Annotated in this window: 40 protein-coding genes; 29 read left to right on the forward strand and 11 right to left on the reverse strand. The window is 45.4% G+C overall.

Annotated elements, in window-relative coordinates; genetic code table 11:
• Window positions 1-119: 119 nt before the first annotated feature.
• Complete coding sequence (locus WG943_RS20550; RefSeq protein ID WP_340411857.1) at window positions 120-986, reverse strand: O-antigen ligase family protein; 867 nt, start codon at window positions 984-986, stop codon at window positions 120-122.
• Between the two features lie 657 nt (window positions 987-1,643).
• Here WG943_RS20550 and WG943_RS20555 point away from each other — a divergent pair.
• Both WG943_RS20555 and WG943_RS20560 read left to right on the forward strand, forming a co-directional pair.
• Window positions 1,644-3,314 (forward strand): T9SS type A sorting domain-containing protein, encoded by a 1,671-nt coding sequence (locus WG943_RS20555; protein ID WP_340411859.1) that lies wholly within the window; start codon window positions 1,644-1,646, stop codon window positions 3,312-3,314.
• 192 nt (window positions 3,315-3,506) lie between these two features.
• A complete protein-coding gene (locus WG943_RS20560; RefSeq protein ID WP_340411860.1) occupies window positions 3,507-4,385 on the forward strand; it encodes an MBL fold metallo-hydrolase in 879 nt (292 codons plus the stop codon).
• 64 nt (window positions 4,386-4,449) lie between these two features.
• On the opposite strand, the gene WG943_RS20565 is transcribed toward WG943_RS20560, so the two are convergent.
• The gene (locus tag WG943_RS20565; RefSeq protein WP_340411861.1) at window positions 4,450-5,502 is read right to left on the reverse strand and encodes an SDR family oxidoreductase; all 1,053 of its coding nucleotides are present in this window, start codon (window positions 5,500-5,502) and stop codon (window positions 4,450-4,452) included.
• Window positions 5,503-5,801: 299 nt separating this feature from the next.
• On the opposite strand from WG943_RS20565, the gene hemN reads away from it, so the two are divergent.
• The 10 genes from hemN (at window position 5,802) to WG943_RS20615 (ending at window position 19,089) form a co-directional block, all read left to right on the forward strand.
• Entirely contained in the window at window positions 5,802-7,178 is a 1,377-nt protein-coding gene (hemN, locus tag WG943_RS20570; protein WP_340411862.1) for an oxygen-independent coproporphyrinogen III oxidase, read from the forward strand.
• Window positions 7,179-7,861: 683 nt separating this feature from the next.
• Complete coding sequence (locus WG943_RS20575) at window positions 7,862-10,267, forward strand: heavy metal translocating P-type ATPase (RefSeq protein ID WP_340411863.1); 2,406 nt, start codon at window positions 7,862-7,864, stop codon at window positions 10,265-10,267.
• Between the two features lie 28 nt (window positions 10,268-10,295).
• A complete protein-coding gene (gene ccoS, locus WG943_RS20580; RefSeq protein WP_340411865.1) occupies window positions 10,296-10,484 on the forward strand; it encodes a cbb3-type cytochrome oxidase assembly protein CcoS in 189 nt (62 codons plus the stop codon).
• A 986-nt stretch (window positions 10,485-11,470) separates the two neighbouring features.
• Window positions 11,471-13,663, forward strand: a complete 2,193-nt coding sequence (gene ccoN / locus WG943_RS20585; protein WP_340411867.1) for a cytochrome-c oxidase, cbb3-type subunit I — start codon at window positions 11,471-11,473, stop codon at window positions 13,661-13,663.
• 90 nt (window positions 13,664-13,753) lie between these two features.
• A complete protein-coding gene (locus WG943_RS20590; RefSeq protein ID WP_340411868.1) occupies window positions 13,754-13,948 on the forward strand; it encodes a hypothetical protein in 195 nt (64 codons plus the stop codon).
• Window positions 13,945-15,150: a c-type cytochrome gene (locus WG943_RS20595; protein WP_340411869.1), complete on the forward strand. Its 1,206-nt coding sequence runs from the start codon at window positions 13,945-13,947 to the stop codon at window positions 15,148-15,150. Before WG943_RS20590 ends, WG943_RS20595 begins: the two co-directional genes overlap by 4 nt.
• Before the next feature lie 254 nt (window positions 15,151-15,404).
• Complete coding sequence (gene ccoG / locus WG943_RS20600) at window positions 15,405-16,811, forward strand: cytochrome c oxidase accessory protein CcoG (RefSeq protein WP_340411870.1); 1,407 nt, start codon at window positions 15,405-15,407, stop codon at window positions 16,809-16,811.
• 100 nt (window positions 16,812-16,911) lie between these two features.
• Window positions 16,912-17,382 (forward strand): FixH family protein, encoded by a 471-nt coding sequence (locus WG943_RS20605; RefSeq protein ID WP_340411871.1) that lies wholly within the window; start codon window positions 16,912-16,914, stop codon window positions 17,380-17,382.
• 2 nt (window positions 17,383-17,384) lie between these two features.
• On the forward strand, window positions 17,385-18,116 hold the full coding sequence (locus WG943_RS20610) for a sulfite exporter TauE/SafE family protein (protein WP_340411872.1): 732 nt from the start codon (window positions 17,385-17,387) through the stop codon (window positions 18,114-18,116).
• 52 nt (window positions 18,117-18,168) lie between these two features.
• Complete coding sequence (locus WG943_RS20615) at window positions 18,169-19,089, forward strand: universal stress protein (protein WP_340411873.1); 921 nt, start codon at window positions 18,169-18,171, stop codon at window positions 19,087-19,089.
• A 121-nt stretch (window positions 19,090-19,210) separates the two neighbouring features.
• On the opposite strand, the gene WG943_RS20620 is transcribed toward WG943_RS20615, so the two are convergent.
• Entirely contained in the window at window positions 19,211-19,690 is a 480-nt protein-coding gene (locus tag WG943_RS20620) for a universal stress protein (RefSeq protein WP_340411874.1), read from the reverse strand.
• 224 nt (window positions 19,691-19,914) lie between these two features.
• Here WG943_RS20620 and WG943_RS20625 point away from each other — a divergent pair, with 224 nt between their 5' ends.
• The 5 genes from WG943_RS20625 to hemA all read left to right on the forward strand — a co-directional run bounded on the left by WG943_RS20625 (window position 19,915) and on the right by hemA (window position 26,075).
• Window positions 19,915-21,459, forward strand: a complete 1,545-nt coding sequence (locus tag WG943_RS20625; protein WP_340411876.1) for a PAS domain S-box protein — start codon at window positions 19,915-19,917, stop codon at window positions 21,457-21,459.
• 4 nt (window positions 21,460-21,463) lie between these two features.
• Window positions 21,464-21,913 carry a response regulator gene (locus WG943_RS20630; protein WP_340411877.1) on the forward strand — a complete coding sequence of 150 codons (450 nt, stop codon included), beginning with the start codon at window positions 21,464-21,466 and terminating at the stop codon, window positions 21,911-21,913.
• Window positions 21,914-21,926: 13 nt separating this feature from the next.
• Window positions 21,927-23,162, forward strand: coding sequence for a hybrid sensor histidine kinase/response regulator (locus tag WG943_RS20635; protein WP_340411879.1), 1,236 nt, complete (start codon window positions 21,927-21,929; stop codon window positions 23,160-23,162).
• Between the two features lie 71 nt (window positions 23,163-23,233).
• A complete protein-coding gene (locus tag WG943_RS20640) occupies window positions 23,234-24,298 on the forward strand; it encodes a response regulator (RefSeq protein ID WP_340411881.1) in 1,065 nt (354 codons plus the stop codon).
• A 484-nt stretch (window positions 24,299-24,782) separates the two neighbouring features.
• A complete protein-coding gene (hemA, locus tag WG943_RS20645; protein WP_340411883.1) occupies window positions 24,783-26,075 on the forward strand; it encodes a glutamyl-tRNA reductase in 1,293 nt (430 codons plus the stop codon).
• A gap of 53 nt (window positions 26,076-26,128) precedes the next feature.
• On the opposite strand, the gene WG943_RS20650 is transcribed toward hemA, so the two are convergent.
• The 5 genes from WG943_RS20650 to WG943_RS20670 form a co-directional block, all read right to left on the reverse strand.
• Complete coding sequence (locus WG943_RS20650; RefSeq protein ID WP_340411885.1) at window positions 26,129-26,308, reverse strand: hypothetical protein; 180 nt, start codon at window positions 26,306-26,308, stop codon at window positions 26,129-26,131.
• 204 nt (window positions 26,309-26,512) lie between these two features.
• The gene (locus WG943_RS20655; protein WP_340411887.1) at window positions 26,513-27,043 is read right to left on the reverse strand and encodes a GreA/GreB family elongation factor; all 531 of its coding nucleotides are present in this window, start codon (window positions 27,041-27,043) and stop codon (window positions 26,513-26,515) included.
• Between the two features lie 72 nt (window positions 27,044-27,115).
• Window positions 27,116-28,264, reverse strand: coding sequence for a putative sensor domain DACNV-containing protein (locus WG943_RS20660; RefSeq protein ID WP_340411889.1), 1,149 nt, complete (start codon window positions 28,262-28,264; stop codon window positions 27,116-27,118).
• A gap of 172 nt (window positions 28,265-28,436) precedes the next feature.
• Window positions 28,437-31,163, reverse strand: coding sequence for a T9SS type A sorting domain-containing protein (locus tag WG943_RS20665; protein WP_340411890.1), 2,727 nt, complete (start codon window positions 31,161-31,163; stop codon window positions 28,437-28,439).
• Window positions 31,164-31,390: 227 nt separating this feature from the next.
• Window positions 31,391-31,900 (reverse strand): DUF2721 domain-containing protein, encoded by a 510-nt coding sequence (locus tag WG943_RS20670; RefSeq protein WP_340411891.1) that lies wholly within the window; start codon window positions 31,898-31,900, stop codon window positions 31,391-31,393.
• Between the two features lie 215 nt (window positions 31,901-32,115).
• Here WG943_RS20670 and WG943_RS20675 point away from each other — a divergent pair, with 215 nt between their 5' ends.
• The 5 genes from WG943_RS20675 to WG943_RS20695 all read left to right on the forward strand — a co-directional run bounded on the left by WG943_RS20675 (window position 32,116) and on the right by WG943_RS20695 (window position 37,513).
• Window positions 32,116-32,481 carry a hypothetical protein gene (locus WG943_RS20675; protein ID WP_340411893.1) on the forward strand — a complete coding sequence of 122 codons (366 nt, stop codon included), beginning with the start codon at window positions 32,116-32,118 and terminating at the stop codon, window positions 32,479-32,481.
• Between the two features lie 118 nt (window positions 32,482-32,599).
• Window positions 32,600-32,980, forward strand: coding sequence for a hypothetical protein (locus WG943_RS20680; protein WP_340411895.1), 381 nt, complete (start codon window positions 32,600-32,602; stop codon window positions 32,978-32,980).
• A gap of 385 nt (window positions 32,981-33,365) precedes the next feature.
• Window positions 33,366-35,600: a cation:proton antiporter gene (locus tag WG943_RS20685; protein WP_340411896.1), complete on the forward strand. Its 2,235-nt coding sequence runs from the start codon at window positions 33,366-33,368 to the stop codon at window positions 35,598-35,600.
• A gap of 165 nt (window positions 35,601-35,765) precedes the next feature.
• Entirely contained in the window at window positions 35,766-36,101 is a 336-nt protein-coding gene (locus WG943_RS20690; RefSeq protein WP_340411897.1) for a hypothetical protein, read from the forward strand.
• Window positions 36,102-36,379: 278 nt separating this feature from the next.
• Entirely contained in the window at window positions 36,380-37,513 is a 1,134-nt protein-coding gene (locus WG943_RS20695) for a DmpA family aminopeptidase (protein ID WP_340411899.1), read from the forward strand.
• Window positions 37,514-37,686: 173 nt separating this feature from the next.
• Here WG943_RS20695 and WG943_RS20700 read toward each other — a convergent pair whose 3' ends face one another.
• On the reverse strand, window positions 37,687-38,043 hold the full coding sequence (locus WG943_RS20700) for a hypothetical protein (protein ID WP_340411900.1): 357 nt from the start codon (window positions 38,041-38,043) through the stop codon (window positions 37,687-37,689).
• A gap of 398 nt (window positions 38,044-38,441) precedes the next feature.
• Here WG943_RS20700 and WG943_RS20705 point away from each other — a divergent pair, with 398 nt between their 5' ends.
• On the forward strand, window positions 38,442-38,708 hold the full coding sequence (locus WG943_RS20705) for a hypothetical protein (RefSeq protein WP_340411902.1): 267 nt from the start codon (window positions 38,442-38,444) through the stop codon (window positions 38,706-38,708).
• 171 nt (window positions 38,709-38,879) lie between these two features.
• Here WG943_RS20705 and WG943_RS20710 read toward each other — a convergent pair whose 3' ends face one another.
• The gene (locus WG943_RS20710; protein ID WP_340411904.1) at window positions 38,880-40,238 is read right to left on the reverse strand and encodes a M24 family metallopeptidase; all 1,359 of its coding nucleotides are present in this window, start codon (window positions 40,236-40,238) and stop codon (window positions 38,880-38,882) included.
• 156 nt (window positions 40,239-40,394) lie between these two features.
• On the reverse strand, window positions 40,395-41,396 hold the full coding sequence (locus WG943_RS20715) for an endonuclease/exonuclease/phosphatase family protein (RefSeq protein WP_340411905.1): 1,002 nt from the start codon (window positions 41,394-41,396) through the stop codon (window positions 40,395-40,397).
• A 567-nt stretch (window positions 41,397-41,963) separates the two neighbouring features.
• Between WG943_RS20715 and WG943_RS20720 the strand changes: the two genes are divergently transcribed.
• From WG943_RS20720 to WG943_RS20745, 6 genes are all read left to right on the forward strand, one after another.
• Window positions 41,964-42,641 (forward strand): response regulator transcription factor, encoded by a 678-nt coding sequence (locus WG943_RS20720; RefSeq protein ID WP_340411907.1) that lies wholly within the window; start codon window positions 41,964-41,966, stop codon window positions 42,639-42,641.
• The gene (locus tag WG943_RS20725) at window positions 42,638-43,915 is read left to right on the forward strand and encodes a sensor histidine kinase (protein ID WP_340411908.1); all 1,278 of its coding nucleotides are present in this window, start codon (window positions 42,638-42,640) and stop codon (window positions 43,913-43,915) included. Before WG943_RS20720 ends, WG943_RS20725 begins: the two co-directional genes overlap by 4 nt.
• Window positions 43,916-44,019: 104 nt before the next feature.
• On the forward strand, window positions 44,020-44,475 hold the full coding sequence (locus WG943_RS20730; protein ID WP_340411909.1) for a PepSY-like domain-containing protein: 456 nt from the start codon (window positions 44,020-44,022) through the stop codon (window positions 44,473-44,475).
• A 104-nt stretch (window positions 44,476-44,579) separates the two neighbouring features.
• The gene (locus WG943_RS20735) at window positions 44,580-45,458 is read left to right on the forward strand and encodes an SdiA-regulated domain-containing protein (protein WP_340411911.1); all 879 of its coding nucleotides are present in this window, start codon (window positions 44,580-44,582) and stop codon (window positions 45,456-45,458) included.
• Window positions 45,459-45,488: 30 nt separating this feature from the next.
• Entirely contained in the window at window positions 45,489-47,099 is a 1,611-nt protein-coding gene (locus WG943_RS20740) for an ArnT family glycosyltransferase (protein ID WP_340411912.1), read from the forward strand.
• A 330-nt stretch (window positions 47,100-47,429) separates the two neighbouring features.
• The gene (locus WG943_RS20745; RefSeq protein ID WP_340411913.1) at window positions 47,430-48,551 is read left to right on the forward strand and encodes a PAS domain-containing sensor histidine kinase; all 1,122 of its coding nucleotides are present in this window, start codon (window positions 47,430-47,432) and stop codon (window positions 48,549-48,551) included.
• The last annotated feature ends 48 nt before the right edge of the window (window positions 48,552-48,599 follow it).

A 48,599-nucleotide genomic window follows, 5' to 3' on the forward strand; every position in this document is an offset into this window, starting at 1 on the left:
GTGAGCCTTTAAAGTATTCTATAAGCCTTATATAAGACTTTAGTTGTTAATAATTTAGTAAACTTATTATATTGGCTTAAAAAATAGAAAGAGGCTGTTCAAAAAAGGACCGCCTTTTTTTATTCTTCCTTACTACCAATAAGTATAAATGGGATAAAAAAGCCTGTAATCATACCTCCAAGGCTTCTGTCAAAATAGATTTCTGTTACCCATGCACAGGCAAGGCTGAAAATGAACACTACACCCAGCCAATTCCTGTGCTTTAAAGCATGCACAAAAGGAAGTATCAACCATGTAAACACAAACAAAAAGAAGCCAACAACACCTAAGCTGTACAGCACATCAATATAGTTACTATGCACATTCTTATTTGTTTGTATAGCAAATTGAAAATCCTTTTGCTCATACTTTGAGAAGAGCCTGTCTTTTTTATCGCCAAGGCCCACTCCCACTACAGGGTTTTCAGTAAAAATTTCCCAACCACAGCTCCAGGCAGCCAGTCTAAAGTTTGCACCGTTCCACTGGTCTTCCTCCAGTTCCATCCCATAGTGGCTCTCTGCCCCCATATTGCTATACTCATACTTGTTGTAAGTAAGCTCTTTAAACCTGTTCAGCATCTGGGGCTGTACCTTATAAACAATGACACCAGCCATTATTAAGCCTAAACATAGAGTGGCAGTCTCCAGGATCTTCTTGTTTGTTATAAGATAATAGAAACCGAAACTTACCGCTATCATGGCCAGCACTCCGATGTTAATTCTGCTGCCTAAAAAGTATGATATAAGGACCAGGAAAAAACCTCCTGCTATAAGCAGGAGCGGGGAGGAGGTTTTTTTATTAACCACCTTATATCCAATTACAAATAAGGCGAAGTTTACAAGCAGCGAAATGTAAACAGATTGCTGCTCCAGCAAAGAAGTAAAATTATCGTTATAGAAGGCGTCTGTCTGGTTATGGTAAGTGTAATTGTAAAATCCATAGACCAAGCATGCAGCACATATCCCGATTGTTGTTAAAGCAAAACTTGACAATAACTTCTCTTTTAAGGCTGGTCTAATCCTCAACAGCCCTATACTTAACGGGAATGCAAGAAGCGGTATTCTCAATTTTAAGTAGTGAATCCCTTTAGTTAGGTTGTCTGAAAATAGTGCGCTCATTAACAGTAATATAAAAAATACGATAGCCCACTGTATAAACTTTCGTTCTTTCAATAAGGAGAGTTTTTCTTTTATCGTACCAACCGAGAAGCTGTAGATCACTAACACACCAGCAACTGCTAAGTTGATTGCATTGATTTGTGAAAAGAAAAGGGTAATGAAAAAAAGCGTAAATAAAGTAAATAGAATAGTTTCCTGTCTGCTCATAGCTCGTAGATATAAACCTCAAAATTAAAGGTATTTTTTATGATTCGCTATTCATTTTGACTCCTGGATATAGTTATTTCTTATAGGTTTTTCAGATAGCCAAATGCCTTATTAGCAATAAATTAATGAAAAAAAGATTTTCGTAAATATTAAATATTCGATATTGTATATTTGTGTTTTTATATACTTATAATATTTTTATATGAAAATATTTTGCTAATAATATGAATCTAGATTTGAATATCTACTGTATATGGTACTATTTAAATAGTACTGCTTATGGGGTTCTTATTTTCAAAATATTACTTTTTCGTTTTGTTGTTTATAGGCTTTGCTGCCAGATCTCAGCATAGTGATACCATTCAATATGACAGATTTAAGTATGATATTGAGTTTGTTAATAAAGACAAAGACTTAAAGTTATGGAATGAGGCACCACCCGTAATCTTACCTCAGCACAAAGGGTCTCTGTATATTTCGACCACGTTCTTCTCAACTGTTTGGAATCACCAACAGAACTTAGCCATACCTGCTAATGATAAGATAAAAATAAGCAAGAGAGAAAAATCACCCAGGTTTTACGCCACATCCTCATCGCACTGGTGGCAGCGATTTTATGATCCTGCATTTCTTTCAAGTTCAAAGCATGTATACCAGGATGCCTGGCAAAAACATTACTGGAGGCGTAACTACAATGGTATTTTCTCTGCACACATCATCAAGGCGCAAAATGGCAAAAATATTGTATTTGCCTTAAGCCACGGAGAGAATAAAAATGAAAGGATTGGCGACTTTCTATATCAGAATACAGTAAGACCAACTTTTAAAATAGACATCAGTGATCCAAATACATATTCTGGAGGTACACCTTATAAAGATTGTTGGGAGGCCTACTTTGGGTTCTTGAATGGAAACTGGGCAAGCCTGGAGAAAGATTTAAGTATTACGGCACAATATTTTAATGATATAGGACCAGTTGCCTGGCCATCGGCAGGTTATGTTTCCGTTGATGGTGAACAATTATCTCAGGGGCTAAGGCATCCTTCTTCCATCATTCATGATGGTTACATCTATATTTTCGTGGTTGATGCTTCTATGGACGGCACAGGAGGAGTTAAGTTAATTCGTGTTAAACTTGAGGATGCTACATTGCCGCAGCGTTACCAGACATGGTCTGGTAACAATTGGATTGGAGCCCTGCCAGAAGGTTACTCAAAAACTAAAACTAAAAATTACTTTGCCGTTCGTGGTCCTGCAAATGCACCTATCATCCCTAACGACAAAAGTATAATTCGATTTACAGTAGCTAAGTTTAAGCAAACTGATAATGAATTCATTGCAGTAGAGGAATCTATTAATCAGGACAACACGATCGAAGTAGCATTTAGGTATTCCAATAACCTTATAAATTGGTCTGAACGAAAAGTAGTGTATACCGATTTAAATTGGAGCAGTTCTGTATTACGGTACCCTGTATTTTTGAATACTGATGGCTTGACAGATGGAAGTATAGATAAAGAAGAATTTTATGTTATTGGTACCCGGGATGATGGTAATGTAACTAAACTACATTTTGTAAAACAGAAAAATAAATTACCAGACACAGAGGATACGAATACTAATCCTGATGCTAGTAGCCAGAACTCGAGAATAACTAAAACTTTAGCTACTTCAGGAAATACATCAAATTCCAGCTTTAGCCAAGTAATTGTTTCTCCAGTACCTGCAGTGTCATTTGTTGATGTAGTATTTAATATTAATTCTATTTCGAGGATATATTTTAATCTGTACGCATTAAATGGTGCACCCGTCGGAAGCATTTTGGAAGAAACATTTTTACCACAACAAGCTAAACGAACTATAGATTTTTCTAGTTTAAAACCAGGGGTATATGTTCTGGAGGTGACAGACAATAAGAAATCAGTGTTCAAAAAAATAGTTAAACTTTAAGTACTGAACCACGAGGTGATATTTGCAGTTAATAGTAAAGCTGTGATTATACAGCATAATTAAATGAGATAGATTTAGATAAATACGATTAGTATAAATAGCTCGCTATTTCTTTGAATCACCCAAAAGCATACTTAATTTTATATTTGAAGGGCATCAGCTAATTCCGGATTCCGCTCTTCTTATCTATACATGCACTTACAGATTACATCACTTAACTCGGGCAGCAACGGCAATTGCTATTACGTAGGCAACGAACAGGAAGCCATACTTGTAGATGCCGGAATTTCCTGCCGCGAAACAGAAAGGCGTATGGCGCGACTAGGTCTCTCTATGAGCAAGGTCAAAGCCATTTTTGTATCGCATGAGCACTCTGACCATATTAAAGGTATACCTGTGCTGGCTAAAAAGTACCAGTTGCCGGTTTACATTACACTGCATACGTTGCGCCGTGCCAGGTTCGTAGAGCAGAATTTTCCGGTTGAGGAGTTTCATGCGCAGCAGCCTGTAACAATAGGTAACCTGGAGTTAATTGGTTTTCCGAAGCTGCACGATGCTATTGATCCTTACAGTTTTATCATCTCTTACCAAGGCACTAAGGTTGGGGTATTTACAGACATTGGAGCACCCTGCGAGCAACTAATCCATTACTTTAGCCAATGCCATGCAGCTATACTAGAGGCCAATTATGACGAGGAAATGCTAGCTAATGGGTATTACCCCTATCACCTGAAAAGAAGAATAAGCGGAGGCAAAGGACATTTATCTAACAGGCAGGCACTAAACCTTTTCACAGCTTATAAACCGGATTACATGAGCCATTTGTTACTGGGCCACCTTTCTAAGAACAACAACTGCCCCAAACTGGTAGAGGAACTGTTTGCCGCACATGCTGCAGGTGCCAAAGTAATAGTAGCCTCCCGATACGAAGAAACTCCTGTATACATAATTTCCAGCAGTGACGACGTGAGTATAGAGCCAGCCACACCATTTAAGGTAAAAGCAACTGTAAAAGCAAAGGTGGTTAAAAAAAAGCCAGTGGTTGCTGATAACCAGCTCCAGTTGTTTTAGCACCAACCTTTTATATACAAGAGGCGCCTTTGGTTAATCAAAGGCGCCTCTTGTGTTTTTTAAATTACCTGTTTTCTTTATTTTTCTGATTTACAAGGTCTTTGTCCAGTTTTTTAAGGCTGTTTTTGCCTAGTAGTGCAATGGCGGCAGCGCTGGCAGTGGCTAGGGCAACTCCCGTTATTACCGGATTTATCTTTGCTCTGGTGTAAGCGCTTTTCATTACGTGGCCATCGTAGTTGCCGTAAATCTCACCGTCTTTACCCGGACTGTGCAATGATCCTTCATGATGCTGTGCAGGCTGATTTTTCTTCTGTTGCTTAACCATCATATTTTCTCCAACCCAATCCATCAGTTTAGGAGCATATTTATTTGTAGCACTCATCATTTTACCGCCACCTCCAACAAACAGGTCGCGCTGATGATGTGTGGCCGCATAAAGTATAGCATCGGCTACCTCTTCAGGTTGATAAACAGGAGGGGGTAAGGTAGGCTCTTCGTCCATGTAGTTGCGGGCATGCTGTGTGTAAGGTGTGTTTATACCTGCTGGCTTTATCAACGTTACCGAAATGGGCGCGTCGTCCTCTTCCAGTTCGATACGAAGTGCATCCGTAAATCCTTTAACAGCATGCTTCGTGGCACTATACATACCTTGTATAGGTATAGCCACATCAGAAAGTACACTGCCAAGATTTATGATTGAGCCACCGTTACGGTTTCTTAAATGCTGGGCTGCTGCAAGAGAACCATACACTACTCCCCAAAAATTAGTGTCGAACAGTCGATGATTGTCTTCGTCACTTACTTCTTCTAATCGGCCATAGATAGAAACTCCTGCATTGTTTACCCAAGTGTCAAAACCTCCGAACCTACCGATAGCAGCGTCAGCAACTTTATAAATATCCTCTTTACGGCCTACGTCTGCTACTACATGTATAGCTTCTCCGCCATCCTGTTTTATCTGCTGCTCAATTTTAGCAAGTGCTTCACCGTTTCGGGAAGCTAATACCACTTTTGCCCCCTTTTCGGCTGCTCTTAGCGCGGTTGCAAGTCCAATACCACTTGATGCTCCTGTGATTACAATCACCTGATCGTGTAAAGGTTTAAGTTTATATTTCATAGGTATTCAGTTTGTTATATGTTTAATCGCAAGTTAATGGCTATACCATTCGTATTGATTCTCTTACGGAAGAAAAGCTTTATTAGCTGTTATTCTAAATGCATCTTTAGCCTTTAACCATATATATTACCCTAGCAAAATCTTGTGAGAGTATAGTTTAACCGAGTATATCTGCCACTATACGTTATGCAGCAGTAAAACAAGATAATTGACTAATGTCATCCTTAAACACAGTTTAAATCATAAAACGACTGCTTTAACCTGCCGAGATTTGCATCTATAATTAATCCCTTTTAAAGATGAACACCGTAGAGCAGCAGGAATATCTGATACAGAAGTATAATGTACCGGCACCACGCTACACCAGCTATCCCACCGTGCCTTACTGGGACAAAGAGATACCGGCTGCGGCACAATGGATGGATGTGGTAAAGTATACTTTTGCGGAGTCTAATGCTGCCAAAGGAATCAGCCTTTATATACACCTGCCGTTTTGCGAAGTGCTATGTACGTACTGTGGCTGCAACACGCGCATTACCAAGAACCATAGTGTAGAAGAGGGGTACATACAGGCCATACTCGCTGAGTGGAGTTTATACTTGCAGCAGTTTTCAGAGAAGCCAATTATCCGGGAGCTGCATTTAGGCGGAGGTACGCCAACTTTCTTTAAGCCAGAGAACCTGCGCAAGCTGCTGGAAGGAATTTACGAGGGTTCTATACTTCATCCGGAGAAAGAATTCAGCTTTGAGGGACATCCGAACAATACGACTACAGCGCACCTGGAAACGCTTTATGACTTAGGCTTTAGAAGAGTAAGTTTTGGCATTCAGGATTTTGACCCTAAAGTGCAGATCACTATTAACCGTATCCAGCCTTTTGAGAATGTAAGGTACGTTACCGAGGAAGCACGCAGAATTGGTTACGACTCAGTTAATTTTGATTTGATCTACGGCCTGCCATATCAAACGCTTCAAAGCGTAAGCGAAACAATAGACAAGGTGGCCGAACTGATGCCTGACCGGATTGCCTTTTACTCATATGCGCACGTGCCATGGGTAAAACCGGGCCAGCGAAGCTACTCTGACAAAGACCTGCCTGATAACGCAGAGAAGCGCGCACTTTATGAACTGGGGCTGGAGAAATTTAAAGCTTTAGGTTACACTGATATCGGCATGGACCATTTTGCCTTGCCTGAAGACGCCCTGTATAAAGCCTGGGAACAGAAAGATTTGCACCGGAATTTTATGGGTTATACTACCTTCCAGATTGATCTGTTAATTGGCTTGGGTACTTCCTCCATCAGTGATGCCAAGTATGCCTACATGCAGAACCTCAAGAAAGTAGAGACTTATAAAGAAGCAGTGCTTAACGGTGAACTGGCTATACTTAAAGGCCATTTTTTAACCCAGGAAGACCTAAGGCTGAAGGAGGCTATACTTAACATTGCCTGCAGGGGTGAGCTTTACCTGGATTTAGGCCTCTTAAGTATGCTGAATGATGAGTCCATTGATCATCTGAAAGAGATGCATAGAGAAGGCATTATTGAACTGGAAAGCAACAAGCTTACGGTTACTAGTATCGGCAAAGCCTTTACCCGGAACATCTGCATGGTTTTCGACCTGAAGCTAAGACAAGCAGTACCAGCAGAGCAGCAGATATTCAGCAAAGCTATTTAAGACAACACAGTTAGACATAGTGTTTTGATAAGAGATGCCCCGGCACTGTGAAGTGCTGGGGTGTTTTGTTTTTGCTAAGTATGTAATCTGCAGAAGGTGTCCAACCACCCCTGCCCCTCCTTATCCAAGGAGGGGAGCATTTACTTACTTTTTCTTATGTTATCACAATTATAACAGACTTCTATAATTTATAATCCTGTCAGGATCTTAGTGGAAGGGAGGTTAAGCAGAAGCTAGAGAGTTTGTACGCTTACAAAAGTAATAACAGAATTCCCCTCCTTGAATAAGGAGGGGCAGGGGTGGTTGGACCCGGGACTGAACGAAATCAATAAAATCTCCTTAATCACCAGTTTTTTCTGATTTAAACAAACCGCCTATAAACAGGAAAAGCAGGCCACAAAGTAGCCTGCTTTTAAAACGGCCTGGGAGGCCGAATGTATACCATATACTAAACTAAACTCAAATAAAATGCTGCTTTATACTTTCAGGCCAACCAGCGCTAGGGCAGATTTATACTTTCAAATCTTAAGTAAAACGCCTGTAAATCTTTTAATACAACACTACAAAAGTATACGATTGTCAGGCAGGAGCCATTGACATAAATCAACCCCATAACTGACACTTATCATCATTTTGGGAGGTGCGGCTAAGTACTTTTGTATCAGACTAAAAAGACAATTGAGATGGAAGCCGCACTCCAAACCAATGTTCAGACTTGCTACCATTGCGGGGATACCTGCGTGGATGAAGTGATCGTAGCACACGACAAAGCTTTTTGCTGCGCCGGGTGCAAAACCGTTTACGAACTACTCGAGGAAAACAACCTCTGCACTTATTATAACCTGGAGCAGAATCCGGGCATATCAGGTAAAGCGCAGGCTTCTGATGCTCGTTTTGCTTACCTGGATGATGCCGGAGTAGAAGCCCAACTTGTTAACTTCAAGAACGACGATATCTGCAAGCTAACGTTCTACGTTCCGCAGATGCATTGCAGCTCCTGTATCTGGCTGCTCGAGAACCTGTTCAAACTGAATTCGGGTATCTCGGAGTCTACGGTAAACTTCCTGCGCAAAGAGATCTCGTTAACATACTTCCATCAAAAAACCACCCTGCGCGAAGTGGTAACGTTACTGGCCCGATTAGGCTACGAACCTGAAATTACACTGGCCGATACCGATGGTAAAAAGGTTAAAAAGCAGAGCCATACCATTATCTATAAATTGGGTATTGCAGGCTTTTGTTTTGGTAACGTTATGTTGCTGGCCTTCCCGGATTACCTGGCGGTTGCTGATGATCTGCAGCGTACCTTCGGCTCTTTCTTTGGCTACCTCAGCCTTATACTTTCTATTCCGGTGCTGTTCTATAGTGCCAGAGGGTTTTATACTTCGGCATGGGAAGGACTGAAGCAGCGATTTGTGAATATTGACTTTCCGATTGCGCTTGGTCTTACTGCTCTTTTCTTTGTGAGTTTGTATGAGGTCATAACAGGTACTGGTCCTGGTTACTACGACTCATTTACCGGCTTGGTATTCTTCATGCTGATCGGTAAATATTTCCAGCAGAGGACCTACGACACCCTTTCTTTTGACAGAGATTATACTTCCTACTTTCCGGTGTCGGTTACGGTGCTGAAAGACGAGGAGGAAACTTCTACGGCTGTCAGAAACCTGAAGATCGGTGACAGGATACGCATCCGTAACCAGGAATTGGTGCCAGCCGATGCCATACTTTTAAGAGGCCAGGCCATGATCGACTACAGTTTTGTCACCGGTGAGTCTGAGCCAGAGGAAAAAGTAGCCGGTGAGATCATCTATGCCGGAGGTCGGCAGGTAGGAGAAAGTATAGAAGTAGAGGTGGTAAAAGAAGTATCGCAGGGCTACCTGACGCAGCTCTGGAACGACAGCGCCTTCTCTAAAGAAGAGAAGCACTCTTCTGTTGCAACCTATGCGAACAAAGCCGGTCAATGGTTTGTGATCGTCACCGTGATTGTAGCTATCGGAACCCTGTGGTACTGGGTGCCGCGGGACACGGATATGGCCATGCGTGCCTTTACTTCTGTACTGATCATCGCCTGCCCGTGCGCCCTTTCGCTAGCTACGCCTTTTGTGCACGGCCATACCATGCGTGTGTTCGGCAGGAATAAATTCTACCTTAAAAATACCTCTGTAGTAGAGAGTCTTGCTAAGATAGATACTGTAGTGTTTGATAAAACCGGTACACTTACCGAGCCTAGTGCAGCCGAGGTTACTTATACTGGCAAAGCCTTAGCAGCCGAGCAGGAGCGAAGTATACTTTCTGTGCTGCGCCACTCTACGCACCCGCTAAGCCAGCGCATCAGCGAAAACCTGAAAGAGACACCTTTAAATGTAGAAAATTTCCAGGAGTTTGCCGGCAAAGGCTTGAGCGGAGAAGTTAACGGGCACCTGATTAGAGTAGGTTCTGCCGCCTATTTAGGTGTACCTTCCGACAAAGCCACTGATACACTTAAAACTACTGTTTATGTGTCCTGGGATGGAATGTTACTGGGATATTATACTTTCTACAACGTGTACCGGGATGGCCTGAAAAGTATATTACATGACCTAGGAGACAAAAAAGTAGCCATGCTTTCAGGCGACAATAACCACGAAGAGGCAAGGCTGCGCGAACTGCTAGGGCCGGAGGCAGAACTGGTATTTAACCAGTCGCCGGTACAGAAGCTGGAAAGTATACAGGCATTTCAGGCAATGCATCGTAAGGTGCTGATGGTAGGTGACGGACTGAATGATGCAGGTGCACTAAAGCAAAGCGATGCAGGTATTGCACTAACGAATAGTGTTACCAATTTTTCTCCGTCTTGCGACGCTATACTTGACGCAACAGCCTTTGATAAGCTGAGCAAGTTCCTGGCTTTCTCTAAAAAGACCATGAGCCTTATACTTGCCACCTTTGCAGTATCGCTGGTTTACAACGCAATAGGTTTAACGCTGGCCGTACAGGGGCTCTTCTCTCCAATTTTCTCTGCTATACTTATGCCGATCAGTTCGCTCAGTGTAATCGTATTTGCTACGCTTTCTGTGAAGTTCGCTGCAAAAAGAGCAGGGCTTTGATCTAATTACTAATTCATAATTAAATAAAATGTACATCATCTTTTTAATGATAGCCATAAGCGTAACGGTAGCGGCAGCTTTCCTGGGAGCTTTCCTGTGGGCTGTTCGCTCCGGCCAGTACGACGACGACTACACGCCATCCGTGCGTATGCTGTTCGATAATGAAACAGCGCCAACTAGTAAAGGTAAGGATGCCAATAAGCCGCAGGGGGCTTAAGTTTATACTTTAGTTGCAGTTCCGGGTCTGAATACCTTTACTTAACCAAAGAGGTGTATTTATACCTACTTTTTCAATTCTCATCACTATAGTTCTATCCTTTCCTTTTGTCATCCTGTAAGGATCCTGGTAGAAGGGAGGTTAAGCAATGGCTATGAAAAGGGGGCCTCTCTTGAATGAAACTTGTCTGCCTTCTGCCAGCTTTTCGCCTGGCCGGCTGGGCCCTACTTTTTGTCTTGACACAAAAAGTAGGCAAAAAAGTCAAGACGCTCCAAACTCGCTGAACGCTCAAACAGTGGACCGTCATTAGTGCACCTGGCCAAAGCTGTTGCTTCAATGTTAGGTATATAACCCACCCCTTGCCCCTCCGAGGAGGGGAATTGCCGCTACTGCTTAAGCTGAGGTATAAATTTCATTGCTGATGGCATTCCTCGGACAGGTCGCAACCTGTCCCTACACATCAGAATTTATACTTGATTGCCAGTTACGACAGCCGCTGACTAAGAAGTGTCCTTTCCAGTCCTTGGGTTGAGCGCCTTCTATTGTTGCGGTGCCGAACGAAGTGAGGCAGCCCGCAGCGGAGCGAGGAGCAGCTTCAATAGACAGCGCGATGCCCAAGGACGAGGCCTTGCGGCCGTGAGCACACCAAAGCCAGATATGAAACAAGACGCAAGTAAGACTGAGGAAGAAAGTCAGCTAGAAAGAATAGCAGATTGTATAGGCAAGTAAGACTGAGGATGAAAGCCAGCTCGATAAAATAGCGGAAAATCATTAGCCAAAGTAGCAGCTAAAGAAACACGCTTAAACCTTATTCACAGCTATCTACTCCCACTGCTGATATCAATCAACCCCGATACTGACATTCATCATCTTTTCGGAACCTATACTTCCCGAATTTTGAACCGTCGATAAATGCTTTCATCGACCTCCTTTACAGGAAAACATCAAAACAAATAAACACTTAAACAAAACGGAGGACACCGCACATGTCAACTAATGTAGCTGAAGTCTTAGAGAATGCGCCCGACCGGGTTATACCGAAAGGTACCGACAGAGGCGTGACCGACACGTTCTTTTATGACAATAAGATCGTTCGGGATTTTGGTATAGCCACCGTGTTCTGGGGCATTGCCGGTATGCTGATAGGCGTGATCATCGCCTTCCAGCTGGCAAACCCTGATGTGAACATGGGCAACCAGTACACCACGTTTGGCCGTGTAAGGCCGCTGCACACCAATGCAGTAATTTTTGCCTTTGTGGGTAACGCCATCTTTATGGGTGTTTACTACTCGTTGCAGCGCCTTTGCAAAACACGCATGTACTCAGACCTGCTCAGCAAGATCAACTTTTGGGGATGGCAATTAATCATCGTTTCGGCGGTTATCACGCTTCCGTTAGGTATCACAACATCAAAAGAATACGCTGAGCTGGAGTGGCCAATCGATATCGCCATTACTTTGATCTGGGTAGTATTCGGTTGGAACATGTTTGGTACGATTGCCAAGCGCCGTGAGAAGCATATGTATGTTGCCATCTGGTTCTACATTGCCACGTTCTTAACGGTTGCTGTACTGCACATTGTAAACTCTTACGAGATGCCGGTTAACTTCCTTAAAAGCTACTCTGGTTATGCAGGTGTGCAGGATGCGCTGGTACAGTGGTGGTATGGCCACAATGCGGTTGCGTTCTTCTTAACAACACCGTTCCTGGGCCTAATGTACTACTTCCTGCCTAAGGCTGCGAATCGTCCGGTTTACTCCTACAGATTGTCAATCATTCACTTCTGGTCGCTGATCTTTATCTACATTTGGGCTGGCCCGCACCACTTACTTTATACTTCATTACCTGACTGGGCACAGTCGCTGGGTGTAGTATTCTCTGTCATGCTGATTGCTCCAAGCTGGGGTGGTATGATCAACGGTCTATTAACACTGCGTGGTGCCTGGGATAAGGTGCGCGAAGAGCCGGTGCTTAAGTTCATGGTAGTGGCAATTACCGCTTACGGTATGGCTACATTCGAAGGCCCGATGCTGTCGCTTAAAAACGTAAACGCCATTGCGCACTTCACTGACTGGATCGTAGCACACGTGCACGTAGGTGCCTTGGGCTGGAATGGCTTCCTGACATTTGCCATGCTGTACTGGTTGTTCCCACGCATCTATAAAACGGAGCTTTTCTCTAAAAAGCTTGCCAATACGCACTTCTGGTTAGGTACGCTGGGTATACTTTTCTATGCGATCCCGATGTACTGGGCCGGTTTCACTCAAGGTTTAATGTGGAAACAATTTACAGTAGAAGGTACACTACAATATTCTAACTTCCTGGAGACTGTGTTGCAGATCGTGCCGATGTATTACCTGCGTGGTATCGGTGGTGTGCTATACTTGAGCGGTGTATTCCTGATGGTGTACAACCTGTACAAAACTGCCAAGTCTGGTAGCCTGGTTGCCAACGAGAGAACCGAAGCACCTGTGATTGTTCCTTCAGCACCTGCAAATGCTGGTCACTGGCACAGCTGGATCGAGAAACGCCCTACGCAAATGGCCATTTTCGCAACTGTTGCGATTTTGATCGGTGGTTTAATAGAGTTCATCCCTGCCTTCGTGATCAAGTCTAACGTGCCTACTATTGCCAGCGTGAAACCTTATACTTCGCTGGAGCTACAAGGCCGTGACCTGTACATTAAAGAAGGTTGCGTTAACTGTCACACACAAATGGTTCGTCCGTTCAGATCGGAGACAGAGCGTTACGGCGAGTATTCTAAAGCAGGTGAGTTCGTGTACGACCACAACTTCCTGTGGGGTTCTAAGCGTACCGGTCCGGATCTTCACAGAGTGGGAGGTAAGTATCCGCATAGCTGGCACTACCACCACATGATGGACCCAACTTCTATGTCGCCGGGCTCTATTATGCCAGCTTATCCATGGTTGTTTGAGCAGGAAGTAGACCTGAGCACGACACAGGATAAACTGAAAGTGCTGAAAAAGCTAGGTGTGCCTTACGAGGATGAGTACATCGCCAATGCCAACGAAGAGCTAATGAAGCAGGCAAACAGCATCGCAGCTGATCTGAAGAAAGAAGGCATCGAGGTGAAGGCAGAGTCTGAGATCGTGGCTATGATTGCCTACCTGCAGCGCCTGGGTACAGATATAAAAGTGAAAGCAGAGGAAGTAGAGTAGTGAACCTGACAAAGGACAAGATGACAAAAGACAAAGGAGGTATTACCCCAGTCTTTTGTCCTTTGTCCCAAAGTCGCAAAGTCTAAGAAAATGTATAAAAATGTTTTGCAAGCCATAGACGGCATCGAAATATATCCACTGATCTCATTCACCATCTTCTTTGTGTTCTTTCTGGGGTTGATCGTGTATGTGATACTGATGGATAAAAAGTATGTGAAGGCAATGAGTGCCATCGCATGCGAAAACGAAACCGAAGACACCACTTTTGAAGGTTTAAAACAATGATCTCTCTAAAGAAAGTATTAGGTAAAAGCAGCCTGGCCCTGGTAGCTGGTCTGCTACTGGCAGGTACGCCAGCAGTGCAGGCGCAGGATGCCGTTGCCGGTAAAGCCGTATTTGAAGGTAACTGTACTGTTTGCCACAGCATGGATGCCGATATAGTTGGCCCTGCTTTAAAAGACGTGCACAAGCGCCGCGGTGATGAGTGGTTGGCGAAGTTCATTAAAAACTCTCAGGAACTGGTTCAGGCTGGTGATAAAGATGCCGTTGCAGTATTTGAGAAGTTTAACAAAATGCCGATGCCTGCCTTCAGCAGCTCACTTTCTGATGATGATGTGGCGAATGTAATTGCCTACATTAAAGCGGAAAGCGAGAAGCCTGCCGAGGTGGTAGTAGTTCCGGAAACAACAACTGCAGACCCTGATGCAATTGTACAGGCAGAGCCGGCTGAAGTCGCTTTTATGGATTTACCTCCAGTGTTGCTGTTCACCTTTGCCCTGGCTGCAGTTATTATCCTGCTGACCATTATGGTATTGGTCATGCTGTTCCGCCTGTTTGTGCCAATGCTCGGCGACTCTATTTACGATGAGGATTTCCGAAGCTCACTGGCTGGTCGTGTGCTGTTTTTAATGCGCGGTGATGCTACACTGGTAACTGGCGAGGCAAAAGACCACATCCACTCCGACCACGACTTTGACGGTATTCAGGAGTACGATAACGACCTGCCACCGTGGTGGAAAGCCATGTTCTATGTTACCATCGTGTTTGGAATTGGCTATATGCTGCACTACCATGTGTTCAGAACGGGCGCTTTACAGGATGAAGAATATGCCATGGAGATGGAGCAGGCTGCCATACTTGCAGCCAGAAATGCCGACGACCCGAATGCGGTAACTAACTACCAAGTAATGACGGATGCTGCTGCCATTGAATCTGGCAAGGCGCTTTACAACACAAACTGTGCTGCCTGCCACGGTACTGAAGGCCAGGGTACCGTTGGACCTAACTTAACAGACGAATACTGGCTGCACGGTGGCAATGTTAATGACATCTTTAAAACTGTAAAGTATGGCGTACCGGCTAAAGGCATGGTGCCTTGGCAGGGTAAGCTTACCAAAGACCAGATACTGGAAGTATCCAGCTACATCTTAAGCATACAGGGCTCTAACCCAGCCAATGCAAAAGAGCCGCAAGGCGAGAAAATGTAACCACCTTTTTATAAAGTGTTTTGAAAGCTGCAGGTGCTTATAAGTGCCTGCAGCTTTTTTGCTTTTATACTTTTATGTGATGTGTGAGGCGCACTCTCAAGCCGCTGCTGACTACAATCACCACGGATAGTGACATTGGTCATCTTTTGCTATGGGCATAATGCTGAATTTTGTGAAGGCAGAATTCTGCTGATCAAGTACAGTTATTCATAATTATAACAGGCAGGATTAATATCCGCACAAATTAAACTGCCATGGCAAGCAAAATACAAACGGCTCCTGATGAGTTCCGTGACCACATCTCTACAGTAGATGAACAGGGTAAACGCTTATGGGTATACCCTAAAAAGCCGAAAGGCAAATTATACGATTACCGCAAATATGTAAGCTATCTGTTGTTGGCTTTACTCTTTGCCGGACCCTTCATCAAGATAAACGGCTTACCGCTGCTCATGCTTAATGTAGTAGAGCGTAAGTTCGTGATCTTCGGCGTGCTGTTCTGGCCGCAGGACTTCTTTATAATGGTAGTGGCATTCCTGACGATGGTCGTGTTCATCATCCTTTTTACGGTGGTGTACGGGCGTATTTTCTGTGGGTGGATCTGTCCGCAGACGATCTTTATGGAGATGGTTTTCCGCCGCATAGAGTATGCCATTGAAGGTGATTATACTAAGCAGCGCGCTTTGGATAAAATGCCCTGGAACGCTGAAAAGATAGGGAAGAAGAGCGCTAAGATCACTATTTTCCTGCTGATCTCCTTCCTGATCTCTAACCTGTTTCTGGCTTACATCATCGGCATAGACGAACTACAGAAGATAATCACAGATGGCCCGCTGGAGCATAAAGCTGGTTTTGGTGCGCTGCTGCTTTTTACAGGTGTTTTCTTCTGGGTTTTTGCCTGGTTCCGTGAGCAGGTTTGCACCATTGTGTGCCCTTATGGCCGCTTACAAGGTGTAATGCAGGATAAGAAAACAGTAGTTGTTGCTTACGACTATGGTCGTGGCGAACCGCGTGGCAAACTGCGAAAAAACCAGGAACGCACCGAAGGCGACTGCATCGACTGTCACCAGTGCGTACAGGTTTGCCCAACCGGAATCGACATCCGCAACGGAGCGCAGCAGCTGGAGTGTATTAACTGCACAGCCTGCATCGATGTCTGCAACGACATTATGCGCATGATCGAAAAGCCTGAAGGCTTGATCCGTTACGAGTCTGAGGAGGCGCTTGAGACAGGTAAGAAATGGACTTTCTTTACGCCGCGTGTAATGGGTTATACTGCCGTGCTGGCAATACTTTTAACAGCGCTCACCACACTACTCTTAACCCGCGACGATGCTGAAGCAACTATACTTCGCACACCGGGCCAGCTGTACCAGAAAACAGAGCAGGGGCACATCAAAAATCTCTACAACATCTCTGTGATCAACAAAACAAACCACGAGATGCCGCTTACCCTAAAGCTGATTGATAAGAAAGGTACTATAAAAGTGATTGGTAACGAGCTTATACTTCCGGCGCAGGGCATCGCAGAGGGTGTGTTCTTTACCGAGATAGCCAAAGCAGACCTGACCGGCATGAACTCCGAAATTGAGATAGGAGTGTACCACGGCGATGAACTGATCACTACTACTGACACTAAGTTCTTAGGCCCGGCAAACTAAAAAATAATGCCATCTCGACGATAGGAGAGATCTTTTTAAAATTCTATAGAGATTTCTCGCTCTGCTCGAAACGACAAGTAAAGTATAAAAAGCAATCATTATGAAAACCGCACAAAATAATAAAAGCTTTACCCTTTGGCCTTACGCCATTGTAGTTTGTATGGTCTTGTTTATGGCCTACATCGCCATGTTCGTTTACAAAGCGATGAAGCTGGATGTTGACCTGGTGAGCAAAGACTACTACCAGCAGGAGATTCAGTATCAAGACCGCATTGAAAGTGTAAAACGCACACAGGCTTTGGGTGATGTGATGCTGGACTACAGTGCAGAAAATAAGTCTATACTGCTACAAATGCCTGCCACTTACAAGGATAAAAACCTGAGTGGCACTATTACGTTTTTCCGCCCGTCGGATGATAAAATGGACAAGGAGATTCCGTTACAGCTGGGCCGGGACCATAGCCAGCTGGTAGAGACAAGTGATCTGGGAAGTGGCCTTTGGAAAGTGCGTGTGAACTTCACGGACGGTGAGGATACATATTACACAGAGAAAACGATACAGGTAAAATAGCCATGATCTGGGCTGGTTTTATTTTTGGATTAGTAGGTAGCTTTCATTGTGTCGGGATGTGCGGCCCTATCGCAATGTCACTACCCTTTGTCGGGAGTACCGGCTGGCGTTACTATGCCGGCCGGCTCCTGTACAATAGCGGCAGAATTGTAACCTACGCCTCATTGGGTGCATTAGCAGGTGCCTTCGGCGAATCGCTGCAGATGGCTGGCTTACAGCAAACGGTGTCTATACTTTCTGGTATACTCATACTGCTGCTACTGGTACTGCCGGCCATGCTTAAAGGCAAGTCGGCAGGTATACCTGGTACAGATAAGCTAATGACCTGGGTGAGGAAAAAGCTGGTATACTACTTTCAGCAAAACTCACTTGGCTCGCTGTTTATGGTGGGCCTGCTAAACGGCCTTTTGCCTTGCGGCTTTGTGTACATTGCCCTGGCTGGTGCCATTAGTGCACCAAGTGTGAGTGGTGCCATGCTTTATATGGCGCTGTTTGGCCTGGGCACATTTCCGCTGATGTTCCTGGTGTCCTTGTCCGGTAAACTGATAAGCCTGAAAATGCGCAGTATGTTTAACAGGGCAGTACCTTATGTGGGCATGACACTGGCCATACTTTTTATAGTACGCGGCCTTGGTTTAGGCATACCTTACCTGAGCCCGAAAGTGGTGGAAACAACTGCCCATAAAACAGAAATGAGCTGCTGCACAAAACCAGAGGTTGCAAAAGCAGAATAAAGTATAAAACCTGATACGAGACCTATAACCTATACTTCACCATTACTAAACCATGTGTAAGAATAAGAATATCAAACGTGTGCTGGTGCCTGTGCAGTTAGACAAAGCAAGCAAGAAGCTGCTGCGTTATGCCTGGCACCTTGCCGACAAACTGGGCGCAGAGCTGTTGCTGCTGTATACCAGCCAGACCAAAGACCTTACCTTTACGCAGCAGAGCCGCAACATCCACCAGTTAAGAACTTTTGGAGAGCGCATTCTAAGCGAGGAGCAGAAGCCAAGTGCAAAGCAGGTGCCATACGAGTGTGTCGTGCGCCCTGGCTACCTGCGTGATTGCATCGCCAGCATTGTGTTCGACTATAAAGTGGATATGGTGCTGATGGAAACCTGTGTTTTGCATCAGGAAGAAGAGGAGAACGACCCGAACAACGCTGCCGCTATTATGGAGCTTGTAAACTGCCCGGTTATGGTAATGCCCTGCTCTGTTACATACAAAAAACTGGAGAACCTCGTATTTGCCACCGACTTTACCGACCAGGAAGACCATGTACTGAAGCAGATAGTTGACTTTGCAGAACAGGCGGATGCAAAACTAACGCTGGTACAGATCTATTCTAAAGCAGAGCGCAGTCAGCTGAGCACTTATAAAGCTGCCATGCAGGCGCTGCAAGCTAAACTACAAGGGAAAAATGTGAGCTTTAATTTCCTGGAAGAAGAGGATGTGCTGGAAGGGATAAGCGACTATGCCGAGATATCTGCCGCCAGTATGCTTATACTTGCCACCCAGGACAGCTATTTGCTTAAGCGCCTGTTCAGCAGCAACTATATTAAAACGATGGCTTACCATACACGCTTCCCTATACTTACCTTCAGGCAGCTAAAGAAAAAGCCATGCTCAGGGCAATGCACCAACTGCCAGAGCAAAAAAACTGAACAGCAAAGTATAGCCGGAGCGTCGTTAACGATAGTAAATTAACACTTGTAGAGATGAACCCACCCCTAACCCCTCCGAGGAGGGGTTAGGGGTGGGTTAAATGCAGCTCGAGTTCTATACTTTTGAAGCTGAGGCTCTACAGGAGCCAGGTATACTTTGTGATTTAAATTGCCTCTAGCAAAGGAGCAGGGGAGCAGCCCAGGGAGTTTAACTGCGTAGAAAGTTGTCTCTTAAAGTTATCAGTATCCAGCGTGAAAGCTGTAGCAGCTGTAATGACAGGCAGGTTGTGATAGTTGTAAAGTATAATGTCCTTGCTTTGCAGCGAGTGATCACATACTACGGCAATATCAGCTTTCACAAGTTTGGCTACTTCCAAGGCTTCATTTGTTACAGAGGCGGGCTTCATGAGGCGGGTAATGGAAACACCTGTTTTCTGGTGTAGTTTACGGGCCAGTTTGTCTAGTTGCTCCTGTACAAAACGCTCACTATTGGTATCTGTTTCGCCTTCGGTTTCTGCTGCCTCAGCCTGGTATACATGAAAAAGTATAAGCCTTGCCCCGGCAGCCTGTGCCAGCTCTGCTGTGCATAGTGCAACCATCCGGGCACACGATGAGAAGTCTATCGAAACAAGTATGTTTTTCATGCTTTATTCCTTTTTTCGCCAATTTCCAACACTACAGAACCGATAAAGAGGCAAATGTACTGGTATAGCAGGGTAATCAATGACGTAAAATTAGCAGAGCCAACAGGGTAATGTGATGACGATTGGCAGCTGCGCAGGTGATATTTGTCATAAAGCAACATTATCTGCCAGTTCTGTAGTAATTTTTTGCCGAAGTAGCTATTTTTAGAAAAACAATTCGATCCTTGGAAGAACCAACAGATAAATACAACCAGAGTCTCGACAACAGCACCAGGCTAAAGGCCATCATCGACACAGCCATCGACGGCATCATCACCATTGATAATAAAGGCATCATAGAAACCGTAAACCCGGCTGCCGCGCGAATCTTCGGTTATGCACCAGAGGAGGTTATCGGTAATAACGTAAAGATGCTGATGCCGGAGCCTGACCACAGCCTGCACGACCAGTACATCGAAAACTACCACCGCACCGGCGAAGGCAAGATAATCGGGATAGGCCGTGAAGTGCTGGGAAAGAAAAAAGACGGTACCGTTTTTCCTTTTCTGCTAAGTATAAGCGAGGTAAACCTGAAAGACAAACAGATCTTCACGGGCATCGTGCACGACATTACAGAGCTTAAAAAAGCCGAAGCTGCCCTGCGCGAAAGCGAAAACAAGATCAATTCTATTATTCAGGGTGCTGTAGACGGAATCATTACGATCAACAAGCGGGGCATCATCGAAATGGTAAACCCTGCAGCAGCAAAGCAGTTTGGCTATAATGCCGAGGAGTTGCTGGGTCAGAGTATAAACATGCTGATGCCGGAGCCGGACAGCAGCCTGCACGACAGTTACATGCACCACTACCACGTTACCGGCGAAAAGCGTATTATAGGTATTGGCAGAGAGGTGACAGGCATGCGGAAGGACGGCACCATTTTTCCGTTTTACTTAAGTATAAGCGAAGTGCAGCTCGGCGATCGCAAAGTATACACCGGCTTTGTGCACGACATCACCAAACAAAAACTGACAGAAGAACGCCTGCGCCGCTATGCCGCTGAGTTGGAGCGAAGCAACCGCGAACTACAGGATTTTGCCTATGTGTCGTCGCATGATTTGCAGGAGCCGCTGCGCAAAATACAGGCCTTCGGCGACAGGCTTCTGACAAAGGAATACGACAACCTGAGTGAGCAAGGTAAGGACTACGTAGACCGTATGCTGAATGCGGCATCTCGTATGCAAAACCTTATAAACGACCTGCTGGGCTTCTCCAGGGTTACTACCAAATCGAAGCCATTTGTGAAGGTGAAACTGGATGATATTCTGACAGAGGTGATCTCAGATCTGGAGGTGACAATAGAACAGACCAACACACAGATCATACGTTCTCCGTTGCCCGAGATAGAAGCCGAGCCTACTCAAATACGGCAGCTGTTCCAGAACCTGCTGAGCAATGCGATTAAGTTTCGCAAAGAAAACGAAAGCCCGATCATAAATATCTATGCAAAAAACCTGCAGCGCCAGGCCCACCTTACCGCCACACCCGGCGACGAGGTAACCGAGATCTACGTGGAGGATAACGGCATTGGCTTTGATGAAAAATACCTTGACCGTATCTTTAATATATTTCAACGCCTGGAAGGGCAGAAGTATGAGGGATCGGGCATTGGTCTGGCTGTTTGCCGTAAAATAGCCATACGCCACGGCGGCGATATTACTGCGCAAAGCCAGCCGGGTATAGGCACGCGCTTTATCATTACACTTGCATTAACACATCCGGAGGAATAACCTTATGTCAACTAAAAAAAATACGATTGTGATTCTTATTGCCGACGACGATGCAGAAGATCGGATGCTGGTGAAAGACGCGTTGGAAGAAAGCCGTCTTAAAAACAGCATCAACTTTGTAGAGAATGGGGAGGAACTGATGGACTACCTGCACCACCGCGGCAAGTACGCTGACCTTAATGAGTATCCGACGCCGGGGCTCATACTTCTGGACCTGAACATGCCCAAGAAGGACGGACGCGAGGCTTTAAAAGAGATAAAATCAGATGACCGCCTTAAGCTTATTCCGGTAGTGGTGCTAACAACTTCTAAGGCAGAGGAAGACATCTTAAGAACATACGACCTGGGCGTAAGCTCTTTTATCACCAAACCGGTAACGTTTACCTCGCTGGTGGATGTAATGAAAACCCTGAGCAAGTACTGGTTTGAGATTGTTGAATTGCCTAAACTATAGCAAAGTATAAAGCATGCCTGATAGAACCCGCATACTGCTGGTAGACGACGATGAGGATGATTTTATCATCACCCGGGATATAATTGACGATATACCTGGCCGTAACTATGTGCTGGACTGGACCGGCTCTTTTAACGAGGCGTTGGATATTATTGCAGAACGGAAGCACGATATTTACCTGGTAGACTTCCGCCTTGGCGCACATGATGGCCTGGAGCTGATAAAAGAAGCGTTGAAGCATAGTTATGCAGCACCTTTTATACTTTTAACCGGCCAGAGCGATCGCGAAACCGACGAAAAAGCGATGCGTGCCGGTGCGATGGACTATCTTGTAAAAGGCACCATCAGGCCTAACGAGCTGGAGCGATCCATACGCTATAGTATAGAGCACGCCAAAAGCCTTGCCGTTATCCAGCGCCTTAATTCTGAATTGGAGCAGCGTGTAAAAGAACGCACGCAGGAGCTGGGCACGGCTATTAAAAAGCTGGAGCAAACCAACCTTAGTCTTTACGAAGCAGAGCAGGAGGTGCGTAAAGCCTTACAAAAAGAGAAAGAACTGCACGAGTTAAAGTCGAGGTTTGTGACGATTGCTTCCCATGAGTTTCGTACGCCATTAAGTACGGTGCTGTCTTCGGTATCGCTTATCGCAAAGTATAAAACCACCGAAGAGGACGACAAGCGTATGAAGCACGTGGAAAGGATAAAGTCGGCGGTAAGTAACCTAACCAGCATTTTAAATGACTTCCTTTCTATCAGCCGCATTGAGGAGGGGAAGATTTACAACGTGCCGACTACGTTTGATCTGAAGGCTTTTGCAGAACAGGTAGCAGACGAGGCACAGGGAGTTTTGAAACTGGGGCAAAAGATAAACTACCGACACCTGGGCAGTGACACAACTGCTATATTGGACAGGCAGTTGCTAAAGAATATCTTGTTTAACTTGCTGTCAAATGCAAGTAAGTATTCTGGCGAGCACAAAGAGGTTAATTTTACAACCGAAATCAAAGCCGATACTATTAAGATCGTGGTGCAGGACCAGGGCATTGGTATACCCGAAGCTGATAAAACACATTTGTTTACGCCGTTTTTCAGGGCACAGAATGTAACCAACATTCAAGGTACCGGCCTGGGGCTAAACATCGTAAAGCGCTACGTGGATATAATGGGAGGCGAAATGGATTACCAAAGTGAGCTTGACGAGGGCACTACCTTTTTTGTATCGTTACCCCAGGCACAGGAACAAAGCTAAATTCATACTTTAAAAGTATAACAAGACGGAGAAGCATAACCTGCCGTCTTCTGAAACCAAATCATACTTAGATGAAAAAGATACTGCTGATCGAGGACAACCATGAAATCCGAGAAAACATTGCCGAAATTCTGACGCTGGCAAACTACGAAATACTGGAGGCCGAAAACGGTAAAGTGGGCGTGGACCTGGCTAAGCGTGAGCTGCCCGACCTGATCATCTGTGATATCATGATGCCTCAGTTGGATGGCTATGGCGTACTACGCATGCTTAGCGGCAACACCAGCACAGCCAGTATACCTTTCATTTTTCTTACGGCTAAATCAGAGAAAGAGGACTTTAGAAAAGGCATGAACCTGGGTGCCGACGATTACCTGATCAAGCCGTTCGACGACCTGGAGTTGTTGGATGCCGTGGAGATGCGCTTAAGGAAAAGTGAGAACCTGAAGTTGGGTTTCCAGAAAAATGCCGAAGGCCTGAATGATTTTTTACAGGAGGCAAAAGGGCAGGAGAACCTCGAGAAACTAACCTCTGATAAGCAGAAACTGCAGCACTTTAAAAAGAAGCAGACACTGTTTTTAGAGGGTAACTATCCGAACGCATTATACTTTTTGAACAAGGGAAAAGTTAAAACCTACAAGTCCAACGAAGAGGGCCGCGAGTACATCACCAACCTCTACAAAGCTGGCGACTTTATCGGCTACCTCGACCTGATTGAAGATAAAGCTTACCGTGAATCGGCTGTGGTAATGGAGGATTCTGAAATTTATGTTATCTCTAAAGAGGACTTCTTCCTGCTGCTGCACAACAACCGTTTGGTGGCAAATCAGTTCATTAAGATCTTATCTGATAACCTGGCTGACAGGGAAGAACGCTTGCTTAAACTGGCGTATAACTCCGTAAGAAAAAGAGTGGCCGAAGCGCTGCTGTTCGTAGAGAAACAGTATGCCGGCAATCTGGATCACAAAGAAACACAGGTGTCCATCTCCCGCGAAGACTTGGCAAGTATAGTTGGTGCTTCCAAAGAAACAGTTATCCGTACTTTAGCTGATTTTAAAGAAGAAAACCTGATCAAAAGCCAGGGTAGCAAGATCACCATCATCAATAGCGAAAAGCTAAGAAGAATGCGCAACTAGGACCACAGATTAATGTGGATTAGATTGATTTGATTGATTTTTTAGGATTTGAAATGGCAGCTGGTTCTTGTGAGCCGGCTGTTGTTGTTTTATTGCTACCGTGGGCCAACCACCCCTGCCCCTCCTTAACCAAGGAGGGGAGCCTGCTACTACTGATTCATCTGACATCATAGCAGCACAAGCCATCTCATTTTGTCATCCTGTAGAATCTTAGTTAAGGCGAGTTTAAACCTTATACCCAAAGTATAGATCGCGACTTGTTCGCCAATGGCCGCTGCTATTAAACTTATACTTAAGCTAAAGTAACAACAGGACTCCCCTCCTTGGTTAAGGAGGGGCAGGGGTGGTTGGCCCACGGTAGCAATAAAACAAGAAGTGTGATCTCTAAAACTCTCCAAACTCACTCGCTTCTCCTGCTTAAGATCATCCTGTTATGTGATAAAAGTCATCTTTTTAACCTTTGGTTTTGCTGAAATTTGTCCTGTTGAAAACGAGAAACATGATGCAAGGCAAGTTCAAAGTACTTACGTTATCCTATAAAAACGCACCAATTGCAGTTCGTGAGGCTGTTTCGCTAAACGAGATCGGCTGCCGCAACCTCCTGGATAAGGTAAAGGAGTTTACTAATTGTACGGAGGCAATGGTATTATCTACCTGCAACCGCACCGAAGTATACTATACTGCGGATGAGGAGTACGCTAACGAACTTGTAAAGCTGATCGCCCTGGAGAAAGGCTTTATCGCTACCAAGAAGATTCTGCCATACTTTGAAAGTATAACAGACCACGAAGCCGCCATGACGCACCTTTTCCGGGTAGCGCTCGGGCTGGAGTCGCAGGTAGTGGGCGATATGCAGATCATGAACCAGGTGAAAAACGCTTACCAATGGGCGATTGAAGCTGATGCGGTTGGACCGTTCATGCATCGTTTACTGCACACTGTTTTCAACGCAAACAAACTTGCCGTTAACAACACGAACTTCCGCGATGGCGCTGCCTCTGTGTCGTATGCTACTGTGGAGATGGTGGAAGAGCTTACAAGAAATGTCGAAGAACCGCGTGTGTTGCTGATCGGTGTAGGTGACATTGGCCGTGATGTATGCCTTAACTTTCAGAAGTCGCGCATCAACCACCTGACCATTGTAAACAGAACGCACCATAAAGCAGTTGAACTTGCCCAAAGAGTAGGTGCCACCACAGCTTATTGGGAAAACGTTTGGGATGAGATTGAGAAGGCAGATGTAGTGATCAGCAGCGTTCCCGGCAATTGCTTCTTTATCTCTGGAGACAAGCTTGGCCAATTCTCTAACGTTGGTAAACCAAAGCTGTTCCTCGACCTGTCTATGCCAAGAAGTATAGACGTAACACTGGAGAATATACCGGGTGTTTCTGTTTATAACATTGATGAAATTAGGAACCGCACTTCAGAGGCACTGGAACTTCGCCTGGCTTCCATTCCGGCTGTGGAGCAGATCATTGCGGATTCTGTATCGGAGTTTCAGGTTTGGGCCAACGAAAATGCCTTTACTCCGGTTATCCAGCAATTTAAAAGCCACCTGGAGCAGATCAGGCAGCAGGAGATTGCCCGTTACCTTAAAAAGCTAAGTGCAGAAGAGGCCCAGCTGGTGGAGGCGATCACGCAAAGTATGCTGAACAAAATTGTAAAGTTGCCGGCCATAGAACTAAAAGCAGCTTGCCAGCGCGGTAATGTGTCGGAGCTAAGCGAAAGCCTGACTGCCCTCTTCAACCTGGAAAAGGAAACCTGCCCGAACAGATAGGCTGTTGCAAAGTATACATCATGCCGAAAGTTTAGCGAAGCATAACTTGTGGCTTACATTGATGCCAGTTTGTAAAGGCTTTCTGCACAAGCAGAAAAAGTATACTTTGCAGATTCCCCTCTTGAGAGGGGCAGGGGTGTGTTGACTGGTAATTGAGAAGTGTTAAGTATAGCATCGGCCATCGTCCGGACAGGTCGCGACTCAATGCCGTCAACTTGATAAAAAGCTGTCATTTCGAATACTCTTGAGGCGTGAGCCGATGAGAGCCAGCGTAGCTGTAGAAATCTATTTAAAATTATTGCAGAAGGAATTCTAGAAAGATCTCTCCTATCGTCGAGATGACAAAAAAGCTTAAGTTGCCGACATTGGGTCGCGACCTGTCCCTACAAATAAGCACCAGCCTTAACAGATATTATACTTTACAGTAGGCAAAGGCGCTATTCTTTCCCGTGGTCATAGGTGATCTCCTCAACCTCAATTACTTCTTCGCCGCGGCCCATAGGCAGGTTTGTTTGCTCTCCTTTTTTCAAACCCTGCACTGCCTTAGCGATAGGCGCCACAAAAGCGATCAGGCCTTTTTCTACAGAGGCTTCATCAACACCCACTATGGTAAACCTGCGCCTGAAACCTTTCTTGCCGCCGCTAATAGTGCGTAGGGTAACGGTAGCACTAAACCGTACTTCATCTGCAGGTTGCTCTTTGGGGTCTATAACTTTGGCGCTGGATATTCTGCTGGTAAGGGCGCTGATGCGGCCATTAAGTATAACCAGCTGGCGACTTCGCTCTGCCTCATCTTCGCGGTTTGCTTCGGCTCTGGCTCTTTCTGCTTCCAGTTCGCTAAGTTCGGTGCGTAGCTGCTCCAGCCCAGGTGGTGTAACGTAATTGGCTACTCCGGGAGGTAAGGCGGCTCGTGGTGGAATAATTGGGGCCTGACCCGCATCATCTTCTTTTACAAATGCTCTGCTCATATTGCCAGAAACGTTGTATAAACGCTGGAGGTTATCTGTGCTGCCTTTGCCAACAACAGTTGTTCCTTATGCCTACAATAGCAAGATATCTATGCGGTGCGCCTGCACAACTTCCTCGCACACAGACCACGAAAAAATGGTGAAGCGGCCATCCTGTGAGGCTACCAAGGCAATGGCCTCCCGCTGGTCGTGCACAAACTGTGCTGCAGCCAGGTGGCGCGTGCCTCCATTAAGTGACGGATGTACAGTTTTAGCCACGCCACCTACTACAGGTTCTGTCAGCACTATCTGGTGCACAGATTCATTACCCTGTAAGCGGCCAATTTTAGCCCCAAAAGCGAGCAATTCATACTTATCATTGATTATAGTCGCGCCATCGATAGCAGTAAGCCCGGCAATTAAATCAACCTCTCTCCGGATCGCATCCTGCACACTTAACCTATTTTCCTCTTTTTCGGCCTCGCGCACTAAGTCTGCCAGTACAGAAAAAGCAGGTTGCACAGCATAGGCCAATGGCTGAACCATAGAGTATGTCCAGGTATCAGACTCAGAAGGAGTTACCACAAGTATGCCGCCTCGCTTATGTGCCCGCATCGATACCGCCAGCTGCACCAGTATATTGTAGCTGTTGTCCCAGTTGTAGGTACCGTTAAACTTTAGCAGCGATGTAACAACAGAAGGACAGTCGGGGATATGCGCCGCTTGCTCATCTACTATTTTTACTTCGTCGCCTTTTAGTACGGCAACATTCGCAAATTTTCCAAAGCCATCTGTGCGGCGGTGCTTAACTACCAGCAAACCCGGCTCCGAGACATCTACTACCATGCACAGACTGGGTATCGTGCTGGTGGTTCCCCAGATATAGAGCTCATTATTTTCGTGCCATACCCCAAGATGGATGCCCGGACGCTCAACACCGGGGGATATTTTAGTAAGAGAGGCCGAACTAAGAGGCATCCGCTTTTCGAAGAGCAGTGGGTGTGGCACATGTTCGGGGGAGATGTAGGCTAACGATATGCGGGGCGACAAACCCTCTTCATGGCGTAAACTTACCCAGAAAGCAGTATCAAGTAGAAGCTCAATATGGTCTGCAACTGGTTCCGGCGCCAGGTCTGTTGCCTGCTTTTCCATCTCCAGCTGAAGCATTCTGGCAAAGTGATCCTCTATAGTGCCTGCTATTGCTTGTGCTGCCTGGTATGTGGTTGTAAAAAGCGATTGCATATCGTGCTGTGTTTAGCCTTGGGGTTAAACAGGCCTCTCCCTTGTTCGTTACTATCCTTACGAATTCTTTTCAGGATGGGCTAAGGCAGCATTTTATACTTTACGCCAAACAGGCGCAGCCATAGTACATTTTATACTATGGCTGCGCATCTGGTTTATACTTTGTTTATACTTATTGTAACACGATTCGGCGCTGGATCACTCCTTCAGATGTGGTGATCTGTAGCAGATACACACCTCTTGGCTGTTTCTCCAGTTGCAGGGTTTCCTCTAGTTTAAGCTGTTGCTGATAGGCTTTGCTATAGATAACGCGTCCGCTTACATCAGTTACACGAACCTCAATAGCAGACTTCGATGGCATTTCCATTTCGATGTATAGATTACCGGTTGTCGGATTTGGGTAAACACTAACCGGCTGTTTTAGCTCATCCTCGTCTATACTTGTAACGGAGCAACTGGCTACCACAATGGTCTGGGCCGCGCTGGCCTGGCAACCTTCCGGAGAAGTATAAGTGTAGGTGATAGTATGTGTTCCTGCACCGGCAACAGATGGGTTAAATATTCCATTGCTTACACCTTTACCCGAGTAAGTGCCTCCGGCAGGAGCCCCGCCTGTAAGAGCGAAAGCTGCATTTGTCAGGCAGGTTTCGGCAAAGGCATTGAGCGTTACGGTTGGCAAGGCGCTAAGCGTTATCTTAACAGGCTGGCTCATGGATGCACAAGCTCCGGAAACTATACTTCTCCTAAACCAGGTTGTTGACTGCAAGACACCTGGCTCGTAATTTTTACCGGTTGCATTGGCTATGTTACTGAAATCGGTTCCGTTAGTGCTGCGTTGCCATTGATATGTATACGTGCCGTTGCTTCCGGTTGGTGTTTCTCCTATAATTGCCTGTGCACTTGTACCGGTGCAGATATTTTGGTTCTGTAAGATGATATTATTGGCGATAGCAGGCGTTACCGAAATTTCGATAGGGGAGGATGTCTTTGTACATGTGCCGCTGGATGTACGCACGGTATAAGCGCCGGATGCACCTGCTGAGTAGCTGCTTCCTGTAGCCCCGTTTATTTCTGCTCCGTTACGGAACCACTGGTAACCTGTTATGCCAGATCCTGTATTTGCATTCAGCATTACACTTCCGCCCTGGCAAATGGTAGTAGCACCTTCAGCTGTTATGCTTGCAGCAGGCAATGGATTTACAGTAACCGTAACTTGTGCCGTAGCCGTGCAGCCATCGGCATTAGTGGCTGTTACAGTGTAAGTAGTTGTTTGAGCAGGAGAGGCTATCGGGTTGGCTATAGTTGCGCTAGACAAACCAGTTGCCGGCGACCATGAAAAAGTGGTAGCACCTGCCGCTGTTGCCGAAAGCTGCACTTCGCCGCCTTGGCAAATACTCTGGTTCAGACCTGCACTAACAGTAAAGTTGCCGCAACTGGTGTAACGTGCAGCTACAAGCTCACTGTTTTCTACTAACCTGCTGGATATATAAAAACTATTGGCTGTTATAAAGTCCAATGCCAGGCTATTAGAGCGGGCTTCAGCATCGTCTCCGCTTGTCTCTTTCCAGGTTTCCTCACCAATAGTATTGTATACAATGATCGTTTCGCGGGGAGGTTCTATAATTGTTGGGTCCATGAACCAGGTGGGAGGCTTCTGTATATAATCTCTGTAACCCACCAAAGCTACACTTCCGTTAGCCGATAAACCTATACTTCGCGGCACCACACGCCTGATGTTAGCTGTCTGCGGGATGTACTCGTTGTAAGTATGGTAATATTGGCGATCGCCCTGCGAATTGAAAGCAGTCAAGAAGTAATCCCAAACATCTCTGTACTTGAACTCCCGGCAAAGCAGCGTTACTTGCTCTTCCGCACTTAGCACTGCCTTTATGTGGGTAGATTCATCGGTATTACCAACGGCTTTCATCCAGCTTAAATCGCCAGCCTCAGATAATTTATAAAGTATAACCTGGTACACGTAAATGCTGCTTTGCTGTGATACAAAGTAAATATTTCCGGAAGGGGCAATAAGTACCTGCTGCATGGTTTTATAATCTATATCGTGCTGAGCGCCTGCTGCACTATATTGCCCTGTAAAAGTTTTGGCTCCAGACTGTACATTATACTTTACAAGGCGTGCGAAGTGAACATACCCTGATCCTGACACAAAATCCGCAACTGATCCTCCTACCAGCAGGTTCCCTTTTCCATCCAGTTCGAGGGCAGATGGGTTGCCTCCTATACCATCGGTGCCAATAAAGTTAGCTGTCCAGGCGGTGTTGCCGTTTGCATTTAATTTTCTGATCTGCGAAGCAGTACCTACTGTCTCCTGAACAGTCTGGATTACATATACTTCTCCGCTTTCCGAAACCGTGAACGCATGTTCGTTAATTCTGCTACTGCCTGCAGCCTGGGACCAAAGTTTCTGCCCTGTTGCCGAGTACTTGGCAATAAAGGCTATGCCGGACTCACCTTCGTTACTTAGCTGGCTCCAACCGAGCAGGTAAATATTTCCGGCTTTATCCAGTTTAATGTCAATAGGAGTGTCCCAGATAGAGGTACCATCATTGTAAGTGGCGCTCCAGAGTTTTTGCCCGTTAGGGTTATGTTTAAAAAGAGCAATTCGTGTATCGGTCCGGAAAGTGCCGTTGTAGGTAGCTGTGATCAGGTTTTGCTGATTGTCTACTGCCTGGCTACTAAAATCTTCGTATGGTTCGGCGCCGCTTAAAAGTGGCTGTGTTACCCATTGCTGGCTGAACTGTGCAAAACTGTTTGTACTGCCGGCGAAAAGTATAAAAAAGAAAAGAAGCCCAAATGGTAAGGGTTTAAGTTTTGTTGTATGGTCGCAAAAACATCGTTCTGTTGCAAAAAGCAATATACCTTGTAAAGTTTGTTTCATAGAGTGGTGGCATAAGGTAAAGAATTGAAGTCTGTAGCAAGTATAAACGGTTTTACCTGAGAGAGCTAAAGATCTGTAAGTAGACTTGGCCCAGCAGGTAAAGCCGAAGACGGAGCGTATATTTTTTAAAGTATACTTGCTACTTCTGGAGCATGTTGCATTATACAGTTACTATATAATTTATATTTTGGAGTACTTGTTGATACTCATAGCTTTATGTGATTCTATTAACTGGTGCTTTTGCCTTCTGCAGCAGACTTTGGTGCAATTTCTTCGGCATAGTTCCGGACCAAGTAGTTCATTTCCTTATCGATAGCGCCTAAAGCGAGCCTGGTTTCGGCGATAAGCAGGATAGTAGCATAAAAAAGGACACCTGCACCAAGCAGCCCCAGCCCAACAGGTACCCAAAACACCAGGATATCCAGTGCCTCCAGTATGCCAATAGAAACACTCGTAGCCACAAACACAGATAGGCAGACGTAAAGCAGGCTCATAGCGCGTTGCAGTTTCCGGGATCTGTTAACGGCCCTTAGCAGCAGCTGGTACAATAGTTCGCGTTTTTCGGTGTTCTTTTCACGGTCTTCCTGCTGTACCAACTGCTCAAACTGTTCTGATAATTTTCGTGCACGCTCCACGCTTCGGGCCAGGCGTTGTGAGGTGGTAAGTATAAGCTGGCCTGTGGCAAGTATAAGCACCACAGGCGTTATCATAGCAGAAAGTACAGTTAGCGTTACCATCTCAAAATTTTATACTTTACTCGTTATCATAAGCAGCCAAATTCTCGGAAAAGCACCGGTAAATGCTTTCATCTCCATACTTAATGGCTGGTACTTTAAGCTTAAACAAATAAAAGCCTTATCAGGTTAGGTTATGCCTGGTAAAGCATATAATAGTCTTATCCTGCACACTTATATTTCGTAAATGCTAGTGTTACACCAATGCATTAAACATCATGTACGACAGCGATAAAAAGAAAGTAGCGGGGGAGGAGCAGCCGAAGTATAACAAGCCAGCCAACCATCTTTATCAACTTAAACCAAACGAGGCGTATGAGCCCGGTTTTGGGAAGTATACGTTAACAGAAAGCCAGATAAGAACTGGTGAGATTAATGGCAGCAAGGTAAAGCAGTTTACCAGCGAAACCAAAAAAAGCTATAAAACTAGTACTGGTGAAAATGCAAATAATCAACCTGGCACGAGCCAAGCAATTACATCCTACAACGGCTCTGGTATAAGCCATTACCCTAATGCAACCAGCAAAACTGAAGAAAGCAGTAAGATGCGCGAAGACAATACCAACATGCACAACAACTGGTAAAACTAAATACAGTACCAGAACACTCCTAACAAAATTGCAATTGTTTAAGTAGGTAGCTACCTCACTAAAAAGCCAAACATATTTCCAAAGTACGGCGGGAGGTGCTATTTTTGTATTGATGCCACTACCTAAGTTGTTTAAGCGCTTTTTCCGGTACCCGCTTATGTGGGTAATGTTGTTGTGGGCGGTTACCTCGCCTGGGCAAGAGGAGGCTGTTTATAGGTTTTTGGTAAATGGCAGCACCACTGGCAGCGGAGAAGCAACAGCACCAGTCGCAGATAACCAAAGTATAACGGCAGCCGAATCGGCAGTATCCTGGGATGCGCAACATGCTTCTTACTTACACTTGCAAGCTGGGCCTGCTGCACTACAACTCCTGCAGTTTTTCTGCCTTTCACCACACGTTAATACTCATACCGGCAACCATACGCTTGCAGTAGCGGTTAGTTTACAGCTGGCAGAACTGTTGCTGTATTCACTTTTTCCCAACGCTCCCTAGTACTTCTTCCATACTACCTTTTTTGCTGCAGCAACTGCTCAGGTATACGTTACACGAGATCCTGATTAGCTGCGGCCTCTTGTATTTAGTTTGGCAGCACCTGTACAGGTATTCCATTATGCAGGAGTGCCTTATAGTTGCGTGCTGCTACTTTCTGTTAAGCAAAACACACATGGAAGATATCGCATTAATCGTTTCGTTTTTTTCGATGCTGGGATTTATGGTGGGCATATTTTCACCTAATCTGAGCCTTTTTTGGTATACAGGAAATAAAACCAGAATAAGGTCCTGTATTTTGTACTTTTATATACTTACTGCTTCGTTCGTAATCTTTGTATTGCTAGAGGCAATTTCATCAACACGCTAAAAACTACGCTCTATACTAATGGCACATTTACCGCACTTAGTCACCGATTTGGGACTGCTGCTTGGTGCAGCGGGTATTACAACACTGCTTTTCAAAAAATTAAAACAACCGCTAGTTTTAGGTTACATTATAGCTGGCTTACTGATAGGGCCGCATTTTGCACTTTTCCCTACTGTCCTCGAGATTGAGAACATTCAGATATGGGCAGAGATAGGCGTTATTTTCCTGCTTTTTAGCCTGGGGCTGGAGTTTAGCTTTAAGAAACTGGCCAAGGTAGGTGGCGCCTCCTCTATTATGGCGTTGGTAGAGGTGGTCGTCATGCTGTTGCTGGGCTATCTGGCTGGTAAACTGCTGGGCTGGTCCACGATGGATAGTATTTTCCTGGGTGGTATACTTTCGATATCGTCCACGACCATTATCATCCGGGCTTTTGATGAACTGGGAGTAAAGTCGCAGCGTTTTGCCGGGTTAGTGTTTGGTGTGCTCATTGTCGAAGACCTGGTGGCAATCCTGTTAATGGTGCTCCTTTCCACAGTGGCCGTAAGCCAGCAATTTGCAGGCGGCGAAATGCTGGAGTCTGTGCTAAAGCTTGGCTTTTTCCTGCTGCTGTGGTTTTTGGGTGGTATTTTCCTGATTCCTACTTTCCTGAAAAAGGCCAGTAAGCTGATGAACGACGAAACCCTCCTGATCGTGTCGATTGCCTTGTGCCTGCTGATGGTGATTCTGGCAGCGCAGGCAGGTTTCTCGCCTGCACTGGGCGCTTTTATTATGGGCTCTATACTTGCCGAAACCACTAAAGCCGAGAAAATAGAGCACCTGATTACGTCTGTAAAAGATTTGTTCGGAGCCATTTTCTTTGTGTCAGTAGGTATCCTGATCGATCCATCGATGATCATTGCCTATGCCGGACCAATTGCCCTGATCACCATCATCACCATACTAGGTAAATTGTTTAGTATAAGTGCAGGCGGTTTAATGGCAGGGCAGGGACTTAAGACTTCCATTCAGTCGGGTATGAGTGTGTCGCAGATCGGGGAGTTTTCGTTTATCATTGCCACACTGGGCTTAACCCTGAACGTTACCAGCGATTTTCTATATCCGATTGCAGTAGCGGTTTCTGCTATCACTACCTTCACCACACCCTACATGATCCGGTTTGCAGAGCCCCTGTACCAGGCAATTGAGCGAATGCTGCCCGAACAATGGAAGAACAAGCTTGATACTTACAGCAGTGGCGCCCAAACCATTGGTGCTGCCAGCGACTGGAAACTGGTGTTGCAGGCCTACATCCGAAACATGGTTATCTACTCCGTAATTATCATTGCCATTGCGCTCTTATCGGCCCGCTTCCTGGATCCCATCATCAGGGAGGTGCTTACTAATGGCACCTGGGGCGATATTGTTACAGTATTGATCACCTTTGCGTTTATGGCTCCGTTTCTGTGGGCCTTGGCAGTATATCACCCGGAGAAGGCTGCGCAGGGTCGTATTTGGGCGCAAAAGCGTTACCGTGGCCTGATTATAGTATTGGAGTTTAGCCGGGTGGTGATTGCCATTCTGCTTATCGGATTTCTGCTAAACCAGTTCCTGCCTACAGGTATAGCCGTAGTGGTAGGTTTGGTGCTACTGGCCTTATTCGGTATGTTCTACAAAAGAATACAGCGCTTTTACATCCGCATCGAAGACCGTTTTCTGGCAAACCTGAATGCCCGGGAGTTAAGTGAGGCAGACCGGCCGCACAGTAATCTGGTACCCTGGGATGCACACCTGACCAGCTTTGAAGTGTTGCCAGATGCTGCGGCAGTGGGCAAAACCTTATTGGAGCTGCAACTGCGGGAGCGATTCGGGTTAAACGTAGCAGTTATAGAACGCGGCAACTCTACTATTATGCCACCTACACGGCAGGAGCGCGTTTATCCCGGAGACAGACTGTATGTGTTTGGTACCGATGAGCAGCTAGAGCGTTTCGGCCAATTTTTACAGAACGTGGATGCCGCTGCACTAGCAGAAGAGCAACGAGAGGAAGTAGACCTGCAGAAGATTATCATTACACCCGATTCGCCGCTGCTGCATAAAACCATACGGGAGTCTGGCATACGCGAAAAACTGAAAGGGCTTGTAGTTGGGGTAGAGCGCGAAGGCACCCGTATCCTGAACCCTGATATAGAAACTCCTTTTGCCGAAGGCGATATTGTTTGGATCGTAGGCTCGCCATGGCGACTAAGCCAACTAGGCGAAACAGCGTATATGTAGGAGCAGATAATTCTGCTATAGCCCTCCTCTGTTTTAGGGGAGGGCTTTTTAATTTAAAGCAGGAAAGGATGAAGTATACAGGCTTATTTCTGCAGTAGCATAACCCGGCTTTTCTCCCATTTTATCACTTGCCCGTATACTGTTTAAATACAAACAAATAAAACTATGCAGGATAAAGTTGAGCTGACCTCAATGGTCAAGGTACTGGAAAGGCTGCGTCAGGAAGGTTATACCGAGGATTACACGATAACTGATGACGGCCGTATGAGTACAATAAATGGCAAAGACAATTTTGGGCCCGAGGAGGTGAACATCGTTAACTTCTATCGTTTTGAGGGGGAGAGCAACCCCGATGATATGGCCATACTTTATGTAATCGAAACAAACTCAGGGCACAAAGGCACCATTTCAGATGCCTATGGCACCTACTCAGACGAAACCGTTGAGAATTTTATGAAGCAGGTGCACGACATGGGTAAAGATATAGATAAACACAGTTAAAGGTTAACTTCTAAAAAAGCTGGCAAAAGCGGGTCTAAAGCCTGATTTTGCCAGCTTTTTCATACATAGGGTTTATACTTTATACTTGCGGAAGTATCCTTTCTTATTCCTGACCACTACCACCAAGTGTCCTTCCAATTTTGCAAAGCAGTGGAAGCAGCTTTAGGAGGATGCATTATTTTTTGAATATAGAAAAATCTACTAGCTACCCATCCATACTTAAGTTGCCAAACATCAGAAAAATCTTATACTTTTATAAAAACCAAAAGGTATACTGTATGAGGTTAGTTATACTTTGCATGCTGATGGGAACAATCCTGACACAGGCAGCTGCGCAAAATCAGAAACGGGCCAGAGACTATGGCGTAAAAATTGGTGTGCTGCCTACCGGTAAATTAAACGCCATTACCGATGTAAAAGGTGTAAAGGTGGGCCACACCACACTGGTGCAGGGCGAGAACATCCGTACAGGCGCAACAGCCATACTTACGCACGAGGGCAACATCTTTCAGCAAAAAGTACCGGCTGCCGTGTATGTGGGCAACGGGTTTGGTAAACTGGCCGGCACTACGCAGGTACAGGAACTAGGCAACCTCGAAACTCCGATCATACTTACAAACACATTGGGTGTAGGTACTGCCATGAATGCGGTAGTAGACTATACGCTGCAGCAACCCGGAAACGAGCAGGTACAGTCGGTGAACGCGGTGGTGGGCGAAACAAACGATGGCTACCTGAACGATATAAGGGGCAGGCATGTAAAAGAGCAGCATGTGCTGGAGGCTATAAAACAGGCTAAGGCCGGAGCAGTGGCAGAAGGTAACGTAGGGGCAGGCACAGGCACGGTTTGCTTTGGTTTTAAGGGTGGCATTGGTACCTCGTCGAGGGAGCTGCCTGCAAGCCTGGGCGGTTATACGGTGGGAGTGTTGGTGCAGAGTAACTTTGGTGGCGTGCTGCAGGTAGATGGCGTGCCGGTGGGAGAGGAGCTGAATCAATTCTTGTTCAGGCAGCAGATAACCGAAAAAGCCGATGGCTCCTGCATGATTGTAGTGGCCACCGATGCTCCCGTAGATGCCCGTAACCTGGAACGAATGGCCAAACGTGCCATGATGGGACTGGCCAGAACAGGTGGCATTGCGTCTAACGGCAGCGGCGATTACGTAATAGCCTTTACTTCTCACCCCGAACTGCGCATACCTTATACTTCCGAAGCTACAACCGAAACGGTTACCCTGCTTCGCAACGACGAAATGTCGCCACTGTTTATGGCAGTGATAGAAGCCACGGAAGAGGCTATTATCAACTCTCTGTTTACCGCAGAAACCACTAAGGGTAAAGAGCAACGCGTAGTAGAGGCACTGCCCCTAAATAAAGTGCTGAAGATCATGAAAAAACAAAACGCACTGAAGTAAGATCACCTGAAATAGCATTTCTGGTTTAATAGTGTTTTGGAGTAGTAGTATGGGCAGGTCGCATAAAAAGTTCTGCGCCATTGGTTGTGCTGTGTGTGCCATAACCTATAAGAAAATGCAGCAGCCTAGCAGATAAGGAGCTACAGCTGCTGCATTTTGGTATTACATTAGCTTTACATGGCAACATGCCGCTTCATCAGGAAGCGCCGGTAATCATGCTTTCCATCAGAATCCGGAGTATACTCAACAAACTCCCAGCCTTGGGTATTTAAGTAGTTCATCACGGCTACAACAGAAGCAAATTCACGCTTCTTCCCGTCGGCATCTCTAATGTAATTTTTAGGACTTTCGCCTTCGCCGGCATCAAGTTGCACTTCAAGCTTTTTACGGAGCGTATTGCCGTATACTACAACATTCAGGTATTCTTCAGGGTAGTTCTGTACCTGTGCCTGTGTTACAGGGTGCTCCTGCGCCTGCGCAGTAAAGCTGAGGCTGGAAGCCAGCAGCATCAAGGTAAATGCCTTTTTCATAGATATTTAGTTTAAGTTTAGTTGATAATCTTCGGCGCTGGTGTTTCTTGATTTTTAGTATGCAAGAAGTATACTTTAGCCACAGAAGAAACGGCAAATATTAGGCCAATTCTATATTTAAGCCGATGAGTTGGAAATAATTTTTTCCGGGAGAATGGGTATAGGAGGTATTGCCATGCGTACCAGAAAGCCTAACCAGTGGGGTTAAACACTAACAGCAGCTGTGTTTTAGGTGCTATTTATCTGCTGCAGCACATACGTCTCTAATTAAGGAGTATTTGTAAGTTACTGCCTCAAGGTTAGGGTGATTAAAAACTACTTGCTTTAACCTTTTATGCAAGTTGGTATGGTTCCTGCAGGTTATAGTGTTATCTTAGCCTTAACCAATAGCTTAAAAAATGAAAAAGTTGCTTTATGTAGCCATAGCCTTGAGTGCTACAGCCTGCTCCACAGAAAATAATCTGGAAAATACCCTTTACAATGTCGTTGAATCTGGTGCTAACATGGCCATTGATTCGCTGCACCAGGCCGCCAACAAAGAACTTGAACGACACACCGGTATCGACTCGCTGGCTACCAAAATTGGTGCGGCTGATACGATAAATGTGGAGCGCGAAATAGAGCGCGGTGTAAAGCGCAGGATCATCGAAGAGCTTTCTAAATAACGGCAGCTAAAGCTAAGCACACCAGGCCAGTTGTTCTTGTTGGTTTAAGCATTGCTTGGTCCAACCACCCCAGCCCCTCAAAGCTGCGCTCGTAAGTTTCGAACTCGCGTTCTCACTAATCTAAGGCGGGGATTTTCTCTCTTATCGATTAAGTGGGTAGAACAGCTGGAGCTATTGCTTTAAATGGGTAGTAATACGTGGTATCAGTAGCAGCTCTTTCTGGCGGCCATCGATGTAGCGAACCCCGTTTGGGGTTAGCACTGCCTGCTCCTCCAGCATCACCCGAATCTCTTTGTTATTCCACTCCGGCAGGTTTACTTTGGCGTTTAGTTCTATGGCGTAAGCGGTATTGTGGCGCAGTGGGTAATCGCCGGTGCCGGGCACGCCCTGCTGCATGTCCCACATACCGATGGCCGGGCCGGCGCCGTGGCCGTGGTAGCCGATAGGATGGGAGTAAATGCTGGCCACTATTTTCTCTTTCTGTGCCTGCGCCAGTGCCTCTTTCAGCACCTGGTTGCCGGTCTTTCCTTCTTTAAATTTTGAGGTTAGGATGTCTTGTAAGCGGTTACCGGTGGCGAGTGCTTTTTGCAGGTAAACCGGTGCCTCTGCTTCGCCGGGTTTCAGTACATAAGCCAGTTGCTGCACATCGGTATTTAAGCCAAGGTAAGTAACGCCCAAATCTACGTGCAGCAGGTCACCGGGCATAATCACTTCCACGCCGGGGCGCTGTGAGAAAGAACGCTGCGAATCGCCGGCTCCGGGGTTGGCGCGCTGCACATCTACCGTTGGGTGAAACCAGGCATTCAGCTTCAGGTCGGCGATGCGTTCACGGTACCACCACATCACATCCTCGGTTGTAGTTATTCCCGGCTGTATCACCTTTTCCGAAAAACCTTCTGCTATAATGCTGTGCCCGATGCGGCTGATCTGCTCGTAAATCTCCAATTCGCGGTCTGTGCGTGTTTGCAGCCAGTCCACGGCTAAGCGCTCTGCCGATACTACAGCTTTTTCCTGGGCTGCGGGTAGGTAGTGCATCAGGCTATCGTACTCGGCTTTGGTAAGGCCGTCGGCGTGGGCATAGGTGGAGGAGTAGTTCAGGCCGATCTTCTTGGGATTGCGTTCTGCAATCAGCTGCACCAGCCGCTTCCATTGGTTTGGCTCCTGTTCCGGTGCCCAGGCTCCTTTCATCAGGTTTCCGATATCGTAACGCGCTACAGCCAGTTTTTCTACTCCCTTTCCTGCGCCTTTATCGTGGAAGAGCATAATGGTACGGCGGCGCGCGGCCAGCCAGGTAGCGGGCAGCATGGTTTTAGCCACCGGATCTTCGTTATACTCCCGTGCCACAATCACCCACATATCAATGCCTTCGCGGCGCATCAGGTCGGGGAGGAGCTTTTCTAATCGTTCCTGCAACAGTGCATCTTCTATGGCTGCTCTTTCGCGCAGGGGCAGTATAGTTGGTATTTGTTGAGAGAAAGTGTACCCGGATGTGAGCAAGGGGAACAGCAGAAGGAGTAGAAATTTTTTCATGGGTGTAGTGTAGGTGCTTATCTTAACAAAGATAGAAATATACCCGACATGTGCCAGAAGTGAGTGCAAATCAGTAGTAATTCATCTGGAAGATTAAAGTATAAACGGCATCTCCCAGGTGCTGATAGTAAGGCTGCACTGAGTTAGCAAGTATGATTACTCAGCTAAAGTTAGTTTTACAAGTATAGGGAAATGGTCAGAGCCGAATTTAGGCAGACGATCCATTTCGACTACCTGAAACTCTTCCGACACATATACATGGTCAAGGGGATAGCGGAGTAAGATGTTCTTTGCCCCGAAGGAGTTATATATACCTCTACCCACCCGTACATCGCGAAGCCGGCTTTCTGTGTTGAACATACGCGACGTGCGCGACCAGGCCACATCGTTAAAATCGCCGGCTGCCACGGAGGGTTTATCAGCTTTGCTAACCATTTTGCCTACCTTCAGCAGCGCTACTTCTTCTTCGCCTACATTATCGGGATATTCGCTGGGCTTGGGAGGCACCGGGTGCATGGCGTGCAGTATAAACTCTTCTCCGTTTGGCAATACTACATTCGTATGAATGGAGGGTACCGTTTTATGCTTCAGGAACATGATTTGGGTTTTGTTCAGGGGGAGTTTGGAGTATAGCACCATGCCGTAGGTATTATCCAGCGGGTAAGAAACCACATGCGCATACTTCTGCCGGAGCGGGCTGAGTTGGTCTGCCCACCACTGATCTGTCTCCATGGCCAACACCAGGTCAGGGTCTGATTGCTGTACTAGTTGCAGAAACTGGTCTGCCTGCCGGTTTTCCATCCAGACGTTGGCTATCAGCAAGCTAAAGGTACGATCTGCCTGTTGCGCCGAGGGCTTGGCCGATGCAACAGTTTTATCGGCTAAAGAAGTATAGGGCAGGATAAAGGTAGATTGAATTGCAATAGCGCTTACTAAACCAACTACAAAAGCCACAGCCGAAAAACGCCACTTGTTATTTACGGGCAAGAACAGGATCAGGCAAAGGAGTAAACCCACTAACATTTGCTCCCTCGGGAAATCAAGTGCTTTAATGTACCAGTAGGGCAGGTCGTAGAGCAGGGAGAGCAGCGTTGCCAGTATTAGCAGCGTACCTAAAAGTATGGCAAGGTAGAAGGTAGCCTTCTTTGCAGTTTTCATAGTACACTTTTGTACAGTGGCAGTCAGGTTAAAGTTGCGGTTTGAGAGGAACAGGGGCTGGTATGTGTTAAGGCATGGTTTGCTTTCGTATTCAAGTATGGTTTTGCTGTTGCAGTTTAGCAAAATTCAAGGAGAAAGTATAGCAGAAAATTAATACTCGTAGGCACAGGTCGCAACCTGTCCGAATCGTGCACGGGTAATTTGCCTTTCCAACTATACTTGGGCCGTGTGTTGAAAAGAGCCAGCGTAGCTGTGAATAATCTGAAACTATACTATATCAGATTTCTCCCGAAGATCCAAACGACAGAACAGGTACCGTAACTCTTTAACCAGCGTCAACTTTTTACCAAATCTCCAGAGCGCCTGTTCAAATAATCTTAGTAGTTCTACTAACCTGGTTCGTTTCGTAAAGTATAAATCCAACCTATAGTAAAGCTATGCGGTACTTGAACTATAAGTTGCTTTACAGCATAATCAGCATCCGTCACTAAGCAGGAGTTGTAATATGCACTTGTAAAACTATACATTCCAGAAAGAATTCAGAATTCTGATTTAGCTTTATACTTTATGAAAATACTGGTAGTAGAAGATGAGCCTGAAATGCTGGACAACATGGTCCGCTCTCTTGAAGAAGAGAAGTATGTAGTAGAAACAGCTACCACCTTTGATGCCGCCTCAGAGAAAATACACTTTTACCAGTACGACTGTATTTTGCTGGATATCAGCCTGCCCGATGGCAGTGGTTTGGTGATACTGGAAGAACTTAAAAAGCTGAATGCCACACAGGGTGTAATTATTGTATCGGCCAAAGATGCTGTGGATGATAAGGTAGCCGGTTTAAACCTGGGTGCCGATGATTACCTGCCGAAGCCTTTCCATATGGCCGAGTTACATGCCCGGGTAAAGTCGGTGTTGCGCCGGCGTAAGTTCAAGGGCAACCTTTTTCTGGAGCTAAACAACCTGAAAGTAGACCCCAACGAACGTACAGTTTACGTAGATGGAGAGCTGCTTACGCTAAACCGCAAAGAGTATGATATACTGCTATACTTTATTTCAAACAAAAACCGCCTGGTCAGCAAAACGGCATTAGGCGAGCATGTGTGGGGCGACCAGATAGACGAAGCCGACAGCTTTGACTTTATTTACTCGCAGATAAAAAACCTTCGCAAAAAACTAAAGGAGTACGGGGCGCAGCTGGAAATTCAGGCTATCTACGGCATAGGGTATAAACTGCTGGTTTCATGAAGCTACTGAACCACACCATTTCGTACCTGGCTGCCATCCTGTTTGTAGTTGTTACCGGGTGGGCTGCCCTACTATACTACAACCTGCTGGATGAGATTTACGACAGCCTGGACGACGGCCTGGAAAACTACAAAATACTCATCATGGAGCGGGTGGAGCAGGACAGCACTGTTCTGCAGCGCCATAGCTTCGGGGAGTTTAACTATGCCATTAAACCAGTTTCAGGTGCCAAGGTTTTCAGCCATACAGATGTTTACACCGACACGCTAATGTTCATGGAAAATGAGCAGGACATGGAGCCGGTCCGAATGCTGAAGACGGTATTTGAGCACAACGGGAGCTACTACGAACTGCGCGTCATAAACACCATGGTCGAAACCGATGACCTGATCGCAGACCTGATGTACTCCATTTTCTGGCTATACCTGGGTTTGCTGGCAGTTATACTTGTGCTCAATAATTTTCTGCTGAAGAAAACCTGGGAACCGTTTTACAAACTGGTGCACCAGCTCAGAAAATTTAAGCTGGAGAAACAGGAGCAGGTAACATTCGAAGAAACCACCGTGGATGAATTTCGTGAGTTAAACCAGGCAGTAGCAAAACTTATCCAAAACAGCACAGATACTTACCTGAGTCAAAAACACTTTATCGAGAATGCCTCTCATGAGTTACAAACTCCGTTGGCCATCAGTTTAAACAAACTAGAGCTGCTCGTAGAAGAAAACAACCTCACAGAAGAACAACTGCGCCTCTTATCCGGAGCCATAAACAACCTGGAGCGCATGGCCAGGCTAAACAAGTCGCTGCTGCTGCTGTCTAAAATCGAGAACCGGCAATTTATAGCAGAGGAAGAAGTAAGTATAAATAAATTAACCAAAACCCTTCTGGATGATTTTGAGGCGCAGGCAGCTTATAAAGAAGTAAGTATAACCTTACACGAAGAAGAGGAGTGCCGCTTACAAATGAACCCCGATCTGGCCACAGTGCTTTTAACCAACCTGATCAAAAATGCCATTGTACACAATCATCATAACGGTGCTGTAACGGTAAGTATAAAAGCGCACCAACTAACCATAGAAAACACAGGCGATAAAAACGCACTGGATGAAAACCGCATGTTTTCCAGGTTTAATAAAAGTATAAAAAACGATGGCTCAACCGGCCTTGGCCTTCCCATTGTAAAAGCCATTGCTGATCTGTACAACTTCCGGGTACAGTATGCTTTTGATGAGGTGCATAAGCTAACAGTGTATTTTCAGGTGCCGGCCCGGTAAGTATAGCTGATTAATTTAACGTATCGTTTCTTATTCCCAATTCTTTCCAGATTCGCCTATTACTTTAGTGATAAATAAATTATTAAACCTAAAGTAGAATAATCATGAAAAGAATAGCCGTATCTGTTTTAACCGCTTCATTCTCTTCATTATTTCTTCTCTCTTGTGTTAGCCAGAGCGTGCCGCAAAATAAGGTGCCTTCTGTTGTTGTTAATGCTTTAAGCAGCAATTACGCAAATGCTGCAAACGTGGAGTGGGAAAAAGTAGAAGATACTTATGAAGCAGAGTTTGAAGTTGATAGTAAAGAATATACTGTGCAGTTAAGCACTGCCGGCAATGTAATGCAAACAAAGTATGATGTTGCTGAAACAGAGCTTCCTGAAGCCATTAAAAACACGATCAGCTCAAAATATCAGAGCTATAAACTAGACGATATTGAGCTGTTGGAGAAAGGCGGCCAGCAGTATTACCAAGTAGAACTGGAGGGCCAGACAGAAGATAAAAATCTGGTATTAGACAACTCGGGAAACGAGCAGACAGCCATTGCATATTGGGACTAAATAATTTAGCCTATCAGGCACCCGCTGGTTTAAAAAGGCAGGTACCTGATAGGCTAAATTATTTGGCTGCTTGCGTTTTATCAAATCAAACTATGAGAATTACTATGAAGAAATACATCGCCATATGCTCTTTTCTGTTGGTAAGTAGTGTAAGCCTGGGAGCCTGCGATTCATATAGCAGCAACCGCTCTACCTTTAACCCTGACAGTGCCAGCACAGATAAACTTACAGGTGCAATAGCCCAGTGGGAGTTACCGGAAGAGCTAAGAGAAGTATCCGGAATTGCCCTGCTGGAGCAAAACCTGATGGCTTGCGTGCAGGACGAGGAAGGCGCTATTTACCTCTATGATTTAGAGCAGAAAAAAGTAACAGAGAAGATTGCCTTTGCCGGACCAGGCGATTATGAGGGGATAGCACTTAACGGCAACACTGCCTACATACTCCGAAGCGACGGAGCCATTTTTGAAGTAGAAAACTTCAGAGATTCAAAGCCTACTGTAAATAAATATACTTCAGGTTTAGCCTCTAGCCAAAACACAGAGGGGCTTGCCTTCGACAGTAAAAACAACCGCCTGCTAATTGCCTGCAAAGGCTATGACCAAAAGCTGGGCGATACCAAAGCCATATTTGCTTTTTCGCTGGGTGATAAAAAAATGCAGGAGTCTCCGGTAATCTCTATTCCGCTGGCACAGGCAAACCTGCAGGCTGGCACAAAGAAGAAAAAAGACAAGTATGCGGTGTTGCAGCCATCGTCGCTGGAAATTCACCCGGTTTCCGGAGACCTGTATATGTTAGATGCTGTTAACGAAAGTATAATGCTGGTAAGTGAGCAGGGTGAGATTAAGCGGGTTGTAGCGCTAGATAAGAAGGTTTTCCGGCAGGCAGAGGGGTTAAGTTTTAGCAGTTCCGGCGAGATGTACATTGCTAGTGAAGGAGGCAAAAAAGGGAGAGGGGTTATTGTAAAGTACGCAAAGGGAATCTAGCAATTTAGTAGCATCTAAAGTGCTGCGTGCATGCAGCAGGCTATCATCTTAACACTATACTTTTTAGGGTTTAGGCTAACCTTTGTACATCCGATAATGACCAACCCGTCTGTTGTAGTTTCGCCGCTTCGTTCTGGTAAGCGTTATGGCAAACGCATACTGGCAGAATACCTGCTGGTGCTCTTTATTCTGGTTGGCATCATCAGAATATTGATTGCACAAAACATGGGGCTGATGCCGCAGGATGCCTACTACTTCTACTACAGCGAGCACCCGGCGCTTTCCTACTACGATCACCCGCCCATGATCGCTTATCTACTTAAGTCGTTTACTTTTTTGTTTGGTAAAAGTGAGCTTGTTATAAAGCTTGCGAACCTTACCCTTACTACCCTCACATTGCTTGTTTTTTACTTGCTCTCGAGGCAGTTTTTAAATAAGCTAAAAGCGAGTAATACCCTTATACTTTTAGGCTCTACCATCATGGTTACAAACCTGTCGGTGGTGTCGTTGCCGGATGTTCCGCTGGTGTTTTTCTGGACGCTCTCGTTGCTGCTTTTATACAAAGCCTTATTTGTAAGCAAGGGATACTTGTATTGGGCAATGGCGGGCTTAACAATGGGCCTGGCCTTTAACAGCAAGTATACCGCTGTCTTTCTTTTGTTTGTCCTGGCTCTGTTTTTACTGGTTTCTAGACAGCACCGCATGCTCCTTGTATCCAGGCGTTTTGTGCTGTTGCTGTTGGTTTTTATACTTACCATAACACCTGTAGTATACTGGAACATGCAGAATGATTGGATATCATTTGCCTTTCAGTCGAAAAGCAGGTTCAGCACTATTTCAGAATTCAACTTTAAGCCAACGTATTTCTTCGCAAACATAGGGCTGCAAATGCTGTTGCTCATGCCTGTGCTATTTGTGGCCATGTTTACTGTTTTAGGGAAGTTAAGTATAAAAGCACTTTACAGTAAAAGTTTGCCAGACAGCAGGAAACTCTTTTTGCTCTCTTTTTCGGTGCCTGTTATCAGCTTCTTTTTTGTGTTATCGTCTGTTTACTGGGTAAAATCAAATTGGTTGTTGCCGGCCTACATTGCAGTTGCCATAGTGGTGGGCATGTACCTGGTAGAGAAACAGCTAAAATGGCACTTGATATTGTCTGTTGTGTTTCATCTTGTTCTTTTGGTTCAGGTGCTTTTCTATCCTGTACCTGTTAAGTCAGATGATACCTGGTGGGGCTGGGATAAACTGGCGGCTTCTGTAAAGTCTTTAAAAAGAGAATACCCGGGCTATTTTGTAGTGTCTGATGATGGATACAAGACCTCTGCTGTGCTGAATTTTTACATGGACGAGCCTATTTATGCAGGCAATGTCATTGGCAAGCATGGATTGCAGTTCTCTTTAACTCATGCAGATTTAAGCCATCTTAACGGGAAAAACGCGATCTTTCTCGATTCTAAATCCAGGTTTACCGACACGCTAAAATCCAATGAGACAGACGATGAACTGAACAGGTTTTTTGAAAAAGTTACAGAGCTGGAGCCAATTATCATAACCGATGAAAACGGAACACCTATACGGAAGTTCCTGGTTTATAAGTGCGAGCACTACAACTACGAAAAGGTCCAAAAAAACAAGAGCTTCTAAGTGTCCTGATTTCGCAGATTATTGTTGGCAATCGGTACAAGGCACTCGTAACTGAATCTATATCCCTGCACTTAGTTGCCTGGCATAATGTAACGTGCTTTCTTGAAGAATAGCTTATAACCTGCCCCAGTTATCTATAAGTATAACGTCAGCCTGACTCTAACAAAACAAATGGTTCTGCAGCTGCTAAATTAATGCCACGCCAAAGCCATTCTGTATCAACTTCTGGTATCGCTTTCCCGTTAAATTTTAATTAGTTTCTGGGTGTGCTTCTTAAATTATAATAGCAGGCACTTGAAACCGTTTATAGTTACCCCTACATAGCGTAGTATGAAGTCGAAGTATATCAGCGAGAGCATTACCTCTAATTTTATAGACCAGGTAAAAGAGTATGCCATTTTTGCCATGGATGCCAATGGCATTATTGAAACCTGGAACGAAGGGGCTCAAAGAATGAAAGGGTATACCGCAGAGGATGTTATAGGGAAGTACTACGGCATGCTGTTTACCGACGAAGACAGGGCGCAGCACAAGCCGGAGCAGGAACTGGAAGAGGCAAAGCACCAGGAGCAGTTTATGGCCGAGGGTTGGCGACAAAAAAAGGATGGCTCTTTGTTCTGGGCAAATATTACACTTACTCCCATCTACAGCGAAGAGAAACAGCTAATAGGTTTAACTAAAGTTACAAAAGACTTAACAGACAAGCGCCTTGCCGAGGAAGAATTAACCCGAAAACACAACGAGCTAACCCTTACAAACCGTGACCTGGATAACTTTATTTATACCGCCTCACATGATCTGAAAGCTCCTATTCTAAACATTGATGGCCTGGTGCAACGCTTAACTTATCTTTTTGAGCAAAAGGGCATACAAGACCAGGAACTGGAAAAACTGGTAGGGTACATACAAAAATCAGTAAACCGTTTTAAGAGCACAATTGAAGACCTTACCACCATCAGTCGCTTAAAAAGAACCCTGGATGAAGAAGGCAAAGAGGAACAGGTAGTAGTACAGACTGTTTTTGATGATATACTGGCCGATGTAATGTTTTTGAGTAAAGAGTTTGAACTACCTTGCCAGATTAAAAGCAATTTTGAAGTAAAGACTTTATACTTTTCACGGAAAAACTTTCGGAGTATCCTGTACAACCTGCTCAGTAACTCAATAAAATATCGCTCCCAAACCAACCCGTGCCAAATAGAAGTAAAAACCTTTCGGGAGGATGACTGGGTTGTGCTGGCAGTTAAAGACAACGGACTTGGTATAAGCCAGAAAGATCAGAAAAACCTCTTTACCATGTTCAAGCGCTTTCATGACCATGTAGATGGTTCGGGGATTGGGCTTTACATTGTTAAACGGATTGTGGATAATGCCGGAGGGCACATCAAGTTAACTTCTAAAGTAGGAGAGGGCACCGAGTTTAAAGTATACTTTCCGGTTAAGGGTGCCTAGCATCAGTAAAAGTAGGGAGTTCCTATAAGCTTAAAACAACAAAGGAGC

The sequence above is a fragment of the Pontibacter sp. H249 genome, assembly GCF_037892465.1.
In the GTDB taxonomy this organism is placed as follows: Bacteria; Bacteroidota; Bacteroidia; order Cytophagales; family Hymenobacteraceae; genus Pontibacter.

Excerpts from the sequence above, each read along its gene's own strand:
- WG943_RS20555 (WP_340411859.1), top strand. The coding sequence starts at position 1,644 with ATGGGGTTCTTATTTTCAAAATATTACTTTTTCGTTTTGTTGTTTATA.
- WG943_RS20560 (WP_340411860.1), top strand. The coding sequence starts at position 3,507 with ATGCACTTACAGATTACATCACTTAACTCGGGCAGCAACGGCAATTGC.
- WG943_RS20565 (WP_340411861.1), bottom strand. The coding sequence starts at position 5,502 with ATGAAATATAAACTTAAACCTTTACACGATCAGGTGATTGTAATCACA.
- hemN (WP_340411862.1), top strand. The coding sequence starts at position 5,802 with ATGAACACCGTAGAGCAGCAGGAATATCTGATACAGAAGTATAATGTA.
- WG943_RS20575 (WP_340411863.1), top strand. The coding sequence starts at position 7,862 with ATGGAAGCCGCACTCCAAACCAATGTTCAGACTTGCTACCATTGCGGG.
- ccoS (WP_340411865.1), top strand. The coding sequence starts at position 10,296 with ATGTACATCATCTTTTTAATGATAGCCATAAGCGTAACGGTAGCGGCA.
- ccoN (WP_340411867.1), top strand. The coding sequence starts at position 11,471 with ATGTCAACTAATGTAGCTGAAGTCTTAGAGAATGCGCCCGACCGGGTT.
- WG943_RS20590 (WP_340411868.1), top strand. The coding sequence starts at position 13,754 with ATGTATAAAAATGTTTTGCAAGCCATAGACGGCATCGAAATATATCCA.
- WG943_RS20595 (WP_340411869.1), top strand. The coding sequence starts at position 13,945 with ATGATCTCTCTAAAGAAAGTATTAGGTAAAAGCAGCCTGGCCCTGGTA.
- ccoG (WP_340411870.1), top strand. The coding sequence starts at position 15,405 with ATGGCAAGCAAAATACAAACGGCTCCTGATGAGTTCCGTGACCACATC.
- WG943_RS20605 (WP_340411871.1), top strand. The coding sequence starts at position 16,912 with ATGAAAACCGCACAAAATAATAAAAGCTTTACCCTTTGGCCTTACGCC.
- WG943_RS20610 (WP_340411872.1), top strand. The coding sequence starts at position 17,385 with ATGATCTGGGCTGGTTTTATTTTTGGATTAGTAGGTAGCTTTCATTGT.
- WG943_RS20615 (WP_340411873.1), top strand. The coding sequence starts at position 18,169 with ATGTGTAAGAATAAGAATATCAAACGTGTGCTGGTGCCTGTGCAGTTA.
- WG943_RS20620 (WP_340411874.1), bottom strand. The coding sequence starts at position 19,690 with ATGAAAAACATACTTGTTTCGATAGACTTCTCATCGTGTGCCCGGATG.
- WG943_RS20630 (WP_340411877.1), top strand. The coding sequence starts at position 21,464 with ATGTCAACTAAAAAAAATACGATTGTGATTCTTATTGCCGACGACGAT.
- WG943_RS20635 (WP_340411879.1), top strand. The coding sequence starts at position 21,927 with ATGCCTGATAGAACCCGCATACTGCTGGTAGACGACGATGAGGATGAT.
- WG943_RS20640 (WP_340411881.1), top strand. The coding sequence starts at position 23,234 with ATGAAAAAGATACTGCTGATCGAGGACAACCATGAAATCCGAGAAAAC.
- WG943_RS20650 (WP_340411885.1), bottom strand. The coding sequence starts at position 26,308 with ATGACAGCTTTTTATCAAGTTGACGGCATTGAGTCGCGACCTGTCCGG.
- WG943_RS20655 (WP_340411887.1), bottom strand. The coding sequence starts at position 27,043 with ATGAGCAGAGCATTTGTAAAAGAAGATGATGCGGGTCAGGCCCCAATT.
- WG943_RS20660 (WP_340411889.1), bottom strand. The coding sequence starts at position 28,264 with ATGCAATCGCTTTTTACAACCACATACCAGGCAGCACAAGCAATAGCA.
- WG943_RS20665 (WP_340411890.1), bottom strand. The coding sequence starts at position 31,163 with ATGAAACAAACTTTACAAGGTATATTGCTTTTTGCAACAGAACGATGT.
- WG943_RS20670 (WP_340411891.1), bottom strand. The coding sequence starts at position 31,900 with ATGGTAACGCTAACTGTACTTTCTGCTATGATAACGCCTGTGGTGCTT.
- WG943_RS20675 (WP_340411893.1), top strand. The coding sequence starts at position 32,116 with ATGTACGACAGCGATAAAAAGAAAGTAGCGGGGGAGGAGCAGCCGAAG.
- WG943_RS20680 (WP_340411895.1), top strand. The coding sequence starts at position 32,600 with ATGCCACTACCTAAGTTGTTTAAGCGCTTTTTCCGGTACCCGCTTATG.
- WG943_RS20685 (WP_340411896.1), top strand. The coding sequence starts at position 33,366 with ATGGCACATTTACCGCACTTAGTCACCGATTTGGGACTGCTGCTTGGT.
- WG943_RS20690 (WP_340411897.1), top strand. The coding sequence starts at position 35,766 with ATGCAGGATAAAGTTGAGCTGACCTCAATGGTCAAGGTACTGGAAAGG.
- WG943_RS20695 (WP_340411899.1), top strand. The coding sequence starts at position 36,380 with ATGAGGTTAGTTATACTTTGCATGCTGATGGGAACAATCCTGACACAG.
- WG943_RS20700 (WP_340411900.1), bottom strand. The coding sequence starts at position 38,043 with ATGAAAAAGGCATTTACCTTGATGCTGCTGGCTTCCAGCCTCAGCTTT.
- WG943_RS20705 (WP_340411902.1), top strand. The coding sequence starts at position 38,442 with ATGAAAAAGTTGCTTTATGTAGCCATAGCCTTGAGTGCTACAGCCTGC.
- WG943_RS20710 (WP_340411904.1), bottom strand. The coding sequence starts at position 40,238 with ATGAAAAAATTTCTACTCCTTCTGCTGTTCCCCTTGCTCACATCCGGG.
- WG943_RS20715 (WP_340411905.1), bottom strand. The coding sequence starts at position 41,396 with ATGAAAACTGCAAAGAAGGCTACCTTCTACCTTGCCATACTTTTAGGT.
- WG943_RS20720 (WP_340411907.1), top strand. The coding sequence starts at position 41,964 with ATGAAAATACTGGTAGTAGAAGATGAGCCTGAAATGCTGGACAACATG.
- WG943_RS20725 (WP_340411908.1), top strand. The coding sequence starts at position 42,638 with ATGAAGCTACTGAACCACACCATTTCGTACCTGGCTGCCATCCTGTTT.
- WG943_RS20730 (WP_340411909.1), top strand. The coding sequence starts at position 44,020 with ATGAAAAGAATAGCCGTATCTGTTTTAACCGCTTCATTCTCTTCATTA.
- WG943_RS20735 (WP_340411911.1), top strand. The coding sequence starts at position 44,580 with ATGAAGAAATACATCGCCATATGCTCTTTTCTGTTGGTAAGTAGTGTA.
- WG943_RS20740 (WP_340411912.1), top strand. The coding sequence starts at position 45,489 with ATGCAGCAGGCTATCATCTTAACACTATACTTTTTAGGGTTTAGGCTA.
- WG943_RS20745 (WP_340411913.1), top strand. The coding sequence starts at position 47,430 with ATGAAGTCGAAGTATATCAGCGAGAGCATTACCTCTAATTTTATAGAC.